The 57,671-nt window shown below is 61.6% G+C and carries 44 protein-coding genes and 6 pseudogenes; 20 read left to right on the top strand and 30 right to left on the bottom strand.

What is annotated here, in order from left to right; translation table 11 throughout:
• Nucleotides 1-206: 206 nt before the first annotated feature.
• Both NKK47_RS26720 and NKK47_RS26725 read left to right on the top strand, forming a co-directional pair.
• The gene (locus NKK47_RS26720) at nucleotides 207-1,550 is read left to right on the top strand and encodes an IS1380 family transposase (RefSeq protein ID WP_352578851.1); all 1,344 of its coding nucleotides are present in this window, start codon (nucleotides 207-209) and stop codon (nucleotides 1,548-1,550) included.
• A gap of 480 nt (nucleotides 1,551-2,030) precedes the next feature.
• Nucleotides 2,031-2,192, top strand: coding sequence for a hypothetical protein (locus tag NKK47_RS26725; protein WP_352578852.1), 162 nt, complete (start codon nucleotides 2,031-2,033; stop codon nucleotides 2,190-2,192).
• 584 nt (nucleotides 2,193-2,776) lie between these two features.
• Here NKK47_RS26725 and NKK47_RS26730 read toward each other — a convergent pair.
• On the bottom strand, nucleotides 2,777-3,106 hold the full coding sequence (locus tag NKK47_RS26730; protein ID WP_352578853.1) for a hypothetical protein: 330 nt from the start codon (nucleotides 3,104-3,106) through the stop codon (nucleotides 2,777-2,779).
• 157 nt (nucleotides 3,107-3,263) lie between these two features.
• Here NKK47_RS26730 and NKK47_RS26735 point away from each other — a divergent pair, with 157 nt between their 5' ends.
• Together NKK47_RS26735 and NKK47_RS26740 are read left to right on the top strand one after the other, a co-directional pair.
• Nucleotides 3,264-4,019 (top strand): hypothetical protein, encoded by a 756-nt coding sequence (locus NKK47_RS26735; RefSeq protein ID WP_352578854.1) that lies wholly within the window; start codon nucleotides 3,264-3,266, stop codon nucleotides 4,017-4,019.
• Nucleotides 4,020-4,123: 104 nt separating this feature from the next.
• Nucleotides 4,124-4,399, top strand: a complete 276-nt coding sequence (locus NKK47_RS26740; protein WP_352578855.1) for a hypothetical protein — start codon at nucleotides 4,124-4,126, stop codon at nucleotides 4,397-4,399.
• 1 nt (nucleotide 4,400) lies between these two features.
• Here NKK47_RS26740 and NKK47_RS26745 read toward each other — a convergent pair.
• Nucleotides 4,401-4,994, bottom strand: a pseudogene (locus NKK47_RS26745) (SOS response-associated peptidase family protein).
• A 558-nt stretch (nucleotides 4,995-5,552) separates the two neighbouring features.
• Here NKK47_RS26745 and NKK47_RS26750 point away from each other — a divergent pair.
• Nucleotides 5,553-6,827 carry a hypothetical protein gene (locus tag NKK47_RS26750; protein WP_352578856.1) on the top strand — a complete coding sequence of 425 codons (1,275 nt, stop codon included), beginning with the start codon at nucleotides 5,553-5,555 and terminating at the stop codon, nucleotides 6,825-6,827.
• 298 nt (nucleotides 6,828-7,125) lie between these two features.
• Here the strand turns inward: NKK47_RS26750 and NKK47_RS26755 are convergent, their stop codons facing one another.
• The 8 genes and pseudogenes from NKK47_RS26755 to NKK47_RS26790 form a co-directional block, all read right to left on the bottom strand.
• Nucleotides 7,126-7,869, bottom strand: a complete 744-nt coding sequence (locus NKK47_RS26755) for an amino acid ABC transporter ATP-binding protein (RefSeq protein WP_352578857.1) — start codon at nucleotides 7,867-7,869, stop codon at nucleotides 7,126-7,128.
• Complete coding sequence (locus tag NKK47_RS26760; protein ID WP_352578858.1) at nucleotides 7,866-8,840, bottom strand: amino acid ABC transporter permease; 975 nt, start codon at nucleotides 8,838-8,840, stop codon at nucleotides 7,866-7,868. The genes NKK47_RS26755 and NKK47_RS26760 overlap by 4 nt, the downstream gene beginning before the upstream one ends.
• Nucleotides 8,841-8,911: 71 nt before the next feature.
• Nucleotides 8,912-9,727 (bottom strand): annotated as a pseudogene (locus NKK47_RS26765) (transporter substrate-binding domain-containing protein); the annotation flags it as partial.
• 265 nt (nucleotides 9,728-9,992) lie between these two features.
• On the bottom strand, nucleotides 9,993-10,820 hold the full coding sequence (locus NKK47_RS26770; RefSeq protein ID WP_352578859.1) for an alpha/beta fold hydrolase: 828 nt from the start codon (nucleotides 10,818-10,820) through the stop codon (nucleotides 9,993-9,995).
• Nucleotides 10,821-10,822: 2 nt separating this feature from the next.
• Nucleotides 10,823-11,899 (bottom strand): LLM class flavin-dependent oxidoreductase, encoded by a 1,077-nt coding sequence (locus NKK47_RS26775; RefSeq protein ID WP_352578860.1) that lies wholly within the window; start codon nucleotides 11,897-11,899, stop codon nucleotides 10,823-10,825.
• Between the two features lie 28 nt (nucleotides 11,900-11,927).
• Entirely contained in the window at nucleotides 11,928-13,439 is a 1,512-nt protein-coding gene (locus NKK47_RS26780) for an aldehyde dehydrogenase (protein ID WP_352578861.1), read from the bottom strand.
• Nucleotides 13,440-13,461: 22 nt separating this feature from the next.
• Nucleotides 13,462-14,445 carry a flavin reductase family protein gene (locus NKK47_RS26785; protein WP_352578862.1) on the bottom strand — a complete coding sequence of 328 codons (984 nt, stop codon included), beginning with the start codon at nucleotides 14,443-14,445 and terminating at the stop codon, nucleotides 13,462-13,464.
• Nucleotides 14,446-14,616: 171 nt separating this feature from the next.
• The gene (locus NKK47_RS26790) at nucleotides 14,617-16,416 is read right to left on the bottom strand and encodes a helix-turn-helix domain-containing protein (RefSeq protein WP_352578863.1); all 1,800 of its coding nucleotides are present in this window, start codon (nucleotides 16,414-16,416) and stop codon (nucleotides 14,617-14,619) included.
• 164 nt (nucleotides 16,417-16,580) lie between these two features.
• Here NKK47_RS26790 and NKK47_RS26795 point away from each other — a divergent pair, with 164 nt between their 5' ends.
• From NKK47_RS26795 to NKK47_RS26810, 4 genes are all read left to right on the top strand, one after another.
• Nucleotides 16,581-17,162, top strand: a complete 582-nt coding sequence (locus tag NKK47_RS26795; protein WP_352578864.1) for an amino acid synthesis family protein — start codon at nucleotides 16,581-16,583, stop codon at nucleotides 17,160-17,162.
• Between the two features lie 740 nt (nucleotides 17,163-17,902).
• The gene (locus NKK47_RS26800; protein ID WP_352578865.1) at nucleotides 17,903-19,216 is read left to right on the top strand and encodes a ComEC/Rec2 family competence protein; all 1,314 of its coding nucleotides are present in this window, start codon (nucleotides 17,903-17,905) and stop codon (nucleotides 19,214-19,216) included.
• Between the two features lie 383 nt (nucleotides 19,217-19,599).
• Nucleotides 19,600-20,160 (top strand): hypothetical protein, encoded by a 561-nt coding sequence (locus tag NKK47_RS26805; protein ID WP_352578866.1) that lies wholly within the window; start codon nucleotides 19,600-19,602, stop codon nucleotides 20,158-20,160.
• 50 nt (nucleotides 20,161-20,210) lie between these two features.
• Nucleotides 20,211-20,927, top strand: a complete 717-nt coding sequence (locus NKK47_RS26810) for a trypsin-like peptidase domain-containing protein (RefSeq protein ID WP_352578867.1) — start codon at nucleotides 20,211-20,213, stop codon at nucleotides 20,925-20,927.
• 428 nt (nucleotides 20,928-21,355) lie between these two features.
• On the opposite strand, the gene NKK47_RS26815 is transcribed toward NKK47_RS26810, so the two are convergent.
• The 16 genes and pseudogenes from NKK47_RS26815 to NKK47_RS26890 form a co-directional block, all read right to left on the bottom strand.
• Nucleotides 21,356-22,165: a hypothetical protein gene (locus tag NKK47_RS26815; protein ID WP_352578868.1), complete on the bottom strand. Its 810-nt coding sequence runs from the start codon at nucleotides 22,163-22,165 to the stop codon at nucleotides 21,356-21,358.
• 7 nt (nucleotides 22,166-22,172) lie between these two features.
• Nucleotides 22,173-25,592 carry a hypothetical protein gene (locus NKK47_RS26820; RefSeq protein ID WP_352578869.1) on the bottom strand — a complete coding sequence of 1,140 codons (3,420 nt, stop codon included), beginning with the start codon at nucleotides 25,590-25,592 and terminating at the stop codon, nucleotides 22,173-22,175.
• Between the two features lie 99 nt (nucleotides 25,593-25,691).
• Nucleotides 25,692-26,114: a hypothetical protein gene (locus NKK47_RS26825; RefSeq protein WP_352578870.1), complete on the bottom strand. Its 423-nt coding sequence runs from the start codon at nucleotides 26,112-26,114 to the stop codon at nucleotides 25,692-25,694.
• A 938-nt stretch (nucleotides 26,115-27,052) separates the two neighbouring features.
• Nucleotides 27,053-27,412, bottom strand: coding sequence for a site-specific integrase (locus tag NKK47_RS26830; protein WP_352578871.1), 360 nt, complete (start codon nucleotides 27,410-27,412; stop codon nucleotides 27,053-27,055).
• A gap of 101 nt (nucleotides 27,413-27,513) precedes the next feature.
• Nucleotides 27,514-27,690 (bottom strand): hypothetical protein, encoded by a 177-nt coding sequence (locus tag NKK47_RS26835; protein ID WP_352578872.1) that lies wholly within the window; start codon nucleotides 27,688-27,690, stop codon nucleotides 27,514-27,516.
• Between the two features lie 171 nt (nucleotides 27,691-27,861).
• On the bottom strand, nucleotides 27,862-28,197 hold the full coding sequence (locus NKK47_RS26840) for an integrase arm-type DNA-binding domain-containing protein (RefSeq protein WP_352578873.1): 336 nt from the start codon (nucleotides 28,195-28,197) through the stop codon (nucleotides 27,862-27,864).
• A 360-nt stretch (nucleotides 28,198-28,557) separates the two neighbouring features.
• The gene (locus NKK47_RS26845; protein WP_352578874.1) at nucleotides 28,558-28,875 is read right to left on the bottom strand and encodes a Mov34/MPN/PAD-1 family protein; all 318 of its coding nucleotides are present in this window, start codon (nucleotides 28,873-28,875) and stop codon (nucleotides 28,558-28,560) included.
• Nucleotides 28,876-29,571: 696 nt separating this feature from the next.
• Nucleotides 29,572-30,621, bottom strand: coding sequence for a type 2 isopentenyl-diphosphate Delta-isomerase (gene fni / locus NKK47_RS26850; RefSeq protein ID WP_352578875.1), 1,050 nt, complete (start codon nucleotides 30,619-30,621; stop codon nucleotides 29,572-29,574).
• 85 nt (nucleotides 30,622-30,706) lie between these two features.
• Nucleotides 30,707-31,609 carry a terpene synthase family protein gene (locus NKK47_RS26855; RefSeq protein WP_352578876.1) on the bottom strand — a complete coding sequence of 301 codons (903 nt, stop codon included), beginning with the start codon at nucleotides 31,607-31,609 and terminating at the stop codon, nucleotides 30,707-30,709.
• On the bottom strand, nucleotides 31,606-33,156 hold the full coding sequence (locus tag NKK47_RS26860) for a hypothetical protein (RefSeq protein WP_352578877.1): 1,551 nt from the start codon (nucleotides 33,154-33,156) through the stop codon (nucleotides 31,606-31,608). Before NKK47_RS26860 ends, NKK47_RS26855 begins: the two co-directional genes overlap by 4 nt.
• Nucleotides 33,157-33,301: 145 nt before the next feature.
• The gene (locus NKK47_RS26865; protein ID WP_352578895.1) at nucleotides 33,302-34,294 is read right to left on the bottom strand and encodes a polyprenyl synthetase family protein; all 993 of its coding nucleotides are present in this window, start codon (nucleotides 34,292-34,294) and stop codon (nucleotides 33,302-33,304) included.
• Between the two features lie 154 nt (nucleotides 34,295-34,448).
• Entirely contained in the window at nucleotides 34,449-35,792 is a 1,344-nt protein-coding gene (locus NKK47_RS26870) for a cytochrome P450 (RefSeq protein ID WP_352578878.1), read from the bottom strand.
• Nucleotides 35,792-36,634, bottom strand: coding sequence for an SDR family oxidoreductase (locus NKK47_RS26875; protein ID WP_352578896.1), 843 nt, complete (start codon nucleotides 36,632-36,634; stop codon nucleotides 35,792-35,794). Before NKK47_RS26875 ends, NKK47_RS26870 begins: the two co-directional genes overlap by 1 nt.
• Before the next feature lie 168 nt (nucleotides 36,635-36,802).
• Nucleotides 36,803-36,946, bottom strand: a pseudogene (locus NKK47_RS26880) (ferredoxin); the annotation flags it as partial.
• Nucleotides 36,930-38,219, bottom strand: a complete 1,290-nt coding sequence (locus tag NKK47_RS26885; RefSeq protein WP_352578879.1) for a cytochrome P450 — start codon at nucleotides 38,217-38,219, stop codon at nucleotides 36,930-36,932. The pseudogene NKK47_RS26880 and the gene NKK47_RS26885, both read right to left, overlap by 17 nt.
• Before the next feature lie 91 nt (nucleotides 38,220-38,310).
• A complete protein-coding gene (locus tag NKK47_RS26890) occupies nucleotides 38,311-39,513 on the bottom strand; it encodes a cytochrome P450 (RefSeq protein WP_352578880.1) in 1,203 nt (400 codons plus the stop codon).
• 202 nt (nucleotides 39,514-39,715) lie between these two features.
• Here NKK47_RS26890 and NKK47_RS26895 point away from each other — a divergent pair, with 202 nt between their 5' ends.
• The 4 genes from NKK47_RS26895 (at nucleotide 39,716) to NKK47_RS26910 (ending at nucleotide 44,473) form a co-directional block, all read left to right on the top strand.
• Nucleotides 39,716-40,015 (top strand): hypothetical protein, encoded by a 300-nt coding sequence (locus NKK47_RS26895; RefSeq protein ID WP_352578881.1) that lies wholly within the window; start codon nucleotides 39,716-39,718, stop codon nucleotides 40,013-40,015.
• A gap of 1,143 nt (nucleotides 40,016-41,158) precedes the next feature.
• Nucleotides 41,159-41,692 (top strand): peroxiredoxin, encoded by a 534-nt coding sequence (locus tag NKK47_RS26900; RefSeq protein WP_352578882.1) that lies wholly within the window; start codon nucleotides 41,159-41,161, stop codon nucleotides 41,690-41,692.
• A gap of 69 nt (nucleotides 41,693-41,761) precedes the next feature.
• Complete coding sequence (rpoN, locus tag NKK47_RS26905; RefSeq protein ID WP_352578883.1) at nucleotides 41,762-43,198, top strand: RNA polymerase factor sigma-54; 1,437 nt, start codon at nucleotides 41,762-41,764, stop codon at nucleotides 43,196-43,198.
• Nucleotides 43,199-43,255: 57 nt separating this feature from the next.
• Nucleotides 43,256-44,473: an MFS transporter gene (locus NKK47_RS26910; protein ID WP_352578884.1), complete on the top strand. Its 1,218-nt coding sequence runs from the start codon at nucleotides 43,256-43,258 to the stop codon at nucleotides 44,471-44,473.
• A 235-nt stretch (nucleotides 44,474-44,708) separates the two neighbouring features.
• Here NKK47_RS26910 and NKK47_RS26915 read toward each other — a convergent pair.
• The 3 genes and pseudogenes from NKK47_RS26915 to fdxB form a co-directional block, all read right to left on the bottom strand.
• Nucleotides 44,709-45,484 (bottom strand): annotated as a pseudogene (locus NKK47_RS26915) (ABC transporter permease); the annotation flags it as partial.
• A gap of 141 nt (nucleotides 45,485-45,625) precedes the next feature.
• A complete protein-coding gene (locus tag NKK47_RS26920) occupies nucleotides 45,626-46,246 on the bottom strand; it encodes a nitrogen fixation protein NifQ (protein WP_352578885.1) in 621 nt (206 codons plus the stop codon).
• Nucleotides 46,247-46,276: 30 nt separating this feature from the next.
• Nucleotides 46,277-46,588, bottom strand: a pseudogene (gene fdxB / locus NKK47_RS26925) (ferredoxin III, nif-specific).
• A 412-nt stretch (nucleotides 46,589-47,000) separates the two neighbouring features.
• Between fdxB and NKK47_RS26930 the strand changes: the two are divergent.
• The 7 genes and pseudogenes from NKK47_RS26930 (at nucleotide 47,001) to NKK47_RS26960 (ending at nucleotide 56,304) form a co-directional block, all read left to right on the top strand.
• Nucleotides 47,001-47,213 (top strand): hypothetical protein, encoded by a 213-nt coding sequence (locus NKK47_RS26930; protein ID WP_352578886.1) that lies wholly within the window; start codon nucleotides 47,001-47,003, stop codon nucleotides 47,211-47,213.
• Nucleotides 47,214-47,314: 101 nt separating this feature from the next.
• The gene (locus tag NKK47_RS26935) at nucleotides 47,315-47,611 is read left to right on the top strand and encodes a tyrosine-type recombinase/integrase (protein ID WP_352578897.1); all 297 of its coding nucleotides are present in this window, start codon (nucleotides 47,315-47,317) and stop codon (nucleotides 47,609-47,611) included.
• A gap of 26 nt (nucleotides 47,612-47,637) precedes the next feature.
• Nucleotides 47,638-47,793, top strand: coding sequence for a hypothetical protein (locus NKK47_RS26940; protein ID WP_352578887.1), 156 nt, complete (start codon nucleotides 47,638-47,640; stop codon nucleotides 47,791-47,793).
• 339 nt (nucleotides 47,794-48,132) lie between these two features.
• Entirely contained in the window at nucleotides 48,133-52,473 is a 4,341-nt protein-coding gene (locus NKK47_RS26945; protein ID WP_352578888.1) for a hypothetical protein, read from the top strand.
• Between the two features lie 43 nt (nucleotides 52,474-52,516).
• Nucleotides 52,517-53,237: pseudogene (locus NKK47_RS26950) on the top strand (IS110 family RNA-guided transposase); the annotation flags it as partial.
• A 398-nt stretch (nucleotides 53,238-53,635) separates the two neighbouring features.
• A complete protein-coding gene (locus NKK47_RS26955) occupies nucleotides 53,636-53,887 on the top strand; it encodes a helix-turn-helix transcriptional regulator (protein WP_352578889.1) in 252 nt (83 codons plus the stop codon).
• Nucleotides 53,888-54,075: 188 nt separating this feature from the next.
• Nucleotides 54,076-56,304 (top strand): hypothetical protein, encoded by a 2,229-nt coding sequence (locus tag NKK47_RS26960; RefSeq protein ID WP_352578890.1) that lies wholly within the window; start codon nucleotides 54,076-54,078, stop codon nucleotides 56,302-56,304.
• 251 nt (nucleotides 56,305-56,555) lie between these two features.
• Here the strand turns inward: NKK47_RS26960 and NKK47_RS26965 are convergent, their stop codons facing one another.
• Nucleotides 56,556-56,957 carry a hypothetical protein gene (locus NKK47_RS26965; RefSeq protein ID WP_352578891.1) on the bottom strand — a complete coding sequence of 134 codons (402 nt, stop codon included), beginning with the start codon at nucleotides 56,955-56,957 and terminating at the stop codon, nucleotides 56,556-56,558.
• Between the last annotated feature and the right edge of the window lie 714 nt (nucleotides 56,958-57,671).

Below are 57,671 nucleotides of genomic sequence, written 5' to 3' on the forward strand. Positions count from 1 at the left end.
TCTGCGCCGGCCAGCCGGCTTAACCCTCGTACCGTTGCATATCGGATGACGGGCCGCCCTCAGGCCCAGCAATCATAGGGACTAGCCCGTCTTATGCACGACGGAGCGTTTGAGAGGTTGGCGGATGTAGCCTAAGCGATTGATTTGGCGTAGGATTCGGTTGTCTAAGCCAGCCCTGCCACCACGTCTCGCGAGCCACACCCGCCATGACCGACGATACGTTGCTGCCGCTCTCATTTCCAGCCGTTGGGCGCAAGAAGATCACAGCTGCGTTTGACGGCGGACGCATCACCTCGGATGGTGGCGTCATGCTTTTGGCCGCGGCCGAGCGACGCCTGCAACTGGCCGACAGGTTGGCCGCTGCGATCCACGATCCGCGCGACCCACAGCGGGTGACACACGCCATGGCCGACATTCTGCGCGCCCGCATCTTTGCGATCGCATGCGGCTACGAGGATGCCAACGATCTCGACCGACTGCGCACCGACCCGGCCTTCAAGCTCGCCTGCGGGCGGCTGCCCGACAGCGGGATTGATTTGTGCTCGCAGCCGACCTGCTCGCGCCTGGAGAACCTGCCAGACCTGCGCACCCTCATCCGGCTCGGCTGGGTGCTGGTCGATCTGTGGCTGTCGAGCTATGCCGCGCCTCCCAAAAGCGTGACGCTCGACATCGACGACACGGTTGATGTCGTTCACGGCCATCAGCAGCTCTCGCTCTTCAACGCCCATTACGACGAGCGCTGCTTCCTGCCGATCCACATCTATGACGCCGCGACCGGACGTCCGGTCGCCATGATCCTGCGTCCTGGCAAGACCCCGACGGGCAAGGAGATCCGCGGGCATCTGCGCCGGCTTGTCCGGCGCATCCGCGCCCGCTGGCCGGCCACCCGCATCCTGGTCCGCGGCGACGGCCACTATGGCCGGGCGGAGGTCATGGCCTGGTGCGAGAACAATGCGCTCGACTACCTCTTCGGATTGCCCGGCAACAAGGTTCTCCAGCGTCTCGTTGATGAAGCCGCCGACGATATCCGCACCCGCCGCGCGCTCGAGCAAAAGCCGGTGCTGCGCGGCTATGCCGAGACCCGATACAAGGCGAAATCCTGGAAGACGCAACGCCGCGTCTGCGCCCGCAGCGAGGCAACCACCCGCGGCCTCGACATCCGCTTCGTCGTCACCAATCTCGACAAAGGCTCTGCCGCGCATGTCTACGACGTGCTCTACTGCGCCCGCGGCCAGGCCGAAAACCTGATCAAGATGCACAAGAGCCAGCTTGCCTCCGACCGCACCAGCTGTCGCTCACCGATTGCCAACCAGGTGCGCCTCGTCCTGCACACCGCCGCATACTGGCTCATGCTCACCCTGCGCGAGGCGGTGCCCACAACCGATCATCTCAGCAACGCCGAGTTCGCCACGCTGCGGCTCAGGCTCCTCAAGCTCGGCGCCCGCGTCATCGAAACCGTCTCGCGAATCCGCCTGGCCTTCGCCGCCGCCTGTCCCGAGGCCAACCTGTTCCGACAAATCGCTCTCACGCTGCAGCCCGCAGGACCGTGAGCGCCGGGGCATCAAAGCCCCGCCGAACCCGACACCTTGACCCTCCAGCGCGTTCCAAAGTCCAGTCTCAGCTGCGGTGAAAAAGACGCCTCACACCTGCATGACCGAACGGCTCAGCGGCGCTCGAACCACAAGGCTCATGAATAGGACGGGCTAGCTTCTCGATTGTCAAATTTGTTTGCCGAATTTCCACCACCACCCTCCCCGGTTGGTTAGGAAGTATTCGTGTTGTCGATAGAACTCAATCTCTGACGAAGGATTTCCTCAGATACCACGAATTTCACGAGGCGAATCCGGCTTTCTGTATTTACGGCGCTGTTGGGACAGAGAAGCTCGGGCCTAGTCTTGCCGCAGCGTTTTCTCCGCGGACTGGCCGGTCGGCTGCGCGAAAACCATGCGAGCGGCCGAACACGCCGCCGCGTACATCGCCGCTGAATTCCAAAAAGCGAAGAGGCGCAGACTACGGCGCAGCAGCCGACAATGACCCGCCTGTCCTTTGCTGAAGAACTTGAAAGCGCCGCGGACCGCAAAGCGGACGTGTCGCGGCCGGATTTGCAGATTTTCCTTCATCGCGCGGCGTTGATGCTCAAGAATGTTGCCGGCGTGCCCTGGAGCCTATGTCCCGGTGCGTGCCATCGATGAGGAGAGCGAAACCGACGGGATCGCATAGGCGCGATGACCCCGTCTTACATTCGTTTTTTCCAGTCGACGTGGCGCTGCTGCCTCGTTGACCTCCCGTTGGCGACTGTCGGCGCTCCAAGGAAGAACGGCGTATAAACCGCAGTCCTGCGCGCGTCCGCAACAGGGGACGTTGTCGCGCGCAGGACGGAGGAAATTCGTCCCCGCCGCGGGCGGTGAACGGGACAGCCGTAGGAGCGTCAGCACAGCGCCGGCCGCAGGACGGGACGCGGGACCGACTGTCCCCCGTCCGCGGCGGTCCGCGTTTTTGCGTCAGGATGCAAGCCGACCAGCGAGATCGCGGACAGTTCCGGGTCTCGACAGTCCGGCCGCTGATCGGCGACGATGCGATAGGGGATGGCCAACGCGAGCGCCGAGTTGGTCTGGAAGAAATCGATCGTGCATCCTTCAACTCCCTCAATTGCGTGGCAGCTTGTGAATTTCCAGCCTGACAGGCCCGCCTCTGTCACAGCTCGTGCAGAAAAGCGCTCGCTCGACCGAACTGAACAGAGCGTCCTTTCCATAGCGCTTGATGAGCCCGGCAGGCTTTACCGTTGCATGGTGCGAACAGGATCTGCACCAGGCCCGCAACACATGCCATTCGCGAAGGTCCCCAAGGGCAACGCTAGGCCGGCGTGAACGCTGCCTTCGATCATGGTCTGCGGTGGGATCTTCACCTCGCCTGGTGTCAGGATTTTCTCCATCACATGCCGACTGTTGTAGTGGATCAGCAACATGCCCGGTCGGCGCCGAATGGCGGCTTGCCAGGCTGCCTGACTCACCGTTGAATCGGGGGAACGCGAAATGGTTTCTGAAAGAGCCTGCTCCTCGCGATCCCAGACCTCGATCCGAAAATTGTCTTCCGCTGTTTTCGCCATAGCTTCGCCGGCCAGCGCGATTGACGCCGAGCCATGGTCCCTTGCTGCTCAAGATCATGCTGAAATAAGGAACATATTCCTGTCTCGTCAAGGGCGCTCTTGACTCATTGTTCTCTTTTTGTTCACATTGGCAGGGTGAGGCCATAGGAGGCGAACCATGGAACTTCGCTTGAACATTCAGGGCGCAACATCCCAAGGACTCGCACTTGGCATCGCGGCAGCCGAAGCAGTGTTTGCGCGCGCAGGCATTACCGCGTTGCAAGGCGCGGAAGGGCTGTTCGCGTTGAAAGGCTGGGATATCAAGGGCTTTCCCGATGACGACAAGCCTACCGAGGACGAGGACCTAGCTGCGGCAGTCTGGATGGAGGCCGACAAGGCTGCGGCAGCGGCATGTTGTGCGGGCTGGCCGGAGGAAAAAGTTCCACGCCATCAGGTCATGGAACTGATCAACGTTGCCCGGACGCGGTTGCAAGCTGAGGCGGTTCCAGACACCTGGCCGGAGCGGAAGCAGCTCTATCCTGAGGTCGTCAAGCGGCTGGAGATCGCGACCGGCCCGGACCGCCAGATCGATTTCGATATCGCCTTCGTCCTCGGTTGGGTTCTCGAGCGGCCGATGCTGGATCGGGTTGAGCCGCTTTCGGAAGATGGAGACCGTATCCCCTTCTTCACCAGCGACCTTGCCCAGGTCGAAGAGATGGCTCGCAAGGCGCTCAAGGACTGGACAATCGAGATCGACCGAGATCCTTGTGATGCCCACGTTTTCGACCCTGCGGCCAGTTATGACGATGATGAATTGCGCATGGCGGCATGGCGTGATTTCGACGGCTCGTTGCATATGGAGAAGCCACCGGCAAATCCCGCAATCGCGCTGACGCTGGCAATGATGCGCGGCCAGTCCATGCATTTCGAATAGTGGTCAAACGTAGTCGGGGCTCACCAACGCCATCGGTTATCGACCGCGATTGGCCGCACCAGGTTGCGCTGCCGGACGACCTTTGCACGGACCGGAACTTCACCATGATCGCGAAGTTCTGCCAGGAACGAGGGCTTAAGCATCAGACGCGGCATGTGCAGGCGATATGGCCGAACGGCAAATATGAAACCTATCGGCTCCATTGCTTCAGCGACGCTGCATCTGCAGAGGTGTTCCTTGATCACTTCGAGGGGCTGATGTTCGATCCGAGGCGGAATCGGGAAAATGGAAAGGTGCGAGGCGTCTGGCGCCGCACGGGCGAATACGCGCCGGTTCTCGATCTCGGGCCGCTCAGTGTACCAGAGTTCCTGCGCAGCTAAGTCACGAGCTTCCGGGACGAACTGTCTCCACCGAGAGCGATCCAGCGGGAAGCGGACGCAGCAACTCAGCCTCAGGCTTTGTCAGGTTGATCCAGGCCGCCCAATTCTCCGGCTGAAGGACCACAACCTGCCGATTATGATATGGCGCGACATCCGGTCCGGGATCGGTCGTCAGCATCGTGAAGGTGGGCGGCTTGTTGCCGACGGCTTCACGCCAAAGCCCTGCAACGGCCATGAAGGGAGAGCCGTTGAGCGTGAAGCGATGTTTCGCCTTCGGATATTTCGTGCCTGTGAATTCGAATAACGCGGACGCAGGAACGAGGCAGCGCTTGCTATTTCCGAATTGCCGGCCTTCGGGAGCGAAAGTTGAAGACCGGCCCACCTTTTGGTCCGGTCGGCGGAAACCCGAACGTCATCGATGCCAGTTCGATCGCATCATCAGCGGCACGCATTATTGGCGCCGGGTCACTGATGCGGACGTCATCCACCTGGGCAAATCAAGTTCGGTTTGGTGGCTGGGGATCTTGAGCGCAAGTGACGCCATCATCCGGCAATATTCAGCCCAGAGGACATGCTGTTCGTAATCGTTGCACATGGCAGGCTCCGGACCTGGGCGACCTGTTAACAGTAAGGCTATCGAGGGTACGATGGAAAGCGGATCGGCGCTCAGCTGAACGGATCCTGCTCAAAGGATGTCTGCCTCTTTGGCGGCCTCAACGAAGGCCTTGCGGGCGTCGCGGGCTTCCGCCTTCGAGCACCCCAAGGCACGCTTTGCGGGCAGCGACATGTTTCTTGCCGGTTATCGCTGGCCATCGCTGCAGCGCGAAACTTGCTCAGGCATTCCTCGCGTTCCTTGATCCGTCCCTCAACCTTGGCGCCCGCGACGCGGCGTCCGTATCGAGAAGAGAGCGGACCAGGGTGAGGAAAGCGCCCCGAGCCGCTTCCATCGTATCCAAGAGGCGTCATAAAAATCGTGAAAGACGCATTTCTCTGCTTCATAGTCCAGGGACGCCGTCCTATCCCCTTCTGGTTCGGCGACACCGACCCCACTGTGCGCAAACACCCGAATTTAAGGGACCACCGGAGAGACATATTGCCTGGCGTATCCCGGCAGTGCGATATCGGCCACAATTGAATTGAGACCTTTTCGCCAATGCAACTGACACGTTTTGAGCTCTATCAACGGGTGTGCAACAGGCCGCTCAGCAAAGTCGCCCCGGAGCTCGGAATTTCCGGCACGGCGCTGGCCGCCATCTGCAAACGATATCAAGTACCCTATCCCGGATCGGGGTATTGGACCCGCTTGTCTCTCGGGCTCCCGGCGGAGCTGGCAGCGCTGCCAGAGGCACCTGATGAGACCATCGAGATCGCACCGTCGACCCCGAAACCAAGACAAAAAAGAGCGCCGGAAGAAGGCTCCGCGCGAAAGACCAGGCGCCCAGCGAAACCCCATCGTCCGACGCGTCATCCGCTGCTGTTTGGTGTCGAAGAACATTTGCGAAAAACGCGGGAGGTAAAGGAAGGCGAGTTCCTCAGGCCCTACAAGAGGATCCTGCCAGATCTGATTTCATCGGAAACTGCACTGCATCGCGCACTGGCGATCGCCAATGACCTCTACCTTGCGCTGGACGAACAAGGCTACCGCGTTCACATCGCTCAGGCTGCCGGTGACCTTCATCGCATCCACGTCAAGGAACAGGAAGTGGAGCGAAAGGATCGCAAATACGGACGCTATCTCTCGGGAAGCATCTGGTCTCCGGACCGACCGACTGTCTTCTACATTGATACGGTGCCAATAGGACTCGCTCTCACCGAGATGACCGAGAGAGTGACGATGCGATACCTCAATGGTGACTACCATCGGGAGGACAGCAGGTTCATACGATCAGCCAAGCCTTGGCAACTGACGCACTCCTGGACAAAAGAGCAGGATATGCCCTGCGGACGTTTTCGGGTAATTGCCTATTCCCCGAAAAAGGGCGTCGACTGGTCTGTCAGTTGGCAGGAGACCGAGCAGGAGGCGCTTGGCACGCTGATCCCAAAAATCGTCGAGACCTTGAAAGCGGCTAAGAACAATGTGCAACGCCTTATGGATGCCGAGGATGTGGCGGCGGCGAAGAGGAAAAAAGAGCGAGAGGAGGAGTGGGAGCGCTACCTAAGGCAAGAGGATGCCCGCAAGACAGCTCAAGCTCTTGCCGATAGCCAGCAGCAGCTTGCTGAAATTATGGAGAGGTGGGGAAAGGCTATGACGGTAGAGCGCTTTTTCGCGGATGCTGAGGAGCGTCTGAAGTGTACGAACGACGGGCGGCGGCAGCGCCTGGAGGAGCGTCTGGCCCTCGCCAAGGCAATGACGGGAAACGCGGATCCGCTGGATTTTATAGAACGCTGGGTAGCCCCGGAGGAGAGGCATCGTTCAAAGTTCATCTAAGCAGTCTGGGTAGCCGGCATCGCGGACACAGGCTCCAGAAAACTGAAGATGAGAGCGCGAGAAATCAGCGTTGCGTCTGCAGGATGGCTCAGGGTGGTTAAGACGATTTTGTCTTGCGTACCACCGGCATTCGTACGAACTCCCCGCTGCGGTCGTGCGGCAGTCAAAGCGTAACAAGCTTACATAAACATCCGTGCGCGCCATTTGCGGGTTCGGAATATTCAAGGTCAGTAGCGGCGCCGGAGACGGACTGTCCGTTTTTCCGAAAGCAGAGTCGAAAGGCAGCCTTTCCGGAGGGCTAATGCTTCAGTATCTGGCTGAGGAACAATTTCGTTCGATCATGGCGCGGGTTACCGAAAAACGCGTCGGGCGTGCCTTCCTCGACGATCTGCCCTGCGTCCATGAAGATGACGCGATCGGCAACCGCCCGCGCAAACCCCATCTCGTGCGTCACGCAAACCATGGTCATGCCGTCGCGCGCCAGTCCCGTCATCGTCTCCAGCACCTCGGACACCATTTCCGGGTCGAGAGCCGAGGTCGGTTCGTCGAACAGCATGACAGCCGGCTCCATGCACAGGCTGCGGGCGATTGCCACGCGCTGCTGCTGGCCGCCGGACAGTTGGATGGGGAACTTGTTTGCCTGCTCGGGAATGCGGACCCGCTCGAGGAACCTCAGCGCGGTCTTGCGCGCCTCCTTTTCCGACACGCCCTTCACCCACATCGGGCCGGCCATGCAGTTCATCAGCACCGACATGTGCGGAAACAGGTTGAAGTGCTGGAAGACCATGCCGACGTTGGAGCGCACGGCGGCGACGTTGCCCATCTTGCCATGCAGCGCAACGCCGTTGACGGTGATATCGCCCTCTTGATGCGCCTCCAGGCGATTGAAGCAGCGGATGAGCGTCGACTTGCCGGAACCCGAGGGCCCGCAGATGACAATCCGCTCGCCCTTGTGGACGGTCAGGTTGATGTCCTTCAGCGCGCGGAAATCGCCGTACCATTTGGAGACGGCCTTGGCTTCAATGATGGCCTGAGCACTCATCGCACCTTGCTCCGGTGGTAATGCCGTTCGATCCGCGCCTGGATCAGTTCGAGGCAGATGGACAGCATCCAGTAGATCATGGCGGCGGAAATCAGCATCTCCATGTGCTGGAAGGTCTTCTGGCCGAGGGTGCGCGCCAGGAACATCAGCTCCCACACGCCAATGACCGAGACCAGCGAGGAATCCTTCAGCATCGAGATGAACTGGTTGCCCGTCGGCGGAATGATGACCGGCAGCGACTGCGGCAGGATGATGCGGCGCATGGTCAGCGCGAAGCCGAAGCCCATGGAGCGCGACGCCTCCCATTGGCCGCGATCGATGCTCTGTATGCCGGAGCGGAAGATCTCGCTCATGTAGGCGCCGTAGCAGAGCGAAAGCGCCAGGATGCCAGCAGGCACGGCATTGATGACGAAGCCGAGTTGCGGCAGGCCGAGATAGATCAGGTAGACCTGCATGAGCAGCGGAAGGCCGCGGAAGAAGGAGGTGTAGAAGCTGGCGATGGCGTAGGCGAAGCCATTGCTGGAAAGCTTGGCGACCGCGCCGGCGACCGCGATGACGGAAGCGATGACAATCGAGATCGCCGAAACGTAGAGGGTGGTGACAACGCCCTGGCTGATCAGAAACGGCAGCTTCTCCCTGATGAAGGGCAGGCTGAGATGGAAGGTCTCGAAGAAGGCAATGAACAGCAGCAGCAGTTCGAGCCAGACGATGCCGATCTGGAACTTGAGCGGCGCGAAACCGATCAGCACGACGTTCAAGGTGAAGATCACGGCTATGGCGAAGGCAATGGCAAAGCGGCCGTAGAGGCCACTCACCGACGGTTCGCCGATCACCGGGCGCATCAGTTCGGCGAAGCTGGTGCCCGACATGTTGAAAGCCATGAAGAGAAGCAGAACGACGCCGAACATCGTCGCCACGAACCAGGGTTTGTGGACGAGGATTTCGGCTTCAACGGTATCGGGATAGAGCATCTTTGAGCACCGGCTGTTCGGCGGCCTGCCCGGGGCAGGCCGCCTTTGAAGGGGCTAGTTTGTCTTCGAATATCCTTCCCGTACCACTTTTCGGAAAGCTTGCTCAGCGTGCCGTCCTCCTTCATCGCTTTCACGGCGTCGGCGATCTTGGCGGAGAGTTCGGGATCGCCGCGTTCGATGGCGATCGCCAGCGGCTCGTAGAAGACCGGATCGCCCAGCTGCTTGATCGGGTAACCGGCCTTCTCGGCATCGAGGATCGACGGCAGCGAAGAGACCACCGCATCCAGGCGCACGCCGTCGCCGAGGCGAAGATCGTCAAAGGCGGTCGTCGAATTCTCGTAGGAGTGGACCTCCTTCGGGTTGAGTTTGTACTCGAATGGTGGCGCGCCGGCGGCATCGAGTCTCAGATCCTTCTTGGCATAGGCCTCGAAGGTGGAGGTGCTGGTGGCGCCGACCACCTTGCCGTCGAGATCGGCCAGCGTCTTGGCCTTGCTGTCCTTGTGCACGGCAACAGCCGCCGGTGTGTAATAGTAGACCGCCGGAAAATCGAAGATCTCGGCGCGCTTCTTGGTCGGCGTCATCGAGCCGGCATGCATGTCCCAGCGCCCTGCCCAATGGCCGGCGGTGATGATGTCCCAGCCGGGCGTGATGAACTCGACCTTGACGCCGAGGTGCTTGCCGATCGCCTTGGCGACGTCGACATCGAAGCCGTCCAGCTCGTTGCTGGCATTCACGAAGGACTGCGGCGCCCAGTTGGCATCGGTCGCCACCTTGAGCGTGCCGGCCGCCATGACGCGGTCGAGCACCGCGCCTGCGTGAGCAGGATATGCGCCAAGCGCAAGCGCCACCGCGGCCATCGTCACTTGTCGTCTGTTCCAGATTGTCATGTGCGTATTCCCCTGTTGTTGTTCAGTCCCTTGCGGTCACGATGGTTCAGCCGGTCGTGACTTCGCAATTTCGTGCCGACTAGGTCGGCGTCCTCTCCCAAAGGCTCGCGGATTTAGCGACGTCGCGGCCGGTTCGGTCTTCCGATGTCGCGGAGGATGTTTGCCAACGCCATTCCCCCGATCACAGGGAAGGTCCCGGCCTGTTGCCGGCGAGCCCTCGTAGAGCGCCTGCTGTTCGACATTCTCTGCCGCATCGAGAAGGTTGCTATTCATGGGCGCCGCCCCCCTGCCCGCGGTCAACGTCCAGCAGGAAATCGCCCATCACGGCAGCAACCCAGGCTGGCGCCTCGATCAGGATCGAATGGCGAAGTCCGGGCAGGATGGCGAGTTGCGAGCCTTGCACCTGTTCGTGCATCAGCCGTGCCATGCGCGGGCTGGAGCCCTGGTCGTCGTCGCCGGTGACGATCAGCGTCGGGCAGGTGATGCGGTCGAGGATGCCGCCGAAATCGGTCTCGGCCAGAACGCGATAGGCCGCCGCGTAGCAGTCGCGGTCGTTTTCAGCGTCACGCCGGCGCAGCTCGGCGATGACGTCCGGGTTCTTGTCCTGAAAGTCCTCTGTAAGCCAGCGTGACAGAGAGGCGGCGTGATGCGCCGAGGCGTCGCTCGCCATCAGCGCCGCGAGCCGGCCGCGCACCGCGTGCCGTTCCTCGGGCGTGCGGCCGGCGACCGTCGACAGCAGCACCAGTTTTTGCAGGCGCTCGGCATGCGTCAAAGCCAGGCGCTGCGCGATCAGGCCACCCAGCGAAAACCCGGCCAGATGGAAGGTGGCAAACCCGACATGGTCGGCCAGCGCCAGCGTCTCCTTGACGAAATCGTCGATCTCGTAGCGGCCCTTGACCCGGCTGGAGCGGCCATGACCGCGCAGGTCGAAGGTGAGGACCGCGAAGCGATCTTTCAGTTGGCCCGCCACGCCATTCCAGGCTTCGAGATAGGAGCCGACACCATGGATGCAGACCAGCGGCACGCCGCCCTCACCCTCAAGGCGCCAGTTGAGCAGCACGCCCTCGACATCGAGCTGGCCAGTGCGCGCCATGGTCACGCCCTCGCCGCCTGGCGCGCCCTGTCGCGCTCCCGGGCCGCAAAAACCGGCATCACCTCGTCGACCCACAGCTTGATCGTCTTCTTCTGCAGCTCGAATGGCAGGTTGAACGTCAGGCCGAGGCAATATTGGTCGACGCCCGCCGCTTCATAGTCGAGCAGCTTCTCGATCACCTCGTCCGGCGTGCCGAACATCAGGTTGCGGCGGATGTTTTCGGGATTGTAGTTGTCCTTGCCCTTGACGCTCTCGTAGGGGACGGCTTCGGGAAAGCCGTTTTGCACGGTGCCGATGTTCTGGAACAGGTTCTCGAAGGCGCGGCCGTAGTCGATGGCATGCCCGACCGCGATCTCCCAGTCCTGCGCCCGTTCGTAGACGCAGGTGCGCCGCTGCATCATCAGGCGCGGGCGCGGCACCTCCGGATGATCGGCGACGGCCTTGCGGAATTTCTCGCCGAGCACGGCGATCTCGGCCGCCGGCGCCGACAAGGGCGTCGACAGGATCGAAGCGCCGATGCCCACCGCCCAGTCGAAGGTGCCGGGATCACGCGCGGCCACCCAGATCGGCGGATGCGGCTTCTGCAGTGGCTTCGGCACGCCGGCGGCGAGCGGGAACTTCCAGTAATCGCCGTCATGGGCATAATCCTGCGCCCACAGCTTCTTCACCGCCGGCACCAGCTCCTTCAGATAGGCAACGCCTTCCTGCTGCGGCATGCCGCCGGCCATGCGGTCGAACTCGTACTGGTAGGAGCCGCGCGCGATGCCGAACTCCAGTCGCCCGCCTGTCAGGTGATCGCAAAGTGCCGCCTCTCCTGCCAGCCGGATCGGGCTCCAGTAGGGAGCGACCAGCGTCGAGGTGCCGAGCCGGATCTGCTCGGTATGCTGGGCAAGCCAGGTCAGCGTCATCAGCGGGTTGGGCGAGATCGTGCATTCGATCGTGTGATGCTCCGCCGTCCACAGCGTCTCGAAGCCACCCTCATCGGCCAGGCGCGCCAGGTCGAGCAGATTGCTCTTCACCTTTGCCATCGGCATGTCGGGCGAGAAGCGTTCCATGGTCAGCGAAACGGCGAATTTCATGTCGGTCTCCCGGTCGTTGCGTCGTTGGTCAGCGAAGGCGGATGATGAAGGAGTCCTGCATGGCGCCGGAGTAGTCGATGACGACGTTCTTCAGGCGCGAGAACTCCTCCATGGCGTCGAAGCCGCCGCGCCGGCCATAGCCGCTCTCCTTGAAGCCGCCATTGGCGGACATGAAGGACGAAGCGCGGTAGGTATTGACCCAGACCGTGCCGGCCTCGACATTCTTGGCGAAGCGCAGCGCGCGGTTGATATCCCGCGTCCAGATACCGGAGGCCAGCCCATAGCGTGTGTCGTTGGCGAGCTGGATCATCTCGTCTTCCGAAGAGAACGGCATGACGCCGACAACGGGCCCGAACAGTTCCTCTTGCATGAAGTCCATGCCGTTATCGGCATCGGTCATCACGGTCGGCTCGAAATACCAGCCTCCGGCAAGCTCGGCCGCCTGCGGCCGCCTGCCGCCGGCAGCGATGCTCGCGCCCTGGCGCACGCCCGAGGCGACATAGGTTTCCACCTTGGCAAGCTGCGCCGACAGCGCCAGCGGACCGATGTCGGTTTCCTCCAGCGTCGGCAATCCGACCCGCACGCGCCTCGTGCGCTCGACCAGCGCCTCGACGAAGCGATCGTAGACGCTGGCCTCGACGAAACAGCGCGAACCGGCGACGCAGGTCTGCCCCGCCGCCGCGAACACACCGGACACGACGCCGTTGACGGCATGGTCGATGTCGACATCGCCGAAGACGACATGCGGCGACTTGCCGCCGAGCTCCATCGAGCAGGGAATGAGGTTTTCCGCCGCATTGGCGGCAATGCGGCGTCCCGTCACCGTCGAACCGGTGAAGACGAGTTTTGCAATGCCTGGATGCCGCGTCAGCGCGTCCCCCGCTACGGCGCCGGTGCCGGTGACGACATTGACGATGCCGGCCGGAAAGCCGGCCTCCATGATCAGCTCGGCGAGAGCGAGCGTCGAGCCCGTGGCATGCTCGGACGGCTTGACGACCACAGTGTTGCCGAGCGCCAGGCATGGCGCCAGCGTGCCCGTGAGCAGCATCAGCGGCGAGTTCCACGGCGTGATCATGCCGACGACGCCGATCGGCTCGCGCAGGTTGAAGTTGAGCATGTCGAGCTTGTTGACGGGAATCGTGTCGCCGAGCAACTTGTCGGCCATCCCGGCGAAATAGGTATAGCTGTCGGGCATGGCGCGCATCTGCGCCCGCATTTCCTTGAGCAGCTTGCCATTATCGCGTGTCTCGATCAGCGCCAGCTCGTCGGCGTGCTCCAGCACCAGTTCCGCCAGCCGGCGCACCAGTCTGCCGCGGTCGGTCTGGGTCATGCGTCGCCAGGACGGAGCGGCGAAGGCAGCGCGTGCTGCCGCCACGGCCGCGCCGACATCCTCGGCACCGGCCTCGGCGAACTGATACCAGGGCTTGCCGGTGGTCGGGTCGAAACTGTCGATGTACTGCCCGCTTTTCGGCGCCACGAACGCACCGTTGATGAACAGGTCCTGGCGTGAGCCTTCGAGTGATCCGACCGTCGTTTTCATGCTGTCTGTCCTGCGTGAAGCATCATTCGGACGCGGCCTGCGTCCACGATTGCGACTGGCCGTCGATCATGGCGACGCGGCCGCCGTCACCGGTGTCGATGTAGATGCCGAAGCGCTTGTCCTGGCGCTCGCGCGCATAGCGGCGTAGCATGGCGCGCAATTCATGCGTGGCGATCCCCTCATAAGGCAGCGCGTCGACGGAAAAGAAGGCGTGGCCGTCCGGCAGCGCAGCCTGCGCGCTCTCACGGCTCAGTTCGGCGCGGTAGATCAGATAGCCCGGGTCGCTGTCGGCGACGTCGAACACCGAATAGAGGAAGGTGTTTTCAGGAACGAGGCTCAGCGCCTCGCCGCCATCGAGGACGAGCTGGCTGTCGGCCTTGCGGCGCTGTGCCGTCGGCAGCACCCAGCTTCCTTTGCCATCGCTGCGCAAGAGGATGCGGTTCCCCGCTTCGACCAGATAGCCGATGATCATGTCCTGCGAGGCCAGCCAGCCGGCGGGCAGCGGATCCTTGACGCTGGCGTAGCGGCCGCGGCAAAATCCGAGCGGCGCCGACGGGCTGGTTCCGAAAGCCTGGACCCGGCCGATCAGGATGATGTGGTCACCCGCCTCGATGCGATTGTGAACGGTGCAGTCGAACCAGGTCAGGCTGTCAGTGAGGACCGGCGCCCCGGTGTGGGCGCGGTCATAATTGACTGCCTGGAATTTGTCCGCCGCCTTCGAGGCGAACATCGATGAAACATCGACCTGCCCCTCATGCAGGAAATTGACCGCGAAGGACCGTGTTTCATTGAATGCGGGAAAGCTCGCCGCCGCCTTGCCGACGCAGACCAGGAGCAACGGCGGGTCAAGCGAGACCGAGGTGAAGGAGTTGGCGGTCATGCCGCGCGGATTGCCGTCGCTGTCGCGTGTGGTGATGACGGTGACACCGGTGACGAAGGTGCCGAAGGCACGACGCAAGGCGATCGGATCGATCGTCCTTTGTGCCACGGCCGTTGCGTCCGTCATTGCTCTCCTCCGCGTTGTCGGACGAAAGCTAGGCAGGAGCCGGCCCCTGTGCTTCCTCCGGTCTATAGGAAAGATGGCGCGGCGTGCTGCTGTTATCCGGAGCAAGCGCAGGCGCGGCGAGCCTGTGCCCGGGCAGCGGATGCCAGGCAGGGGTGTCGGGATGGAGTGGCTCTAGCGGACGGACGGCATGCGGCTGTCAATGATGCCGCTGAGACGAATTGCCAGTTCGACCGCGAAGCGCTGTTCGGGCGTGTCGAGCTTGACGCCGAACAGTTCCTCCATGCGCGACAGGCGATAGCGCAAGGTGGTGACATGCAGGCCGATGGCGTCGGCGCAGGCCTGACTGCGGCAACCCTCGCGCAGATAGGCAAACAGCGTGTCCAGATAGGGCGTGCCGTGCTCGCGGTCATGCGCGATCAGGGCGCCGATACTGTCCTCGACGAAGCCGCGCACGTCGGGAGCGTCGGCGGCGGCGACCAATATCGGCAACGGGCCGAAATCCTGGCCGGCGAAGACACCGGTGCGCCCGAAGGACCGGCCGATCCGGATCATGCGCCGGCACCGCTCCCAGGCGACCGGATAATCGGCCAGCGCGGCACAGGCTTCGGAAAGCACAACCACCGGTTCGCGCTCGAAATAGCGACCGAGTTCGGCCGCGATCCTGTGCGGCAATTTCGAGAAGCGCGCTCCGTCCTGCCCGGCTTCGGCAGGAACCAGGCACACAAGCCCATCTTCCACCGCGATTGCCGTGCCGGCAATGCCAGCCTGCTGCAGGAGACGCATGAGTGCATGATGCGGATCGGCAAGACCAATGGCGCCGTCCTTTGCCTGCTCGGCGAGATCGACGACGATCATCTTGTGCGCAACGGTCAAGTCAAGCCCCAGCCGGCGGGCCCGATTGACGATATCGGCCTCGTCGCGCCAGCGGCGCTCCACCACCTCCAGGAAAAGCTCGGTCAGCGAACGCGTCTCGAAACGGAAGCGCACGAAGCTGCGCATCATCTGCACGCTGAGCGCGAATTTCGTGCTGTCGAGCAGCATCTGGTCGAGTTGGCCAGATGCCTGCGGCGTTGGGAAAATCATCAGCGCGCCAACCACTTCGGCATCGATGGTAAGCGGCTCGATGCGCACCGAAAGCTTGAGCTGGCGCTTGCCGTCATCGACGAACAGCGTGTCGGTGTGGCGTCCGTCGGACGTGCTGCGCGCTATCTTGAAGATCTGCCGGCTGAGCGTTCCGCTCACCGCCTGCTGCCAGGAGGCGACGTCGAAATGCGCCTCGCTCGGGGAACGGCCGGCGACGACCAGATTGGCATGGAAATCGATTACCACCACCGGATTGGGCAAAAGTTCGCTGACCTTTTCGGCGAGCGAGACCACCGACGCATCCGACAAGGCCTGCTGCAGAAGCGAGGTGTGCGCCGAAAGCGCGCGTTGCAGGCGTTCGCCGGCCTGCTTCCCCTGGCGCAGCCGATGCTGCTTCTCGACCGCGATCTCGCCCAGATGCACGATCATGCCGATGAAGGCGATATCCTGCGCCGTCACTTCGGTGATCTCGCGCGAGACGACGGTCAGCACCATCGGCCGGCCGTCTTCGTCGACGCAGTTCATCGGCATGACCAGCACGCTGCGGTAGTCGCGCTCGAAGGCCTCGCGGCGATAGCCCGGGAATTCCTCTGACACCCGCGCGTCCCTGATGTAGACCGGCTCATTGCGGTTGAGCGCGACGATCGAGGGACTGGTGGCCAGTTCCCAGCGCTCCGGCAGCGTGCGGTGAATGAGCGTCGGATCGTGGCGCACGATGACATAGGCGTGGCCATGCGGGGCATCGATGCCCATGATCGAGCCCAACGTCCATTTGGCATGACGGCAGGCCGCCAGCACGAGGTCGCGCAGTACGGACTGGAGATCGCCGCCCGAATTGATGAGGCTGGCGGCGTCCCGCAAGGAGAGAATTTGCGATTCGTGGTCCACGCCTGATCTTCCGCCACTCGCGAAGGGCGAATTTAAGCCGTCGCGGATATACGAACGCTACACCGCTTCCAAGCGGGGCGCACGCCGATTCTTCCTACGAACCGGAGGAATACCCGCCGATTGGCGCTCACTAGATTTGAGCTTCCACGTGGAGAGGCCAAATCATGGAATTGCGAAAAGTCTGTACCTTCATCGAGGAAGTCCACCTTGAAGGCGGCAGGGCGGCCGCCAGGCCGGTGACATCGATCGTCGTCGCCGCCGTCTTGGGCAATCCATGGGCCGGGCGCGGCTTCGTCGAGGATTTGCGGCCGGAAATTGTCGCCATCGCACCCCGGCTCGGGCAGGAACTCACGCGCCGCCTGATTGGACTGATGCCGGCGGAACGCATTGAAAGCTATGGCAAGGCCGCAGCTGTCGGAACCGCCGGCGAGATCGAGCACGCCTCCGCCATGATCCACACGCTGCGCTTCGGCAATCTCTTCCGCGACGCTGTCGGCGGCACGACCTATCTCGAATTCTGCAACACGCGCAACGCGCCGGGCGCGCTGCTGTCGCTGCCGATGATGCACAAGAGCGAGAACGGCCGCCGCTCGCATTTCATCACCGCCAACTTCCAGATCGCCGACGGCCCGGCCGCGGACGAGATCGTCGTCGCCATCGGCGCGGCGGATGGCGGCCGGCTCCACCCGCGGATCGCGGACCGCTTTCAGGACATGAAAGAGATGCAGCAGGAACATACGACTTAGCGTCGTGCCTCACACCCGGCCGTCCTGCTTCTGTCGCTTTTATCCTCGGGCACGCCCATCTGCATGGCCGCTTGAGACGCGCCACTTAGGCGTTCCGCGCCTGCCTCGGCTTTGGATCACCGCAGCCATTCAGACGCGAATTATGGAATGACCGCAAAGGGGCCGATCCCGGACAGGCCGCTTTGGGGGCAGATATTCGGATAGCTGCCATTCGGCGGTCTGGCGCTAGCACGGCCACTTCAAACCCCATCGGGCCCGTTCAGGATGCTTTCGCATTCACGAGAAGAGGTCATTGCGAGGTATCGCGAAGGGCGCCGAGGTAGCGGCATGTTGTGGTCACGGTGATGTGCTGCTCGAAATGCTGCAGCGATAAGTCTGTGACGAGGCATAGCTTCGCGTATCGAAGACGAACATCGAAGCCGTTCTGCTCAACTTGGACATGTTCTTAACGATCCGTGTGTTTCGTTGGACATCGGCGGGGAGCGTTCGACGCGCATGCTCCATGCGCCTTGTTCGTGTCGCGCTGTACTAAGCAAAAGGAGATTGCCCTGAGTTCTGCAGCCAATTTGACCGATAGCGAGATCGGCCTCATGAGGGGAATGCTCGCAACATATCCTAGGCTGTCCAACCAGGCGATCCTTTCTTACTTCACTCGACCGGGTCGCGATATCAATCACCGCGTCATCGCCGAGATCAAAGGGGGTGGCCATCAACGTCCCGGGGTCCGGCCAGCGACGGGCATGGAAGTCGACCTGTTCATTCAGGCAGCTCTCTACTGTCCTTGGCTGAGTCCCAGCGTTTTCGTTGACGGGTCCATCCACCTGGCTGCCACGCCATGGCGCCTGATGCTGGATTGGTGGCCGGTCGGACAGGGACTCTTCTCCTCGGGAGCGGTCGTGGGTGACCAATGTCCGCCTGTCAACTGGGTCTACGACTGTGGAACGACTTCGAGCGGCGCGCTGCTGGACAGGGCGCTTGGAGCCTTCTTCCGGCACCAGGATTTGATCAAGGCGTCGAACGTCCGGTTGTGCGTGCTCTCGCATTTCGATCGGGATCACGTGAGTGGAATTGTCCGCCTCATCGAGGGAATGCCTGTAACGACTTTGCTTCTGCCTTACGTCCCTCTGTGGCGGCGGCTGATTATTGCCTTGGCAGAAGGCGTAGAGGCTGACGATCCCATTTTTGGCTTCTACCTGGATCCGGTCGCCTTTCTCGCTGGCGGCGGCCGGGAAGGCCGCATCGGGGAAATCGTGTTCGTGCCGGCTTCGGGGCCGGAGGATTCGCCGCCGCCCGGGCCGGAGGACTTCGAAGGTGGACCGTCAGGCGGCGAGATCGATCTTAAGGTTGAGCGAGGAGATCCGCCGGACGAGGCGTCGGATGATCCTGCGGCGACCTCGCATGCCGGTGTTCAAGTTCGCTTCCTGCGTCCAGCCGGTCGAATTCTTGCACCGCTCCTGTGGGAGTTCGTTCCGTACAACGACGCTAATCTATCTCCCAGGGCGACGCCGGCCTTCCTGGCGGCGGCAAATCCCCTTCTCAACACCTTGCTTTATGATCCGGCCAACCGTGCAAATGCCTTGTCCGACCTCAAAGCCCTCTACGATCGCCATTTCGGATCGACGTCGGAGCTTCGCAATCTGATCTCGCTGTTTCTCTATTCCGGACCTCTGGGAAGACTTCGCCGTCAGTCCGGCGTTCCCAAAGCGCGCGAGACGCCCCCCTCGTCGGAGTTCAATCGGTGCGCGCAAATCTATACGGGGGACGGAACGTTGGATGCCGGCCCGCGCTTCGACACGTTCGAGCGCTTCTTCTCCGGAAGCGGACGGCTCGCCCGCGCAGCGTTCTTCCAGGTCATGCATCACGGGTCGAGACGCAACTGGCATCAGGGAATTGCCGCGAAAGTTCGCCCGTCGGTAAGTCTTTTTTCTTCCGATCCTGCACACCGGCGCTTCCGGCATCCACATGGCGAGGTGCTCAGGGACTTCTGGCCGTATGGCGCTGTTCAGATTGATCGGGAAATGGGCTACCGGTTCGATTGCTGGTTGTCGGCTTGAGGGCCGCAAGCGGAAAGTCCGCCATAGGCGGCAATTATCGGATAGCTGCCGTTCAGTAACTCGACCCCAAACAAACAATGCCTGGATGATCGCTATCGGATACGATTGCCTAATCAAATAGGGTGCGCACGTTAGCGCGCCTCAGCTAGGCGGTTCCTTACGAACGCTTCGAGATCTAGTGTGTCGTGGACGGCAACCAGGTCCTGCTCTCGGAGCTTTGTCACGACGCGGCGGCGGGATGCTTCAAGGGATCGGGCGATTGCTGTGCGCAGGTTTTACTAGACGCCCAGGTCTTCTTCGAAAACTGCCTTGATTCTGAGTAGGCGGAAGTCTTTGTTTTTTCATCGGCAAACGGTATTCAAAGGTCGCTAAAGGAGTAATGGATGGGTGATCTCCCTCTGGAGTCCCACTGGAAGTGGCTGGTCACACCATCGGTGCAAAACTTCGTCACGAGCGAAGAGCTTCTTCGCCAGATCAATATGGAGCAAGACGGCGAGCTTTTCCGGCAGGTGAGCTATGAAACCCTCCGGCTCGGCATGGTAGGCGCGATTTTCCTTCATCATTTTGCGGAAGTGGCCTTGGAACGGGATGCGTTCGCGCGCTTCAATCCGACCCCAACAAACAAGGCTCAGGTTCGTCAGCTGATCGCCAATTGCGCCGTGGACGCTGCTGGCAACCCGCGGCCAGATGATCATAAGGTCCTCGGTGAAGCGGCAGATGCAATCAAGCACGCTGAACTCACATCGCCGCAGATAATCCATGTACCCAAGACAGGACGGGTGATCGAAATCGCGCTGACCCCCCCGACAATCCACCTGGAAGGTCGGCCAGATGGTGAGGCACAGGTGCTCATCATCACGAACGCGGGTTCTCGATCGCTCAGCGCTATCATGCACAATGTCGTTCGCGGCTGGAATGCCTTGCTGGGGCTACCGTTGATCTAGCTGACATCCTGCAGGCGCGACTAGGCCAGGAAATTCTGACACATTTTCTTATGCGATTTATCGATCCGACCGAATACATAACCGAGGTGTCCAAGGAAGCGCAGGCCTCTGCGCTGCCGCACCTTGTGCCGATCTATAATGGGCGCGATGACCAAGTAGGCACCGCGTTCCTGACCATGTGGCACGGCAAGCAGCTGCTGGTGACCGCCGCGCACTGCCTTTTTGGGGCGACGTTTACCGAGAAGGCCGAAGACAAGCAGATCTTTGCGGACGGCGCATTGAAACCGCTCGGGCAAGTGACCCGTAGCGAGGTGGCTTTCACGAAGGAGATGGATGTCGCCATTGCTCATGTGGACGGGTTCGAGCCGAGGCGCGTGCTTCCCTACACGGCGCTGCAGATTGGCCTGCCGGCGCCGGAACGGGTGTCGATCGTTGGCTATCTCGCACGGGACTTTCATCGGTCTGGGGCGGACACGATCCTACGGCCCAAGCCCTTTTGCTACTCCGGTACCAAGGTGGAACTTGGTCCGCAGCTGGTCGGCGTCCGGTACAACAAGCGGGCCGTCACCACGAAAAACGGCCAGCTTGAGTTAGCGCCGATCCCGCGGGGCGTGTCGGGCGCACCGATGCTCAACACCGCAGCCCTGCTTCTCAATCAGGTCAGGGTATGCGGTGTATTCACCGATGAGCGGATGAGCGATGCCCACGTGTTCGGAACGCACGCTGACGTGCTCCCTCCCCTGATGCAGACGTTGATTGAGCCGTGAGTGGTGGAGTGCTGCTCGCTCGTTACCCAGTTTGGACCCGATCTCCCATCAACGCTGCTTGCTAGACAACCAGGAGCGGCGGGGCATAGCGGCGCGTTGCTGAACGCGGCCCCGCTATGTTCAGCGAGGCCGTACGGGTCAGATTTCTGTTGCTTCGGCAAGCGTCAGCGCATCATCTATATCTACGTCGAGATATTTCTCCCTTCGGCCAGCATGGCCATTGGAGAGATAGTGGAGCCGTGTCCGGACGGTCCGGAGGTGGGCGTGCTTGGCGAATAACTGCCATTCAGGACTCGCCCCCCTTTCAGATGTAAACAATTCGCTCCTGCCGTGACCGTTTTTGGCCCAAGCGGACGCGGCTAATGCATCCGACGGGCTCGATGCAACGCTGTGGTCGCTAGACCTGCAGCATGTGTAGCGGCGGCTCGTCACCGGGGATCCGACATCAACTCGTAGGGCAGGGCCTTCGTGAAGCGGCCCAGGCTGTCCAGGATAGCGAATACCCTGTCGGGCAGCGCATCGATCACCTCGTCCCGCAGGTAACAAATCCAGGGTTCATCGTTGGTCGTCGACCAGACGAAATACTGGTCCCAGCCACGCTCCGCGATCAGGGCGACGAACGTCTGGCGCTGTGGTATCGACCATTCGAAGCCGCCATGGAACATCCGGTTCCGGTAGCTGAGCAGAGCGACGATCCAGTCGAGATCATCAGGGCCAAGATAAGCAGAAACGCCGGTGGCGTCACAGAGCTGAGGCAGGCCCGAAACGATGTCGACGCGGCCGTCATTCTTGCCGAAGTACCATTGAACGTTCCACCGTTCTGGATGCTCCTTCGCGCGACGCCACCGCTTATGGTCGGGCGGCAAAATGTCCTTGGTGACATATTTCTCGCCCAGGGCGTGGAAGGCCTGCGCGAAAATGGTCTCGATCGTCGGAACGATCATGCCAACGGCAGAGAGGCTGATCGCGGCGTCGCTGTATGTCGAACGCCACATCGCATCGACATGCTCATCGACAACATGATCATAGTAGGCCCCCCTGTAGGTTCGGGCTTCTTCCTCCAGCTCTTTGATGTTGGTGCTGACATGGTCGGCCGATCGCCGGTGCTCTCTCAGGACAGCCCTGATCGCTTCGAGTTGGGCATCCCAATCGATCGTCGAGACGAGACGGTAGAGGTAGTCGCGATCATCCAGCAGGTTTTCGAGGCCAAGCTTGAGACGTTCCGGGTCAGTAGGCATCGTTCCTCTAAGCGGAAATTGCCGTGCCGATTGGCCGCTGTTCCGTCGCTTTCGGTAGCAGGTCGAGACAGCGCGTATCTCCGGCCGCCGCTAGGAAATTGATGGCGTCGACCACATTGGAGACGGCCTGCGTGTCGCCGGTGGACAAGCCGGCCACCAAGATTGCTCGCAGGTTTTGCGACTTCACACCAAGCTCCATCATATCGAGGTGACGGTTCTTGATAAGGGTCGAGATGGTTTCCACGGCCCGGTGGGGGAGCGAGGAGCTGAACTCGGCGATCCGATCCACGAGATGAAAGGTCTGTCCGGGCCCATATCCGGCATTCGACGCAGCGATTGTCTGCTGCATGAGCCAGTCGGGATCGAGGCCTCGTTGGTAGTAGAATTGGCCGATCGCGCCGATCTCCTTCTGGAAGACCGAGCGTTGCGCCGAGCGCTCTGAAGCGGCCAGTAGCCTTCGATCCCAATAGCTCTGCGCTCGCAGACGCCTCTCCCCTTCGGGCAATGCCAGCTGGGTGCCCAGGAACCACATCGCCTTCCGCCGCGCCTCGATTGGGGCGTTGTCCCAGAACTGGCCGCAGATGTCTTCGGGCAGTGCATCAACGATGTAGAGGATCACGACGTAATGCGCGAACTTCTCCGTCAGATGGTCGCGATCGGCTCCCGCTACGCTTTCACCCAGCCGCGGGATCTCGTGCCGATAGCAATCGCTCATTTCAGTGGCGAGTGAGGAAAGGGGCCCCGTGCCCATCTGGACGTGCGACAGCCAGACCGCGTCGCGCAGCTTCGCATCGGATGTCCCGAAGAAATTCGCTGCATTGGCCTCGAGGAAGTCGGCCGCTAAGTAGCTAAGCCAACCGAGGTAGCGCCCGATGATCGCCCGCGGCACTCTCCCATCCGCACCGCTCCGGGCGACCTCGGCATCCAGAATGCTCTTGATCTCCGGTAGTGCGGCAAGAGCGTTTCCTGGATCCTTGCCGATCGCCGTCTCCGGGTTTTTGCTCAGCCAGAAGATGAGTTGGATGCAAAGCTCCATGGCGGCGCCGCGCGACGTGGACGTGGCGGCGAAATAGACTTGCCGGCGGTAGTTCTCCTCGAAGGTCTCCGAGTCCGCCGGCGACGAGCTCTCGTAAAAGGCGAGGACCTGGGCCCGGACCTCGGCCTCAAGGCCAAAGCTAATGCCTTCCTTGCCTAGCTGCAGCCCCACCGAGGCCAGTTCGATTGCGGTCTTGCGGGCCGATGACCAATCCGCGTCATGACCCTCGCCTTCGTTGCCGGTCGAACCCACGCGAGACACAAGCGTTCCGGTAAGCGCGAGGATGCCTTCCCAGTTGACCGCGGTCTTGTTCCGCACGACGGTCGTCAGGCCCTCGATGATCCTGCGAATATAGATCGCGGGAACGGCGGAGAATTTGTCGGCCCCTTCTGAGAAGGCAATGGCATTCTGCTCGGCGGCCTGCCGCAATTGCTGGCCGAGAGCGGTCACCGTGACCTTCTGCGCCTGCGGTGAGGGGCGCCAGTCCGTCAGGAACGCAACGATCTCTTCGACCGAACGGTTCGCGAGGTCGGTCGCGTCCGCTGGACTGATGTCGGGCTCATTCAGCTCGTTGAGCCACGCATCGGGATCACCGTGACGTTCGACGTCCTGCTGACGGTGTTTGGGAAGCACCTGGCGCCAACGCCATTGCACTTCCCGCAGCACGGATGCCCTGAAGTCGGCCCTTTCTTCGTCGTTGGGCTCTCGCCCGGCGCTTTTCTGGAAGCGCTCCTGCCAGCTCGGCTCGTACTTTGACGGGACGTTGTCGACCGCGCTCAGGATCCTGCCCCGGGTTTCATCGGGCAAGCGGTCGAACCAGGCGGCCGCCAGTTCGCCATACTCCACATTGCACCACGTCTCGCCGATCAGACCGGTATCATCGAGGTTCGAGGTGGCGAGCGCCGGTGCGGCTGCGGGATCGAGCGAAAGGACATGGAGCCGCAGGCGAGTGAACAACCGTGAAGGATATTTCGAGATCTCGGCGACGACGGCCTCTAGCCGGTCAGGGGATGCCGAAGAGATGATGCGCGCCGATCGGACGATCTCACCGACCAGGGCATCGACGATGCCGTGCTTGGCGCCGTGCTCGGAGATGGTCCTCGACATGTGGTGGGAATAGTCGCCGGGGGGATCATAGCTCACCCGTCCCTCGATGCGCAGTGCGGCGTCCAGCATCTGGCACAGCACACGGACAAGGTCGGTGCCCAACCCGGCAGCGCATGCGCGAACGTCCTGGGGCAGGAAGTGCTCGAACATGTGCTGGCCGAAAAGGGTCGTTGCCCTGCCGTCGCCGGCAACGATCCGGTAAAGCGAGCCGAAGAGGCTGAGAGCGGCCTCGTGGCGCTCCCCTTTGACGAGGTCTTTGAGGATCGTGTGGACGGCCGACGAATGGGGCAGGCGAGTGTCTCGGCCGAGCCAGCCGTCCACGATGTCGATCAGGCCCTCCGCCTCGCCGGCCGGAAGAGCGGCGATCGCTTCCGCGCCATACCAATGAACATCCTGGTCTTCTGACCCACCGACTGCAAACAGCGCGGCGGCCACCTTCGCTCGAACCGCGGGATCGCTTGAGGCAGCCATCCTCACCAGGTATGGGCCTGCGGGCCAATGCTGCAGGCGAAGGCCGTCATCTATGTCATCGAGGCCTGCCCAGGACGCAGCGAGCAACCTGTGCTCGGCAAGGGGATCGAGCCAATCCGCGGAGTCCAGACGCTCGAAGAAGTAGGACAGCAGCGGGAGAGCACCGGGAATCTCGCGCGACAGTGCCTGCACTGCCGCCCTTCGGTCCGGCATTGCGTGTAGCTCGTCGAGACGTCGAATATAGGCCGAGTACTTGCCCTGCAGGGCGACCATCAGGCCCCGAACGGTCGTGTCGAAAGGCGCCTGCCATTCCGAACGGAATTGAGCGTCCACCTCCAGTGACTGATGCAACTCTCGCCCGTAGTGGGCCTTGGCGTGCGCCGCCATCACCGACTTCCAGGATCGAGCAACATCGCCGTCGGGAGCGAGGCCCAAGGTGGCGCAAATCCGTTCGATCTGTTCGCGATGGCTGAGCTTGGGGGCTAGGATGGCAACCGCTCGCTCTGCCGCTTGCGGGGCGTATCCGACTGCTTGGAGCGCAGCGCGGGCCTGTTCGAGGCGAGTCTGAGTCTCGGGCGAAATTGCTATCGTCAAGTCGGCAGGAGTTGCGAGGAGTTGACGGAGAATGGCTTCGATCTCGCGCATGGCGTGGCCCGCCAGCGGCACCGATACGCGGAGGGGCAGAGTGCCGGCCGTAAGCCGGCAGAAGTCGACATACCGATCCGCGGTCCGCTTTCCCAGCAGGCGCTGCAGAAGAGAGGCAGTATGGCGCTGCTTCTCGGACATGTTGGCTAGGGGAAACTCCTCGACCAAGCCCACCTGTCCCGCTCCGCTCGAATTGGGCCTGGCCCGTACGCTTAGGTCACCATTTTCCCGGTGCCATCTCAACCAAGTTTACGATCGGTGGGATCGTCAACTCGCCATCGCCGTGATCATGGCTGCGATACGGTTTGCCTCGGCAGCGGTGAGATCGCTCGGAAGCCCTTCCACTTTGACGACACCGGTGCGCACGGGGATCGCGAGCGTCCCCATGATCGTTGGACCACCGCCGACGCTTTCCTTGGATACAAAGTCGGCGAACTGCTTGCGAATGGCACTGACTCGGCCTTCATACGACTCGGCCGTTTTGTCGGCAATCCCATCATTGGCTGCGCGGAATCGAGCGTAGAGGCTTTCCAAGTCGACGTTCAACACGTTGGCCTTTTCCCCCTCAGTGGCGATCGAAAAGACTCGGCTCACGGAGCTCGCGTAGGAGTTGGCGGTATTAGCAGTCAGCTTGTTGCGGATGAGCTGCTGTCCGATGAACTCTTCAAGGGCATTAAGGTCGGTGCGCATTACCTAATCCTGTAATGTATTGTCATTGACAATCATTACATGTCTTTGCCGAGGACGCAAGCGTTTTGAATGTGAGGACGACTTCCGCCGTTTCGCGGCGAGCGACCGGGTAAGCAAAGCGTCGCCGTGTCATACAGGCGACTTTGAAGCTTGCCCGTGAAGGAACGTGGGACTGGTTTCAGGGGAACGGCGGTATCACCGACGCACAGGTGCGTGAGGTGCTGGGCTATCTTTCGCGGCCGGATATATCTGTCGTGTCGAAAGGCCTGGTGCCGCCCCGCCTTGCTTGGCGTCGTGGAGGCGCCACGTCGGCTTCGAGTCAGGCGTTCCATTCCCCGGTCTTCGCAGCACCGAGCCAGATCCATCCCGGCCACCAATCTCATGAACCGATGCATTCTAGTCGCCCCGAAAAGGGCGGCCTTCGGTCACCGCGTGATCATCGAGCCGACGTCGATGTCATTTTTTCCACAAGAGGGTTTGCGGCGAAATTGGTACGATCTCTTGTGCTTCCGCAGTGCTTCCGCGCAAAAAGAGCGAGGATACTTGCCAAAATCGCGTTCAGCTAACTATCTGATATTAATGTTAAAAATGGCGCACCCGACAGGATTCGAACCTGTGACCTCTGCCTTCGGAGTGCCTGGCCACCTCGAATGCCTCGGACGGGCGCCTGCTTGACGTCACTGAAACTCAGCCCCTCACGGGATCAAATGTCGAAGAGTAGGCGGCAGCGCGTAGACCTCCTCGAGTTTGGCGGCGCCGATCGCCTGCCGTGTTGCGCCTGCCCGAGCCAGGATCGAAGGGCGCCGTGTTTTGCGATCAGATCGCCTAGCGCGTCAAACATCGTATTGCTGATCGCCTGTTGCTGGGCGCGAAGGTGATCTTCGAGCAGCTTGTCGCGGCAAATATAGCCGGCATTGACGCCGGGAATGGCGTGTTCATCAAGAGGCGGGCATCAACTCCGTGACGCCGGCTGGCGTCGCAAGAGTTCTGAACGTCTGCCGCAGATCATTGCCCCACTTTGCCAGAACTTTGCGATCCTCCTTCTGCTCGGCCAAATGCCCGCTGTCGCTAGCTGCTGGGAACAACCAGTTGTCGGCCTCAAGCGGGTATAAAGGGCGCGCAAACCGGATTACCCGCGTCAGACAGAGGATCATCTGCCGCGATAGCGGAATGTCGAAGGCGCGGTCGGTACCGCCCTTGGGCCGCGGGATGTGCAACACGCGGCGCCGAGGATCTAGATTATGGGGTTTGGTCTCTATCAACGCCGTTGGCCGGCATCCCGAAAGCAGCGAGAACAAATGGAATTCGCGCCGTATTGGATTTGGCAACGCGGCGACTTGCCGGAACCAGTGGGTTAGATCCTCCAGCCCGGTCGAGGTGTTCCGACGCCCCTCCGAGTTCAATCGACTACGCTCGCGGGATTATCGGCCGGGAGATAGCGGTGCGCTTTGCGCGCATGACTATAGATAGCCCGCAGCGTCCGCATGGCGCCATTGGCGATATAGGGACCATGCTCCGTGGTAATCTCATCGTGCCGCGAGATGACCTTGCTGGGATTGTCAGCCAATTCCTGCAAGGGCGTGTCGAGCCAATCTCTAAAAGTCGTTCGACGTGGTCCCGATAGCCTTCTATGGTACCTTCGCTTCGGCCCTTCCGAATGAGGTGGGCGTCCCGATACCGTTCCCAAGCTTCCTTTAGAGTTACGCGACGGTGCGCGGCGGCCAGACCGGCAGGCTGTGTCCGATCCCTATTTGCCGGCGAGGCTTCGCCTGCTTGCTGGTCGGCCTCGGCAGGCTTTGGATTGGGGTGCTCGCCCCTTCGAGATCTGCGCAACATACGTCTTGGCAGTTGCGCGCGCCTCGCGTGTAGACATCGTCGCCGCGTTACCGATCCATACTGAGATTGTGGCGATGCGCTTGCCACCTTCGCGCAGGTCGCACTGAACGGCGAATACTTTCCTCCGCCTTCCGACCACAACATGGAAGCCTTTGAGCTGGGCGTCGCGGGCGCGATACTGTTCCGAACTAGGCGACTCGAGGTCGCTGATCGCCTTGTCGTTGAGGAGGATACGAATGTCGGCCATGGCCTAGTTCTGCGAGTCTGGGGGTACACCGGCCGAAAATCTAGCCGGTTTTCGGCCGGTTTTAGACTCGCACATAATTAGATGGTGCGTCTACGCAAAGTACCAAGTATCGCTTAAGTGGCTGTGGAATCATACAAATTGTGTACTGTAGCGAAAAGACAGATACACCAGGAAGCATCAAGATAAACTATGAATCTGCGGGTCAGGAATTCGAATCTCTTCGGGTGCGCGCAATGTCACCTATGTCTCGGGTTGCTCAAAAGCCCTCAAATTCATAACCTGAAGGTCACAGTTCAAATCCTGTCCCCGCAATAATGCCATAACCTTCCTGATTAACCGGGGCTGTTTTTGCGTCCGCGTCTAAGGTTCGAGATGACTAGTTGTGCCCGATTTGCCCCTTCCCCACCACCAACTGCTCCAACATGCGATGGCGAAGATCAAAGGGTTCCGCGCATTTCGCATCAGGGCGTCCCAAGTCTGCCGATTGATTGATGAATAGTGCGGGTCGTGCTCCGGGTGCGTGTGCCACTCGCCGACGAAGCTTTCAGTTCCGCCGCTCAACGTCCAGGCAGCCATGGCCGCCACCTGATGGCCCGCGTCACGGCGGTTGAACAAGGTCCGTCTTAACTTCCGCCGGCAGCGGGGCGGTACAGTCCACGATCTCGATGTGCGGACCACGATACGAGCCGATCGGGGCTTTCGGTCGATGACGTTCGACGGGAAGCAGGCATTTCATGTTGCTAATTCCAGCCCATCGGCATTGCGGCCTTGGCCCAATCTAGAGCCATCTCGCAGGCAAGGGCAGCTGCGGAAGGCTGCGGAAGCAGACCTACTGACTGGGAATCTCATCCAGCGAGCAAGTCAACAGTTTTATGATCTGTTCGCGTATCATATATAACTATAATGATACGCAAAGAGATCAATCTTCCTCCCTGCCTTTAGCGCCGCGCGACGGTGGACGCCGTCCGAAACTAACGCCCAATCAGCGCTCTGAAATCATCGGCATATTAAATCAAGGCTGTCCGGCAGCTGAAATCGCTCGTCTCTTCGCGTTCATAGGGCCGACCGCGCTGACTCGGGGTCAATGTGGATCGCTACTCCTTCATTGCAATGGATTTGCACCATCTACTCCCTGCCGGTCTCCCGGCGCACCTTGTTCCGACCCCTTCAAGGGCTCAGCTCGGTCGGCGTGACCGATCAGCCCGATCAAAGCGATCGACTTAGGCGTCAAATGCGGCTTCACTCTCGGCTGTCCAGTCGGGCATGGTGGGGCGCTTCCCTCATCAATTCCGCGACCAGCGCGAATCGCCCCGCATCCGCGACTTTCTGACTCAGTGAGACTAGGCGCCCGCCGCCGTGCGGGCGATGCCGGCATCAACCGGCGGGCAGATGTGCCGAGGGCAACAAGCGCGCCTGACGCAACGCCGCCAGATCAGCCGAGCCGGTGCAGAAGCAGGCGACGGCCAACTGGCGGATGACGATCTCGAAATGCGCGACAACCGCCTCGGTGGATATCGTAGCCGCGCGCAGCACGCCGGCCGCCTGCCCGGCGATGTCCGCGCCCAGGCGGATGGCCTTGGCCACGTCGACGCCGTCGCGGATCCCGCCCGACGCGATCAGCTTCACCATTGGCAGCGCCCGACGTACCGCCTGCACGCTGGCCGGGGCCGGAATCCCCCAATCGGCGAACGCCATCGCCACTGCACGGTCGGCGGCATCGCGGGCGCGCTCGCCCTCCACCGCGGCCCAACTGGTGCCGCCGGCGCCGGCGACATCGATCACCGCCACGCCCGCGTCGACGAGCGCACAGGCCACCGAAGCGGACAGGCCCGACCCCACTTCCTTGGCCACGATCGGCACGCCCACGCTGCGCGCTGCGCGAGCGATCTGCGCCAGGACGCCGCGCCAGTCGCGGTCGCCCTCCGGCTGTACCGCTTCCTGCAGCGGATTGAGATGAACGATGAGTCCATCGGCCTCCAGCGCATCCACCGCCCGGCGCGCCAGGTCCAGGCCGTCGGCCTCGCGCAGTTGCGCGGCGCCGATATTGGCCAGCAAGGGAATGTCTGGGGCCAGGCGGCGCAGCGCGCGCGTCAGCCCCTGGGAGTTGCGGGATTGCAGGCTCACGCGCTGCGAACCGACGCACATGGCGATCCCCAAGGCTTGCGCTGCCTCGCTCAGATGCCGGTTGATGGTCTCGGCGCGTGGCATGCCGCCGGTCATGGAGCTGATCAGCAGCGGCGCGCGCATGGTCTTGCCCAGCAGCGAGGCGCGCAGGTCGATCTGCGTCAGGTCCAACTCGGGCAATGCGCAGTGTTCGAAACGGATGTACTCCCAGCCGGCGGCGACCTTGGCCGGCGCCGTTCGCCGATCCAGCACGATGTCCAGATGGTCGTCCTTGCGCCGGCTCAGGGCGGTGTCGCTCATGCTCGCTCCATCCGTCGCATCGGGCGACGGCGTTGCGTCGGATCGGACCGACGGCAGCGCGCGCACGCCGCCGCCTCCCGTGCGTTCAGGCCGACGCACGCTGGCCTCCCCCCGCAGCGTCGCTGCGGTAGCGGCTGGTCGAGGTCTGGTAGTACTGCGCGCGGATGGCCGCCATGGCCTCGATCAACGGTCCCCACGGCGCGGGAAAGCGTTCTTCCGCCATCATCCGGTGCAGCATGCGCGTGTGGCCGGCCAGCTCGTCGTTGAGGAACTCCTCCACAGGCATAGCCGGATAGCGCTGCAGCAGCAGGATTGCCGCGTTGTCGGCCTCGCCGGCCGACCTGTCCTTGTCGCGTCCATGCAGATCGTTCTGCAGGCGCCCTATCGCGGAGATGAGCCGCAGGACCTGGCGAAACGCCGGACGCGCGCGCAAGGTGGCCATGTCCAGCCCCCACAGCAACGACAGGCAACAGAACACGTTCGTGTAGGCGATCGAATCGATGCCGTTGTGCAGGTACTCGGCGTAGGACCAGCGTTCCGCCCCTGCCGCCTGCGCGTGTCCCGCGCGCAGCGCCGCGCAGTAGCACCGGGTATCGTCGAGAAGCTGAGCATAGTCGCGACGATCGTAGGCGAGCGCGGCCAGCGAAGCGCGCAGCACAGCGCAGCCTTCGAATCCGGGGAGCGCGCACGGCCCGCCCTGCCCCAGCGCCTGCTCCACCGCGGCGAGCTGCTCCGGCGCGATCAGGCCAAGGTCGTTGCAATCGTCGAGCCAGAAGAGCAGCGCCAGTTCGCGATAGAACGCCACGATCAGCGTTTCGTCCTGCGGATCGCGGCCGGTGCGGGCGCTGGTGTCGCGCAGGCTCTGGTGGATGCGCTGCAGGATGTACTGGCCGCCCCTGACCGCTTCCACGGCATGCTCGTCGGCGAACCCGGTCAGGGAACGCCCCCACTCCAGCACCTGCTGCAACGCGCGTTCGTTCTGGATCATGGCGCTGCCTCTGCTCCCTCGGCCAGGACGCGCCGCCCCCAACGAAGCGCCAGCCACAACCCGGCGAGTTCGGCCACGCGCACCACCCGGGTGGGGCAATACAGTTCCTTGCCGATCCATAGCTGCGTTTGCGGCAATGCGTGCGCCGCATGGCGGGCGAGCATCCACTCCAGCGCACGCGCCACCGCCTGCGCGATGCGCCGGCGCCCTGTCGGCTCTTCGCTCCCGTCCATCACGTGCAACGCGAACAGCGCATAGGCGGTTTCCTCGAATGTCGACGCGCGACCGGCGCCCCAGCCGCCGTCGTCGCGCTGCGCCCGCAGCAGCGCCGCCAGCGCGCGCTCGTCGCGCCACTGGGACTTGCCTTGCGCCAGCGCAGCGACCGCATGCGCGGTGGGATACAGCCACGAAACGTGCCATTTTTCGTTGTCCCATAGACCGTGCGGGTTGCGATTGGCCTCCACGTAGGCGCTGGTGCCGGCGGCCGGCTTTCCCAACATTCGCAACGCATGCAGGGCATGGATGTTGGTCGACACCGAGGCATTGCGCTCGCCGGGGAAGGTGACGAACAGCTCGCCGATTTCGAAATGGCGCAACGCACCGACCGCCGGGTCGCGGCCTGCAAGGCGCAGGACGCACATCGCAACGGCGGTGTCGTCCGCATCGGCCGCGAAGTGCAAGGCCGGACCAAGACCGCGCACGCCCAGGCGGGCGTCGAGTTGCGCGACGATCACTTGCACCGCCTCGGCGAGCGCGGGATGCGCGAACAGACCGGCCAGATGCAGGGTGTACAGCGACCAGCATGGCTCGAATACATTGATCGGCCAGACGTTGGGAAAGACACCTTCGATGCCGCTGCGCGTCGCCCGCGATGCCGCCTGCAGATACGCGTCGGCGCGCCCGACCTGCGGCGTGCTTCCCTGTGCCACGGCGTGCGCACGCCACGCGGCGGTGGCCGCCGGACTGATGCCGATGCTGCCTTCGTCATCCGGGCATGCGGTGGTCGGCGACGTCCCCCAGGCTTCCCAGGAGTGCAGCAACGGATGGCCGCTCGGCAACGTCGCCACCCCCCCCAGCTTGACCAGGCACGCTTGCCGCAACGGCAACAGCGCCGGGTGGCGCGGAAACGCCACGCCGCCCAGCAAGGATGCGGCCTCGCCGCACAACTGCGGCAGGATCAGCTCCGCGCCGATCGGCGCATCTTCCGGCACCGCATGCGCGTAGGGATCGGGCTGGCGCTCGAGGAACCGGGTTGCAGCCTGGACTGCGTCGGCAGCGCCGGGAAGAGGATCGGCACGCTGCAATGCCAGCAACGCCGCCCACGTGGGCGCATGGCGGAACAGCGGGAAGTCCGCACTTCCCCATCCGCCATCGGCCTGTTGCTGCGCGATGAGCCACGCGTATGCGTCCTGCCGACCGGTGACGTTGCCGTGGAACTGCAGAGCTCGCGCCGTGTCGTAGACGGACGGACCGACGCTGCCGCCGTCGCTCATCTCGCTCAGCAGGTGGCGCAATTCGGAAAGGATCTGTTCGGACAGCGCGTTCACGCGGGATGTTCCTCTGCAGACGGTTGACGGGAACCAGGATCGGGCAGACGCCGCGCACGTAGCCGCCGGTTCGGACACAGTGCAGGTGCACCGCCCGCCGGCCGATCGCAGCAGCACAGGGGCGAGTCCATGCGGACGGACGCGCTCATGCGTATGGCGCGGACAGGTACACGTTGGCCCGCTGCAGCATCTGCGCTAACCGTTCCCCACGCGGCCCCAGGGGGGCGATGGCCTCCCCGGCGTCGCGCAACAAATCCAGCGCGAACTGGCGCGCTGCTTGCAGCCCCATGATCGATGCGCAGGTCGGCTTCTGCGCCGCCGCGTCCTTACCGGGGGTCTTGCCCAGCGTCGCGGTATCCGCTGTTGCGTCGAGAATGTCGTCGACCACCTGCAAGGCCAGGCCGAAACAGGCGGTGTACCGATCGAGCGCACAGTACAGCGCAGCGTGCGCGGCATCCTCCGCGATGGCGCATAGCGCGCCCATGCGAACGGACGCGCGCACTAGCGCTCCGCTCTTCATCCGGTGCATCGCCACGATCCTGTCCAGCTCGGCGTGCTTTCCGACCAGCGACAGATCCATGGCCTGCCCGCCTGCGGCACCCTCGGCGGACACGGCCTGCGCCAGTTCGCGCACGAGCGCGATACGGTTGTCGCCCGGCGCATCCAGGCTCGCCAGGGTCAGGAAGGCGTGCGCCTGCAGCGCATCGCCGACCAGGATCGCAGTGGCTTCGCCGAACTTGACGTGCACGGTCGGAAGGCCGCGGCGAAGCACGTCGTCGTCCATTGCGGGCAGGTCGTCGTGGACCAGGGTACAGGCGTGCATCATCTCGATGGCGGCGCCGACGTCGTCGAGCATGTGCGCCGGCGTGTCGGCCAGTGCGCCGGCCGCCAGACAGAGCAAGGCGCGGGTGCGCTTCCCGCCATGCAAAGTGGCGTAGCGCATCGCCGCCATCAGCTCGGTCTCACCGTCGTCTTCGGCGCAGAGAAGACGCGCCAGCGCCTGTTCGACCCGCTTTGCGCCGTCCTGCATCCAGATCTCCGGCAGCAGCCTGCCGGATGCGCCGCGCGCCTGCGCGCCCAATCCGCCGAGCGCGGAAACGCCAGTTCGGTCGTCGTGCAGCGTGGAACCGGTCTGCATGTTTTTCATGTCCTTGTACCTGACACGAGATGGCCACAGCGAGCGCCAAGCCGCAGCGGTGTTGCCGGCGTCGCACCGAGCGCGTGCGCTGAGTGCAGCAATGCCGCGCCTCGCCGGCGCCGCTGCCTCGCCACACGGGGCATGCGATGCCAGCTCATGAGAAGCCTATGCGGATTGCCATGGACGGATGTGCGGTCGGGTAATACCGCCGGCCTTTTTCGACGCCGCTCAGCAACCGCGGCCGCACCCCGGCCTTGTGCATGATCAGCGCCAAGGCGATGCAGAACTGCACCATTTCCAGCCATACCAGGTGGTAGCCGATGCAGACGTGTGGGCCGGTACCGAACTGCAGCATGTCCACCGGCCGGATCGGCTCCGTGCGTTGCAGCCACCGCGCCAGACGGAACTGATCAGGCGCCTCGTGCAGCAGCGCCGAGGTCGAGAAATGCAGCAGCGGGATGCACAGATGGGTGCCCGCGGGAATGCGCCGTTGGCCGAGTTGCAATTCCTGCAGCGCGCGACGCGGCAGGAGCGTGGTCGCCGGATGCAGACGCAGTGTCTCGCGGAACAGCGCCTCGGCGACCGGACACTGCGCCAGATCCGCGTGCCGGGTCGGCACCGCGCCCACGCGTTGAGCCTCCTCGACGAGGGCGTCCCACAGCACAGGCTGCCGCGCCAGCTCGATCACCATCCAGGCCATCGTCGAGGCAGTGGTGTCGTGACCGGCAAGCAGCAGCAAGCGGATATTGGCGACCAGGACGTCATCGGAGAGCCTATCGTCGCTGCGGTCGAAGACGCTCACCATGTCGTTGATCAACCCGGTGCGCGCAGCATGCGCGCGCGCGTCGCAAACGAACTGGCGCAACTGCGCGTCGATCCAGTCGCGGGCGGCGCGGCCGCGCCGCAAGGGCAGTCCGGGCAGGTCGACCGGGGGCGCGACGATCAGCTGCAGCAGTTGCCGGTACTTGCGATGCCATCCCGGCAGGTCCTGCGCGGGGATTCCCATGAGGCTGAAGATGAGCTTGAGCATCAGGTCGCCGGTTTCGCGCAGGATGGTTACGTCGCCGCGGTCGCGCCACGCCTGCACCCGCGCCCGGATGACGGGCGCGAACAGGTCGCCGATGCCGGCCTGGGTCAGCCCCTTGGGCAGAAACGCCGCCTTGATCGCATCACGCGCCTGCCGGTGCGCGCCGCCGTCCTGGGCAACCAACGTTCCGCCAAGCAATTCGGGCGCGATTTCTTCGATCAGCGCCGAAGACACGTCCTTGTGCCGGAGCAGTGCGAACGCATCCGGATCCACGCAGGTCATCAAGTGTCCAGCAGGGCCGAAATCCAGCCAGAAGTGGCTGCCCAGCGTCCGTTCTGCGCGCTGCAGCAGGCGCGGCAGGTCGCAGACAATGGCGGGAAGATGCCCGACCAGGGGGAAAGCGCCAGGCATGACCGGGATGTCGCATCGCAGCCGGTGCCGACGGTTGAGTGGGTTGAGCAGCATGTCCATCAGCAGCGCGCCGCCGCCGCCGATTCGGTGTCGCCGGCAGGGCGCGCGGCGCAGCTGTTGCCACCGTCGGCGTATGTCGGCACATGCGCCAGCATGCCGCCATCGATGCACACGACCTGGCCTGTGATAAACGCAGCATCGTCGGAGAGCAGGAACGCCACGAGCGCGGCCACGTCCTCGGGGCGGCCGACGCGCTGCAGGAGCTGGTGCCGGCGCAGATGCCGTTGCATGCACTCGTCCAGCTTGGCGAGGAGACGCTCGGTCATGACGAGACCCGGCGCAACGGCGTTGCAGCGGATCTGCGCATGACCGTATTGGGTGGCGAGCGAAGCCGAGAGCATGTTCATCGCCGCCTTCGACGCGGCGTAGGACGTCTGCGCCGTATCACCGCTGAGCCCCTGGCACGACGACATGTTGACGATCGCGCCACCGCCGCGGGCGATCATCCGTGGGATGGCCTGCCGGCAGCAGAGCAGCGTGCCGCGCAGATTGGTCGCCATGGTCTGGTCCCAGACTGCCAGGTCCAGGTCGAGGATCGCGCGGTCGCGCGGGGTCAGATGCATGGCGCTCGCATTGTTCACCAGCAGGTCGACCCCCCCGAAGTGCCGCTCCGCCGTCTCGAACAGCGCTGCCACCGCCTGCTCATCGGCGATATCCATGGCTATGGGCAGCGCGTGGCCTGCTTCGGCCGCGATCTGCGCGGTGCAGGCGATGGCCGCCGAGCCATCAATGTCGGCCACCACCACTCTGCCGCCCCCGCGCGCGATGGCGAGAGCGCATGCCTTGCCGATGCCGGCGCCGGCGCCGGTCACCACGGCCACCTTGCCTTCAAACCGTCCCATCGTGTCTCCTGAATTGCATTGGTCTTTCGCAGCATGCCGCTGGGCCTGCGCCGGAGAAGGCGCAGGGTCGGCGCTGGCGCGCTCGTCATGGCCAGCGTCGCTTTCGATCACCCGAATGGCGGCGACCGGGCACTGGTTGGCCGCAAGCCGCACGGCGGCGTGCAGCGCCTGCGGGACCGTCGCCACGCACACTTCGGCCACGCCGTCCGGTTCGCGCTGGCGAAAGGTGCCCGGCAGCGTCAGCACGCACTGCCCGGTAGTTCCGCACAGATCCTGATCGACCAGGACGCGCATCTCAGCCCTCCTGCCCATGCAGCCGCACCGGCAGCGCGCGGAACGTCCTAAGGAACGCGGAGGGCTCCCGGGTCGGCTGCTCGGCCAATGCCAGCGTGGGGAAGCGCGCCTGGATCCGCGGCAGGCTCTCGGCCAACTGCACTCGGGCCAGTTGCGCACCCAGGCAGAAGTGGATGCCGTGGCCGAAGGTCAGCATGATCTTCCCGTCGATCGACATGCCAGGACTGGTGCCGTAGAACCGCACGGGATCGAAGCGGTCGGGATCGGCGAAGGCGTCCGGGTCGCGATTGCCGGCCGCGATCAGCACGCGCACGTCCGCGTTCTTCGGGATCACCACGCCGCCCAGTTCGATGTCGCGCTGGGCGATACGCGGAATGGAGCTGAACATGGCGGGCGCGTCGTAGCGCAGGGCTTCTTCGACGAATGCCTTCACCCCCACGGCATCTCCCTTCAGCCAGTGCCGCTGTTCGGGATACGCCAGCATCGCCAGGACCGCATGGCCGATGGCCGCGGCAGTGGTGGCGAAGCCGCCCAGCAGCATGCCCCAGAGCATGCTGATCAATTCCGCATCCGACAGCATCTCGGCATCGTCGTCGTGTGCGCCAACCAGCATTGACACGATGTCGTGGCGGGCATCGGTGCGCTTGCGCTGTATGAGGTCGCCGAAGTAGGCCTGCACCCTGGCGCTGGCCGCGTCCCCCGCAGCGAGTTGGGGATCGCTGGCGTGGGGGCTCAGGCCTTCCAGAATGGCGCTGATGCCGGTGACGAGCCCGAGAATGTCGTCCGGGGGCATGCCGAACAGTTCGCCGAAAACCAGCATGGGCAAGGCCAGCGCGAATTCCTGATGCAGGTCCACTGCCTCCCCGCGCTCCAGTGCGGGCGCCATGCCGTCCAGGCGCGCTGTGACAATGCGAGCGATGGTCGGCCTCAGGTTGTCGATCTGGCCGATGGTGAAATCGCGCGAGATCAGCCGGCGCAGACGCGTATGCGTTGGAGGTTCCTTCATCGCTAAAGTGGACGCCAGCAAACTTAGCGACAGGCTGGTCGCCGCACGCGGGAAATAGCGCGCCAGTTCGCCTGGTGCCGGCCCCCGAAAAGCATCGCCCGTGGCCTTGAGCGCCCAGTAGATGTCGGCGTGGCGGCTCAACAGAAAGAGGCCCGACGCCGCGCGATGTACCGGATCGTGCTCGCGCAACCACCGCATGAATGGGTACGGGTCCTGAATGCACGCTGGCGACGCCAGTTCGGCGAAGGCGTCCCGGCATGCTGCCGTGGTTTCTTGCACGTCCATCTTGGTCACCTGTTGGCTAGCTGATCTGATCGGCGCGCGGCAGGCGCGCCGGCAATTCGGAGAACATCGCGTTCCTGGTGGCGTCCGCGCATCACCAGAGCACCGGGAACTCCTCGAACCCGCCAGTGATGATCTCCTTGCGCAACTTCAGTTCTTCGGGCGCCACGGCCAGGCGCAGCGCGGGAAAGCGCTGGAAGATCGAACCGAACACCGCCTTGAGTTCCAGCCTGGCCAGCGCCAAGCCGATGCAGTTGTGCGGCCCGTAGGAGAACGCCAGGTGCGGGTTTTCGTCACGTCCGATGTCGAAGATTTCCGGGTCGTCGAAATGGCGCGGATCGAACGACGTCGCCGGCAGGCCGACCAGCACCTTGCTCTCCGCGGGAACATGCACGCCCGCGATAGTCACGTCGGTCCTCGGATAGCGCATGATGCCGTCCCAGCCCGCGCCCGGCGGGTACATGCGCAGGATTTCCTCCACCGCCTTGTCCACCAGGGATGGATCGCCGACCAGGCGTTCGCGCTGTTGCGGATGGCGAAACATGGCCAGCAGGCCGAATTCGATCTGCGCGACGGTGCTCTCGTGCCCCGCCACCAGCATGCCCGTCGCCAGGCCGATCGCCTCTTCCTCGGTCGCCTTGCCCTGGTCGACCGCCGCGAGCAGATCGGTCAGCAGGTTGTCGCCAGGATCCTGGCGCTTGTCCCGCATCTTGCCGCGAATGTAGGCGCGCAGTTCTTCCCAGGCCAGGCGCGACGCGCTGCGCGGGCCGCTTTCATGCTGGTGCGTCATTACCTCGTCGGACAGCCCGGCGAAAAAGGCGTGATCCTCGTAGAGCAGGCCCATCAGCGCGCTGATGACCATGGCCGGAAGTGGAAAGGAGAGGTGGCGCCGCAGGTCGGCGGGCTGGGGCTGGGCCGCCAGTGTCTCGAACAACTGCGCGGCGACCATCTCGACCTGCTGCGCGAGCAGCTTCACCCTGCGGTTGCTGAAGGCCGGCGCCACGATCGTGCGTAACCGGGCATGCTCGCCCCCCTCGTGCGAGACCAACCACCCCGGCGATCCGAGAATCACCGAATCCGGGGTGAATGCCGCCGGCGGCATTCCCGAGGGCCGGAACGCCGCGTCGGACAGCATCGCCTTGGCTTCATCGTAGCCTGTCACCCACCAGCCTTCGTGCCCGGACGGGAAGCGCACGCGGTGGATCGGACCGTTGGCGCGTTGCGCCAACATCTCGGGCGAGGGCTCGATGTGATCGACGCGCCACATCGGCAGCGTCGGCAAAGGTTGTTCGGGCATGGTGGCACTTCACTCTATAGCGATGGAAGGGCGGAAGGTGACCGGCGGGCGCTGCGGCAGCGAATGACCTAAGACGGCATACAGATGACGTCCTCCGACGGCCGGCCTGATTATCAAGACCGGCCAACGTGTAACTGTCTAGGCACACCGCGCGGCGAGATGCAGAACTTTATCCTGCACCATCGATTTCAGGATAAGGTCGGTGTGGTGGGCCTTTGAGCCGCCGCCGGCCAAGATTTCCTGCGCAAGGGTCGACAAGGGCGGCGAGCTGTTGGGTAAGGGCGGTTTCGCCGAGGACCCCCTGCCCATAGACGCTATCCGACGCGGATTTGACATTTTGCTTTTCTTTCTTCGTTCCATTCGTGTCATCCACGAAATGAAAGTCGGTCGGCGGCTCCCGGCCCGCAACGAAGGTGCTTCAAATCTCGTGCCAATTTGGCCGCAGCAGAAAAAAATTGTGGCAGCTTCTCAGCGGCCTAGCCTGAGGCCAGAGAAGAGCTAGGCGAAATAGGCCGGTGTCGCGGGCCAACAAAGGCGACGGAACAGTGTCGGACAGAACGCCTCGGGCGACCTTTAGGTCGGGCTTGCGACATTCTGGTCCAGTTTCGAACATAAGAGGGCGGCAAACAGACACGATTGGGAATTCGATCCTCACGGCGCCAGGGCGCTTGCCCAAGAGCGCGCGCTCATGTTGCTGCGACAGGCGCGTGTTCGCGATAGCCGGGCCTGCGCACCCATGAACGCTAGCGGCACACGCTACGCAATGACTGGAGTGCCCGCCAGCCTCAGGTAGTGCATCGGCTCCGCTTCCGGTTCTTCTTTGCCCAGCCGGGGCTGAAGCGCCGAATATCCGCACCCTACAGCATCGTTGTTGCCTGTGTGACGAGGCGGTATAGCGCGCGCCCGATCTTCTAAGACACGGCCTCCGAGAAGAAGGGGGCGGTCCAACAGCACCTCTATTTGAAATGGCACGCCGCTTGCTGCTCCTGGTTAGAGCACCATCAAATCACGATGAAAGCGACTTGCACCATGCCCGACGCGCGAAGCTCTAGACAGTGGCCTGAGGAGACGATGCCCGTTCCCGCTGAACATCGGGACATCGTCTCCTCCGGAAGGCCGTTCTCGGTGGCCGCTTTGCGCATGGCTGGTCCGATGCCGGCACGCCAACACGGGCCGCTCGCGCAAATGCCGTTTACCGGTTCTGTTCAGCATGTGAGTGCCCAAGGGCCCCGTCAAAGGGTCACCCAAGCCAAGGCCGGCGGGTCACTGCCACATATCGACAACACGCTGAACCAGTCCAGTGACCCGAGTCTGCGTGAAGTGACATTTCAGGCCCCCACATGCTTGCGATATTGGCTACTTCCGGCCGCTATCCCTTTTCCAAACGCACGATCGCGAGTGACCGATCCCGCTTCCGGCGCCATAGCCGTGGGAACCAAGCGGCTCGCCGGTGTCCAGCTCGCTCAGATCGATTGCGTTCGGGTGGCCAAGACCAGCCGCCAAGACGTTCCTATACGTCGGGAGGGAAAAAGGAGGTTGCGAGCCGCGAGGTCCTCATTCCGTGCCGGGCATACGAGCCTTTGCTCGGTATTGCGCCAGCCTCTGCCAGAATTCAGCGCCAGTTTTCTTCGTTAGGAGCAACTTGATGACAGTTCAAAAGAAAGTTCCCTTCGTCACCTTTCTCACGCGTGTTCACGATAAGTCAGTCCAGGGGCCAAATCCATATCGCTGGCAAGAAAAGACATCTGACGACTACTTTGCCGGCAAGCGGGTCATCCTGTTCTCGCTGCCTGGCGCCTTCACGCCGACCTGCTCGACCTACCAATTGCCCCAGTTCGAAGAGCTCTATGATCAGTTTGAGAAGGAGGGAATTGACGCGATTTACTGCCTCTCAGTCAACGACGCCTTCGTCATGAATGCGTGGGGGAAGTCCTTGGGTCTGAAGCAGGTCGAGCTCATCCCCGATGGCTCAGGCGAGTTCACACGCAAAATGGGCATGCTGGTCGCCAAGGACAATCTCGGCTTCGGGATGCGCTCCTGGCGCTACGCCGCCCTGATCAACAATGGCGTGGTGGAGCATTGGTTCGAGGAGGAAGGTTTCTCCGACAACTGCGAGGCCGACCCCTATGGCGTCTCGTCCCCGCAAAACGTTCTCGAAACGCTGAAAGCCGCCGCATGACCTAGAATACGTCTCAGTGGTGCCATTGCCGGCCCCAAGAGGCTCCTCGACAGGATTTTCGCGCTCACCATGCAATCCTCAGCAAGCCTGCTTCAGCGCCAGAAGCAATCCATGGTCGCATCGCCTCAACTCATTGAGTCGATTCGCCTGCTGCAACTGGCGCATACTGAACTGCATCAGTTCGTGGAGCGGGAAATCGAGAAGAACCCGCTTTTGGAATCTGCATCAAGCGATGGCGGGCCTTTTGACGACGTCTCGATTTCGGGAGCGGATCAGCCTGTCGGCCCTGGCGCAAACGCCGTTGAAGGACCGACCGGGGCAGGGTCGCCTGAACGGCTCGGGCAATGGAAATCACTCGGCAACACGACCAACAACCCGCCGGGCAATGGCCCTTCCCTCGACGAGTTTGCCACCCTCGCCGAAACATTGCACGACCATGTCGCTCGTCAGATCGCCCTCACTGCGTTCACACCCCAGGAGCGGCTGATCGCTGGCCAGCTTGCCGCCGATCTGGAAGATACTGGCTATCTTCGGGCAAACCTTTTGGAGCTGGCCGAGAGCCTGAATGTCCATGAGGCTGTTGTGGAACGGGTTCTCGGAACCTTGCAGCAATTTGATCCACCGGGAGTTTTTGCGCGAAGTCTCAGAGAATGCCTCGAGATTCAGTTGCGCCAGCGAAACCGGCTCGACCCGGCAATGGCAGCTTTGGTTGCCCATCTTGAAAAGCTTGCGCGACGGGATTTTGAGGCACTGAAGCAGCATTGCGGCGTCGATCAAGAAGACCTTCTCGACATGATGCATGAGATTCGGGCGCTCGATCCCAAGCCTGGGAACCGATTCCAATCCGGTGCGTCTGAATCAATCATACCCGATGTCTGGGTCACGCCCTCACCGCAAGGCGGGTGGCAGATCGAACTTGATCCCGCCACGCTGCCAAAGCTGCTGATCAACCAAAGCTACTATGCCGAAGTCTCGCGTCAAACTGCCCAAAATTCGAAAGATCAAGCATTTCTCGACGAATGCTTGCAAAACGCGAACTGGCTAATCCGCAGCCTCGATCAGCGCGCCAAGACGATCGTTAAGGTTGCGGCTGAAATCGTGCGTCAGCAGGATGCCTTTTTGGAACATGGCGTCGCCCACCTGCGGCCTCTCAATCTTAGAACCGTCGCTGACGCGATCGGCGTGCACGAGTCGACGGTAAGCCGGGTGACCTCGAACAAGTACATGCTTACCCCGCGCGGAGTCTTTGAACTGAAGTATTTTTTCACCGTCGCGATCGCGTCCTGCCAAGGCGGCGATGCGCACTCCGCCGAAGCTGTCCGGCATCGGATCAAAGCGATCATTGCCGCAGAATCTCCCGGCGACGTGCTTTCCGATGAGGACATCGCTGTCCGGCTGAAGGAAACCGGCATCGATGTTGCGCGCCGCACCATCACAAAATATCGCGAAGCAATGAACATCCCCTCCTCCGTGCAACGCCGCCGGGAAATGCGCTTGTGTTTTTAGATTTGGGTCAAGGCAGCCAACATCACGTTGCATTGCATCAAAGTGGAGACTTCGTTCATGACCCAATCCGCAGCAGGCGTCATGGACGCTGTTCTGCACGACCCAGAAAAGCCCGACCAACCGTCTGGTCCCGCATGGGGTGCGGTCATTTCGCTTTCCTTGGGCACCTTCGGGTTGGTGACGGCAGAGTTTCTGCCTGTCAGCCTGCTCACGCCCCTCGCGCATGATCTCGGTGTCACCGAGGGTGCGGCTGGACAGGCGATGACGGCGACCGCTATCGTCGGGGCGATCTCGGCGCCGACGGTGGCCATCATCACAAAGCGCCTGGACCGCAGGATCGTCATGTGGGCGATGACGCTGCTGCTGATCCTGTCGGACGTTCTGGCGGCCGGCGCGTGGTCGCTGGCGGTTCTCCTGACTGCACGCGTCGTGCTCGGCATAGCGCTCGGAGGCTTTTGGTCGATGTCGGCATCCCTGGCGATGCGGCTCGTTCCAAGCCACCTCCTGCCGCGCGCGATGTCGATCATCCTCACCGGCGTTTCCGTCGCTACCGTTTGCGCAGCTCCAATCGGCGCTTATGTCGGCGATATTTGGGGATGGCGAAGCGCCTTCATGCTCGCCGCAGCCTTCGGCGCCGCTACACTGCTGGTGCAACTCATAACCATTCCGAGGCTGCCTCCGGTCGGAGTGGCTAGCTTCCGCAGCCTGCTGGATGTGGCCAAGATTCCGATGGTCAAGGTCGCGCTTTTGGTCGTCCTGCTGGTCGCTTCCGGCCACTTCGCCGGAATCACCTATATCCGCGCCTTCCTCGAGAAGGTTCCCGCGCTGGATGTCGACACGATCTCGCTTGTGTTGCTTGCTTTTGGCATCGGCGGATTCTTCGGCAATTTGGCCGGCGGGCTTCTGGCCGAGTACAGTCTCAAGGCAGTCGCGGCCCTTGCCCCGCTGCTCATAGCGATAGCCGCTGTTTCGCTGCTGACGGCGGGAGCATCGGCCTCGGGTTCGGCGATTGCGGTTGCCGCGTGGGGCTTTGCCTTCGGCGCGGTGCCAGTGGGATTGCAGACGTGGATGGTGCGGCGCGCCGTTCCCGAGCAGGCCGAAAGCGCCGGTGTGCTGATGGTCGTAGCGTTCCAAGTGGCAATCGCAGCCGGCGCGATTTTCGGCGGACTATTGGTGGACAATGCCGGGATTGCCAGTGCCATTGCCTACAGTGCTGTTGCCACGTTCCTCGCCGCCCTGACAGTGTTCCTGCTCGGCCCGAAGCGCGAAACCTAGACCGCCTGACAAAAGAGGCCTCAGCAGCGCAGCGGGACGAGAGATGCAATCGCATGCACGGCGCGGCGCGATCCTCCGCATGATGACTTTGGCGGTTGCAGGCTTCGTTTCGCCGAGCGTATAGGCCGACTGGATCGCCGCCGCGGCAGCCTGTTCCGTGTCGGCCTCCGATCTCGCATGGACCAGCGTCAGCGCCTCGCCGGCTTCACCTCCGGGCCATGGCGACCTTCGCCGCCAGACAGGCGAACCTCACCGGCACCGATTTCCATCTGGCGACGATGAGCGCTGCCAGCGCGATGGAACCCTTGCTGGCGGTCATATCCTTCACGAAGCCGGCATTCTGGGCGAGCGACAGCTACGCGCCGGCCATGCCCGTCAGAACGCCGGTGAAGATGCCGCACGACAGCGCAGCCAAATCACCGAAATACCAAGTATCAACGGCGGCCGGATTTTCGCCGACCGCGCGAAGCCCTAGGCCGAAGCGGGGGCTAAACAGCACCACAGGTAGATGGCACCATCAGGGACGCGACACAGACCAGCAGCGAATGGCCCGGTAGATCAGCTCGGGATAGACCGGCCCGAGCACCGGCACTCGCCGCGCACCGCTTCGGCGCTGGGCACAACGATCGAATCGCGAGTCTTCAGAGAGCGCCGGCGCGCGCCCTGCCGGAACCAGGCCTGGCGAGAATGATGGTGGAGCCGCCAGCAATGAAATTGATGCCGACGCCGAAGACAATCTGGCCGCCGCGATGGGTGATCCAGGCGAAACCGTGCACCAGCGCGAAAATCCACGGCGGTGGCTACGGCGGCGCCCAGGCCGAGCCGGGCCGAGCCTTTAACCGCAGCCGCCTTAGGCGCCGCAAAGGCGCCGGCCAGCATCTTGCCCTCGATCCCGGTGTCGAAGACGCCGGCCCGCTCCGAATAGAGCCCGGCCAGGCAGGCGAGCAGCAACGGCCCGGAGAACACCAGTTGCTCGGCGGTGATGGTGCGGGTCGGGTCCTGCACCGCCATACGGCGCCCGCCGAAGCGAGCATCACGAGTAATCGGACAGCAGGCACAGCATTCAAATCCTCGAAGGCGTCCGTCGACATTCGACAAGAGACATATGGCGGGGCGCGAGCGCTGGGGCTGTACGACTGACGAGAGCAGCTCTCAATCCGAGGCGATGCCGTTCTTGATCCGTGTGAGGCGGCTTTCGCCTTCCTCCGGGCCGAAGCAGCTTTCGAAATCATTGCATTCCCGGCAACTGGGCGCGCTGCACAGCGAAAGACCTTCGGCCTCGCAGAGCTTGCGGTAAAAGTATTTCTTCCATTTCATGTTTTGGATGTTGCCGGCCGCCAGCGTCGGAAAATGCGAGGCGAGCAGGCGGCCGAGCTCGGTCCGATTAAAAAGGCCGAGGTCCTGCCAGAGATGGTCATTGCGCATGGCACGCCGGGCGATGATCTTGGCGAAGCGGGCGCTCGCCTTGTCGCCCGGCCGGGCATGCTCCAGCAGCAGTCCACGCAGAAGTTCTTCCTCCAGATCCGGCTCGGGCTCGCTCATCTCTTCCAAGGCAAACGCGTTGATTGGAATAGCAGGGAAACTGCGGGCCAGGACATCGCGCAGCTCGGCGCGCGAAAGGCCGGTTGCCTCCGTCGCAGTCGCCTCGCCGGCCTCGATCTCCTCGAGCGCACTTGAAAGCACACAGGCAAGCACATGCTGGTCGAACCTCCTCTCAAGCTCGATCTGCGGCCATTGGCCAGTGCTGAGCCGGGCATAGTGTTGGGCAAACATGGTGCCGTTCTCCTGGTTTGTCCTATCAAGTCATGGAGCGACGGCGTCGGCCGCAACATGGGTCGGGCAGTTCTTCGGGCAGAAGCGGGGGCCAGGCTCCGCAGGCAATGCAAAGGCCGGCAATGGTCGAGAACCATGATCATGCGATCCAGCTCGCCGTCGAATCGTATCCTCGCCGTCGCAGACGCTGAGGATTTCACCCGCACCGACGCCGTAAAGATGCATGACCTCGCGCGAGCAGACCTTGAGACAGCGGGCGCAGCCCATCCAGGTCCTGCCATCGATAGCGGTCAGATATTGCGGCATCCGTCTGAACCCCTCACAGGTGACGAGGGGTGCCATCGTGAATTCTCCAACGCAAGCGAGCTCTTGCAGATGCTGAGCGCACGCATGCCAGCGCCATGCTGAAGCTGCATCCTCACTGTGCGAACAGCAAAGGTGAACGCTGCGCTCCGGCCGGAGGCCATAGGAACAGCGATTTTTTCGGTCTCTCAGCGCACACGGAGCGCACACGAAAAAATGGCCCCCTACACAAAGCTCTCGTCCGGTTCCTGGCGTGTCCAAGTCCGTCGCAAAGGTCGCTACGTCAGCGAGACCTTCCTGCGCCGAGACGACGCACGGCGCTGGGAGCGCCAAGTCAATCGCGGTGAGAAGCCGATTGAGTCCCGTATAGCGCGCCTGAAAACTTGGGGCGAACTCGTCGACCTTCGTATCGACGACTTGTGCGATGTAGGCAAGTCCCCTCGCCCTCGATATGCTCCAAAGACATCTGGGGAAGGGCAACATCGCGGCTCTCGATCGCGAACGGCTCATTCATTTTGGTCGCGACCGGGCCGCGCAAGGTGCCGGACCGACGACTCTCGGCATCGACATCGGCTTTGTAAAACTTATCCTGTCTCATGCTGCCGCCGTTCACGGTCTACCTGTCAAGGTCGAGCCGGTTGATCTGGCGCGCGTATCGGCCTGAAGAGGCTTGGCCTGGTTGGAAAGGCCATCAGCGCGACAGGCGGCCCGACGCAGGATGAACTCGACAGGCTCATCAGTCACTTCGATGCAAACCCTCGTCAAATTGCACCGGTTAGTCAGATCATACGTTTCGCCGTCGCAACCGCAATGCGCCAGGAGGAAATCTGCAAGGTGGGTTGGTCCGACTTGGAATTTCGCACGCGGATGCTTCTCATCCGCCACAGGAAAGACCCCTCGAAGAACGGCAACAATCAGCGCATACCGCTATTCGCGGCAACTGGATATGATGCGTGGGCCATTGAGGAGCAGCGGGCAGAGCGCAGCAATGACGATGATCGAAACTTCCCGTTCAATCATAGGTCAGTCGGCACCGCCTTCCGCCGAGGATGCGCTGACTGAGCATCGACGACCTTCATTTTCATGATTTGCGACACGAAGGCACGAGCCGTCTTTTCGAGGCTGGATTCACAATTGAACAAGTAGCGCTGGTCACGGGTCACAAGGATTGGAAGATGTTGCGGCGCTATACGCATCTCAGGCCGGAAATGCTTCACGCCATCCGAGCAGCGAGGGCAGCGTAATTCGCGCAAGTAAGGTTGATGATGAGCAACCACCGCAATCTCGAGCGGCTAAGAACCCGCATTAAATCCATTGCTGTGGTTACGATCGTGCCGCTTCGACACAGCCCCGATGGCATTCATGTTAAAAACGGCCTGCGGCTTTGGAGACCGAGTGTCCTTACTGCATCCCATTGTTTCCAAACCGATAACAGCCATTTTTGTGATTGATGTGCAATGGTTTGTGTAACAAAAATCCCGATTTACCTCCCTTGATTCAAGCGCCAGCGGAGGTCAGGCAGTCTGTGTTAGAGTCCAGAATCAACGACAGCGACGACCTGAGGAAACAATTGAAGAACACATATGAATTTTGATGATGCCAAGGCAGAGTTCGCCTCGCGCCTCCGTGCCCTTGAAGCGACGGGTCCGTCCGGGTTTGAAGGATTGATGAGAGACATTTTATCCGAAGTCACCGGGGAGCTTTTCAGGCTTGCGAAATCAGGCCCTCAAGGCGGTTCCGACGTCAGGGCAGTTAATTGCAATACGATCAAGATCGGGCTCGAAGGCAAACGGTACGGAGAAAACACACGGCTGGGGCTGGATGAACTGCAAGCAAAGCTGATTGACGCCGCGATCCAGGAAGACCCGGTCGACTTATGGGTGCTGGCGGCTACCCGGGAGATTTCGGCTTCCGACTACGAGCAGCTATCTAAATCGGGTACGTCTCACGGTGTTTCGGTTCTTATCCTCGATTGGCCGGCGGCAGACGGCGTCCTCCCCGATCTCGCTGTCTTGTGTGCTGAAGCCCCGCAAGCAATGGAAGCGCACATCGGGAGCGACATTTCTATCGCCAACTCGATCGCGACAATCCGAATTCACGCCAATTTCGAGAGGTTTCGTGATCGCCTGAGAAATCGACTTGGTGCGGCGGACATAGGCTATGCCGCGGCCACAGAAGCAATGCACGGCTGGATGCTAGTTGCGCTTCGACACCAAGCAAACGCAGGGGCACGCTTGGGCGGCCGAGGGCATGATCTTCTCGCGTCGCTGGAAACGCGGATAACCCGCAAAACACTCGACGAACAACTCGACCGATGGTCGGCAAGTTCGCGTCCGGCGGTTCTTGTCGGCAACGAAGGCGTTGGCAAGACATGGTCGTTCTTGTCCTGGTGGATTGACCGGACTGCGAGGCCGGAGCCTTTGCCGCTCACGATCTTTGTATCAGCCAAGGAAATCCGCGACGAGAACGTCGAGGATTTGATCAGCCGACTGCTTGCCGGGCGCCTCGAACATGGCGACCGCGTGTTTTGGCAGCGTCGGCTCGATCAATGGCGGCGTGCCAATATCGATGGTCCTCAATTCATCCTTGTCATTGATGGCCTCAACCAAAACTGGACGAAACGCGACTGGGCGGATTTTTTCCAACCCTTGTACGACGAGCGGTGGATGGGCCGGGTTGCGGTCTTGATGACATGCTGGCCTGACCATTGGGCGGACCTGCAGAAGCTCGCGCCTCTTACGCCGGAACCTATTGAGATTCCTGTCACCAACTTCAGCGAAGCGGAGCTCGACTTATTGCTCGCTAGCCACGGCCTCACCCGGAATGGGTTCGCCGACCCCATGCTGGCCATGATGAAGGTTCCTCGTCTTTCGTTGCTCGCCATCAGGAGACAAAAGGAACTTGCTGAGAGCGGAGACGTCACCCCAGAGCGTCTGGCCTACGAGGATTGGAAAAACCGTATCGCCCGGCGCGGTTCGGCGCTCGCCATCACCGATGCGGAATTTCAGGATTTTGTTCGTGAAATCGGAACAACACTTAGAACCTCGGTTGAAAGTTCGGCCTTCACCCGAAGCGAGCTGCTTGATCGATTGGGAAGGGACAGCGGAAAGGAACGGAAGGATCTACTTGAAACCCTTGGGGAGATCGTTGCTGGACGTTGGCTGGAGCCGGGAACGCGCGCGAATGAGTTTCGCGTCAACCCCGAACTTACGCCATTCGCGCTAGGACTGACGCTTGCGCACGAATTGAGAGAGGCCTCTGATGACGGATCAGCCGCCACGATCATCGCCGGTTTTGTCGACCCTTTCAAAGGCCAAGGATTGGGTGTTTCAATCCTTCGTGCCGCGACAACCGTCGCCTTACTTGACCCCGAAGTCGGTCGTGGCGCCCGGCGAGCCATATTGAAACGTTGGCTTTCAGAACAGAACTTCATGCAAGTTGACTTTGATGCCTACTGGCGCCTCATCGGAATCGACGTTGATCTCATGTGCCAGAATATTGAGGACACATGGCTTTCACGGGAGGGAAGTGGGGTCTTCTCCGATGAAATCCTTATCAAAGGAATGGTGCAGGCTTATCGTTTCCCACAAGTTGCCTCGCATCTTGTCCGCCGAGCGGAACAATGGCTGGGATGGCTTTGGGAAGACCCCGACGAAGGTCGCTTGCTGGGTCGTATTGACCCCAACTCGCAACGGTCGCTAGAGAACCGGGCTCGGACCACAGCGTCTCTAATAGAATGGCAGAACATCGAACGTTCGGAATGGCCACAAATCGAACTCCGCACATCGGGAGACGTCAGTTGGTTTAGCCACAGAGTATTCGGCATACTCTCGTTTCTGCCCCGAGCGCACTTTATTCGTGCTTATGCGGCATGGGGGCTCAGTCGAGCAGTGATGGGCGTGCCACGCCATATCGACGAACTTGCCTGGGTTTTCCGACTTAACAAAGAGGACGCAGATCCTTTCGAGTTGGTATTTTATGAATGGATCGAACGGCTTCGTACCATCGGAGGCGCCATTGCTCACAGCGCGGCGAACCACCTTCTCGAGGCCCTCGCTGATCCGCGCGCCCAAGATATGCTTGATAGAAGCCGAATCCAGCAATCGGGAGGAGATGGGGAAACGGCGGGACCGGCATGGATCGACCCTCGAAACCCATCGCAACAGCCAGATCACGATATCCAGAAAGAGCGCGTTCACGGTCGCTCATTGTGGCTTCATCACCGTCAGAACAGCGACGATGATATTCGCTTGGAAGGCGTCAAGACGACCTTGGCGCGCCTCGATCCGGCCGTTCTGCAAGAAATCGCAGTTGAGGCGGCCAGAAGTGCATCAGACCGCACCTCTGAACAACTATGGGGCCTCGTGCACCGGACGCACCGCATCCTTATGCTGTTGTCTGCCGAGGAACGCCACAACCTCATCAACGCGATAGACCGCGTACTCGACGGCAGCGAACTCTTTGATCAGAAGGATCTCCTTTGGTGGCGCGCTCGTCGGCTGGAAATACGGCTTTGGGGTACTACTCTGAGCGAGCAGCTTACGATCATTAGGGAAGAATGCCAGGACGCGAACGAACTCGCCCTGCTCTACGGCCCATTAGCGCATTTGGACCAGCCGCTTCTTCGCGAAGAATTGGCAATGTTTCCCCTCGCCGGCACAAAGGCTCAAAAGCTTGTCTCGTTATATTATCTGACCCAGAGGTCGGCGGACGCGACATTGGGCGGATGGAGCGATTTGGCTTCTCTCATATCCGACGGGGATGAAGATGTCAGGCGTTTGGCTATTGAGTTGGCGCCCGCAACACGTGAGCCTTCCGTCATGGCGGCGGTCGCGGCAAGCGGCAGGGATGCAAAATCGGCGGCAAATCGCGTTGATCGGGCACATATTTCTCGCGCGCTGCTCGCGGCAAGTGAGGTTTTGGGACAGCCAGACCTCCTAAAGAGGGCTGACCCGGAGGTGGTTGCCCTGCAGTTAATCTGGCATCCTACCGACATCACCATTTCGCAGGCTTACGATGCGTTTTTGCGAACGGCCCTGCAGAGGTCGCTTGTATTGCGATCTGGCCCGATTGGCGATCACTGGGTTCGGCACGAGGGGGCAATACGAGCATTGATTTCCCAGGATCCGAACGGCTTCCTGCCCTGGCTGGCTAGTTGGCTCAGTGAAATCGGCGATGTTCCGAATTTTGTGCTCATGGATGAATTTCCGCTTATCTCGCTTTGCCGGGCTCTTTTCGAAGCGGGCGCGCCGCAAGCCGAAGTCCTTTGGGATAAACTCACTGAGGCGATGGCGAGCGGAATTATGAAAAACGAAAGCCTGTTGCTCCTGCCGATGGAATCACCTGTGGGTGAAAATGGTGACGGGATGCGCACCCGTGTACTGTCGGCGGCAACGACGGATCAGGATTTGGCAGCCCTGGTGCAAGCCGCTCTCAGACACGGTCATACTGGCTGGCTTGAGCGCATCATCTGTGACGGTGAAGCAAGTGGCCGAGCCGGCGACATCGCTAAAGCCTACACCCTACTTGGGTATTCCGATGCCGTTAGCCCGTTCATCAACCTTTGGGACGAGTTCTCGGATCGGAAGCCCGTCGATGGATGGCTGGCATCGGTCTATCAAGGTAGCCATGCAGCCTTTGAGCTAAACGGTTGGGCGCGCCACTGGTACCGCGCATATCTCGATGCTCCCGACCCGGCCGCGGCCTTCGCAGCCTTTGAGCTGCTTCTGTCTTACCTCGATGGTCGGGCATCTCTTTGGATCGAAATAAGATCTGAATTGGAGCCCGGTGAACTATATCTGAAAGCTCACTGGGATTCCAACGTGCATGAACTAAACGACGTCATAAAAAAATCGCGAGATAAGCTGAAGAAGACTCTATTTCACACCCCCATCATGGAGCAAACTCAGCACCCGTGGCTATAGCCGTGTCCGCCAGACTAGGCTGTCGATCGACGGCCTGCGTGGGCTCAACCTATTCCGCCCGGTGCACATCAAGACGCTGACGAGCCAAAAGCGCCGGGTGCTGCTGACGGCCCGCAAGATCTTGCAGGAAAAGGCGATCGCGATCGAGAACGACATCCGCGGTCTTCTGCGCAACTTCGGGCTCAAGGTCGGCGCCGTGGGAACGGCGAAGTTCGAGGACCGCATCCGTGAGCTTGTCGAATGCATGCCCGATCTCGAACAGATCATGGAGCCACCTGCTGGCCGCCAGGCGGAAGCTGCGCGAGGAATTTGCGCACCTGCACAGACAAGTGCTGGCGATCGCCAGGGGCGATGCTACCTGCCGGCGCTTGATGACGGTCCCTGGTGTCGGCTCCATAGTGGCGCTCGCGTACATCGCGACGATCGACATTCCACAACGGTTCAGAAACTCCAAGGCGGTAGGGCCGATCCTGGGGCTGACACCGAAGCTCGACGAGTCCGGCGAAAGCAAGCGCGTTGGAGGCATCTCACTCTGCGGGGACGGCATGATGCGAACATTGCTCTATGAAGCAGCCCAAGTCATGCTGACGCACGTGAAGAAATGGTCATGGCTGAAGGCCTGGGCGATGAACGTCGCCAAGCGGCGCGGCTTGCGCAGGGCGATAGTCGCGCTCGCACGTCGCCTGGCGGTCGTCATGCACCGCATGTGGCTGGACAACAGCGAGTTCCGCTGGACGCGGGAAACCATGGCGTCAGCCGTGTGACAAAAGGCCGGGAAGAAGAGGTAGAGAGTTCCGCCCAGCGCGGAAGCATGTCCTTCGCGGGACGAAGGATGAGGTGAGTTCGCGATCATGGGCGCACCGGTCATGTCATGCTGGCCAGGACGCGAATCAGATTGTTCCGCCTTATTCTCTGAATCCCATCAAGGGAGGGCCAATGGGCCGATCCCGGAGAGAAGCACGAACCCGCGAATGATGTCAGAAGCTGGTAAGGCAGAAAATGACAAAAGCGCTTGACCCCAAGCCGCCGAATAGAGAAGCCATGATCCGAGCTCCTAACAGCTTGGTAGTGGTCAGGCCGCACCGAGTGTATCGAGCACCGGTGTGGCCGCTAGTAACCATCGTTTATGTCACTTTTTGTGACTTTTAACAAGATGAATGTCATGAAAACGGACATACTGCCTCAGCAGATCCGAGCAGCTCGGGCCTTGATTGACTGGACGAGAGAGGACTTGGCAAACGCCTCTGGAGTGACAGTTCGTACGCTCGCCAGAATTGAAAGCTCTCAAACGCTTCCCAGGACGGCAACACTTCAGGCGATATCTTCTGCGTTGGAAGCGGCGGGGATCGAATTCATTTCACAGAATGGAGCGGGACCCGGCGTCCGCCTTGCCCGTCGACTGGACGATAACTGACACAGCCAACAGCCGTGCCCTCACCGGGGCAGACTTCGAAGATCTCGTGCGCGATCTGATCGGGCGAAGAACTCGGCATTCCGTTCGAGGCGTCCTGCGCAGGGCCGGACAGTGGGATCGATGGAAGGCACGCGCCCGGATGAGCTTGCCGTTTGTAAAGAGATCGTCATGGCGGCAAAGAGATGAAAATGAGCTCGGACCAGTTAAGTGACGAAGAAGTAGCCGCCGCTCATGCAGCAGGAAGCGTCGCGACCGATCTGTTTCGGCAGACACTTACTAAGCTCGTCGAAAAGACGACTGCCGTCGATGCGTTGGAGTTTCTGGTACGTGCCGCCTTTTCGGTGATTATTCACGGTTTGAATCCATCAAAGCCGGGTCACAAATCCCGCTTGGAGCTTTTTCACCTTGAATTGATTCAGGCGCTGGCTCTCTCACGTCACCGCGTCACCTCCGATCCTAAAACCGATTATCCGCTGGTCACGGAGCGCATCATCGACCTGATCGGTCAGAATGCGCGGGCCTATCAGGATCAAACAAAAAGCAAAGTCTCGCCCGACGCAGCCGAAAACCGCCGACAGGAAATGTTGAACCTAATCCAACGCTGGACGCTGGCAGTTAGAGGGCCGCGGCAGGGGTTTCAAACTCGGCAGTATGCTTCAGAGCTAGCGATGTCGGTCAATGGGTCGTTCCGGCATCACTACGGTTGCGACGCGACAGAAGTCGTTGCTGCGCTTTCGGCGATCATCGACATATGTGAAAGCCGGGTTCAGGGTCATCTGGAAGAAATGCGCGCTTGGATGACCCAACAGAACTCCGGAAAGGCGATGCTTGAGGCTTTCATCCGAAACCTCGAACCAAATGAGCAATCAGAGATCTCCTCCCGCGCAGCGATGCTCCTACATGATCAAAAGCAGCTTTTTGCACTTTTGTGGAACATCAACGAACAACGCTGGATGAACCTTTTCAGATTCTCCAATGCTGAGGTGGTAGCAGCTGCGCCAATCGAACAGAGGCAGTCGATCACCGCTGTACTCTCGCAGTTGTCGATAAGGTTCGGTGAAGTTACAGAAGCGGACCTTCAACACCTGCATCTTGACAATCCGGTTCAACGCAAACCGCTCATTAAGCTGGACGACAAAACGTTCTTCTGTGTCGGTCCTCAAATCCTAGGTGTGCACCTGGCAGAGATTGTCGAAAGCCTATGCGCGAAGCTGCCCAAGATCAAGAAGGCTGCTGAGAAAGCGCGTGCGGACTGGTTAGAAGCTCGACTAAGTGCTGCGGTGCGGAAATCTTTACCCCATGCCGATGTTCGCGAGCAGGTGAAATGGAGCGATGACGGCGGGGTGACCACTTGGGAATCCGATCTTGTGGCGATCGTTGACAAGACTGTGCTCATATTCGAGGCAAAGTCGGCCAAAATAAGCGCCGCGGCCCGTCGGGGGGCTTTCCGAAGCTTGAAAGACACGTTGAATGAATTGATCGTCGCGCCTTCGAAACAGTCGCTGCGATTAAAACAGCGCATCGTCGGCACAAGCGGGCCCTTATCATTTTCGACTCGGCAGGGCCCGCTCATTATTCGGGCCAAAGAAGTTCGCGACATTGTACGGGTGAATATCGTCCAAGATGTCGTAGGGCCCCTGTCATCCCATTGGCCGCAGCTCAAACAAGTCGGTCTTGTGCCCGAAGAATCGGACATCGCGCCAACGATGTCGGTGTTCGACCTTGAAACAGTCTTCGAGCTGGTGCCGACGGAAATCGAACGCTGTCACTATCTGAGCCGAAGGGCGGAACTTGAGCGAAATGCGACCTACACGGCGGACGAATTGGACCTTCTTGCCCTATATTCGAGAACCCGATTCAACATCGGTGAGGACGAATATGATGGAAGCCACCACGCCTGGTATGGCTTATCCGCCACCCTAAAGTATGTCCGTGACGAAAACCGAGGTGTTCGACTGTCGTCACCGTCTGCTGCGACCACCGAGTTCTGGGCAAAACTCCTAACCTCTCTAGAAAAGAGGCTGCCGGAAGGCTGGACACGATTCGGCCATCGTCTCCTGAACGTTGACATCACGCAACAAAAACAGATTGAGAAGTTGATGAAGAAGGGAATGAGAAAGACGAGCGGTAATCCGCATCTTTTCTTTCACTCGGGCATTACTTTCGGCGCCAGCAAAAAAATGCAGACAATCGCGGTCGCAGTCGGCGCTCCAGTGCAACCGGAGCAATTTGAGCGTAATCTCAGAGCTTGTTCAGAGGGTGCGCTTGAACAGGGTGGACAGGACGACGTTCTAGTCTTGTACTGGTTTATGCCACGAACTTCAGAACCCTACGACTTCATTGGGGTCGTCAACCGTCGTCGACTTTCGGACATCCGCGGTACCCCAGTAGATCTCTCGGCAGCGCGTCGCTGCTGATGCCAGCAGCCGTGTCAAAAGCCGCAACAGCGAACAATCGCACGCTGTGCTCTCACGGCTACCTGAAAGATCGCCCGCTTGCCGTGCTGTCATCAACCATCGGACGAAATCCGTCGACTTTGGCGCGACAGCGAGTGCCAACGTCGTTGCCAACTATGTTCGCTTTTAGGGGAGCGTCGATTCCATTCTCGATGTCCGAGATGAGGCGCATACCAGACAATCAGTAGCTGACCGACCGTGCTCCGGTCGCCTCATGCCTTCCACATCGTCGATCGGAGAACCGCCTGCATATGCTGTGCGAGGTCGAGCTCACCGCGCGCCTCGATCTCTAATAGATATCGGGCCTTGGCCAGCCGATCCCTTTCCTCAACCGCAACATAGCCGCAGATGGCGAGCAGCGCCCTCTCCTCTTCCCGGCTGGCTCTGGCGGAGTCGCCGCGTCCACCGCCTATCTCGTGCAGGGCTTTACCGAACGCGGCATAAGCTATCTTGTGCGCCTCAATCAGCGGTCGCAGACTATCGACCGGTCCTCGGTCTCGACCTGGCGGCTCAGTACCGAGCGCCGTTGCCGCAACTGTCGAGGCGACGACTGCGCTGCCAGAGTAGAGGAGCAAGGCGCGGCGGTTGATCCTAGACGTGGCGAACTCTCCCATTTGCCTTGATGACGATCAGGCCAGTGACGTGAAACTATAAGACCGTAACACGACGGTTTGCGCATTCGTGTCAGGATGGAGCGACCCCTGGCAGACGACAGTCAGTACGGCTGGGCGATGCGCAGCGACTGAATCTCGGAAAGGATGCCGCGCCCAACCACCCTGGGGCGGAGGCTCCGATTTGGGCGCGGGCCCGTTGCGACCGGGTTGTGAGACCTAGGGATCCACTGTGGCGCCAGCCGACAAGCCAGCGCTCGGCCGCCATCCTACGGCCGACGCTGGCGAGGTCGATTATCGGGGCCGTAGTGAAGCCTCTCTCCGGCAGGCGTACTGGCTGCCGATCGCGAGCCACTGCATGCCAGGTCGACGTGGTTCCGACGTTGACTATCCACCACTTCGTTGTGTGCCGACGAGAGGCTGTCACAGCGCAGTCTCTGACCACGCCCCCTTCCCGGCCTCATCCTCACCAAAGCGTGGGAATGGCTCCCGCACGTTGCACTAAGCCACGGGAATAGCTGAGAATTCGTGATTCTCGCAATGTGCAGGAAACACCCACACATTGCAAAATCACCTCGTAACCCATTGAAAAACAACGATCCAACCGCAGCGCAATGTGCTCCCTTTTATCCTGCCATCGTCCGGTTGCCTGTAAGCGTCCGGTTTCTGCACCCAGATTGAGTAGTGCAATAGTGCGACATGTCGGGCTCCTTCGTT

The organism is Mesorhizobium sp. M0019, assembly GCF_040323975.1.
Classification (GTDB): Bacteria; Pseudomonadota; Alphaproteobacteria; order Rhizobiales; family Rhizobiaceae; genus Mesorhizobium.

Excerpts from the sequence above, each read along its gene's own strand:
- NKK47_RS26810 (WP_352578867.1), top strand. The coding sequence starts at position 20,211 with ATGCGATTTATCGATCCGACCGAATACATAACCGAGGTGTCCAAGGAA.
- NKK47_RS26960 (WP_352578890.1), top strand. The coding sequence starts at position 54,076 with ATGAGCTCGGACCAGTTAAGTGACGAAGAAGTAGCCGCCGCTCATGCA.
- NKK47_RS26735 (WP_352578854.1), top strand. The coding sequence starts at position 3,264 with ATGGAACTTCGCTTGAACATTCAGGGCGCAACATCCCAAGGACTCGCA.
- NKK47_RS26785 (WP_352578862.1), bottom strand. The coding sequence starts at position 14,445 with ATGACGGACGCAACGGCCGTGGCACAAAGGACGATCGATCCGATCGCC.
- NKK47_RS26865 (WP_352578895.1), bottom strand. The coding sequence starts at position 34,294 with ATGCAGACCGGTTCCACGCTGCACGACGACCGAACTGGCGTTTCCGCG.
- NKK47_RS26870 (WP_352578878.1), bottom strand. The coding sequence starts at position 35,792 with ATGGACATGCTGCTCAACCCACTCAACCGTCGGCACCGGCTGCGATGC.
- NKK47_RS26730 (WP_352578853.1), bottom strand. The coding sequence starts at position 3,106 with ATGGCGAAAACAGCGGAAGACAATTTTCGGATCGAGGTCTGGGATCGC.
- NKK47_RS26875 (WP_352578896.1), bottom strand. The coding sequence starts at position 36,634 with ATGGGACGGTTTGAAGGCAAGGTGGCCGTGGTGACCGGCGCCGGCGCC.
- NKK47_RS26740 (WP_352578855.1), top strand. The coding sequence starts at position 4,124 with ATGATCGCGAAGTTCTGCCAGGAACGAGGGCTTAAGCATCAGACGCGG.
- NKK47_RS26725 (WP_352578852.1), top strand. The coding sequence starts at position 2,031 with ATGACCCGCCTGTCCTTTGCTGAAGAACTTGAAAGCGCCGCGGACCGC.
- NKK47_RS26760 (WP_352578858.1), bottom strand. The coding sequence starts at position 8,840 with ATGCTCTATCCCGATACCGTTGAAGCCGAAATCCTCGTCCACAAACCC.
- NKK47_RS26825 (WP_352578870.1), bottom strand. The coding sequence starts at position 26,114 with ATGCGCACCGACCTTAATGCCCTTGAAGAGTTCATCGGACAGCAGCTC.
- NKK47_RS26955 (WP_352578889.1), top strand. The coding sequence starts at position 53,636 with ATGAAAACGGACATACTGCCTCAGCAGATCCGAGCAGCTCGGGCCTTG.
- NKK47_RS26795 (WP_352578864.1), top strand. The coding sequence starts at position 16,581 with ATGGAATTGCGAAAAGTCTGTACCTTCATCGAGGAAGTCCACCTTGAA.
- NKK47_RS26775 (WP_352578860.1), bottom strand. The coding sequence starts at position 11,899 with ATGAAATTCGCCGTTTCGCTGACCATGGAACGCTTCTCGCCCGACATG.
- NKK47_RS26855 (WP_352578876.1), bottom strand. The coding sequence starts at position 31,609 with ATGATCCAGAACGAACGCGCGTTGCAGCAGGTGCTGGAGTGGGGGCGT.
- NKK47_RS26910 (WP_352578884.1), top strand. The coding sequence starts at position 43,256 with ATGACCCAATCCGCAGCAGGCGTCATGGACGCTGTTCTGCACGACCCA.
- NKK47_RS26900 (WP_352578882.1), top strand. The coding sequence starts at position 41,159 with ATGACAGTTCAAAAGAAAGTTCCCTTCGTCACCTTTCTCACGCGTGTT.
- rpoN (WP_352578883.1), top strand. The coding sequence starts at position 41,762 with ATGCAATCCTCAGCAAGCCTGCTTCAGCGCCAGAAGCAATCCATGGTC.
- NKK47_RS26965 (WP_352578891.1), bottom strand. The coding sequence starts at position 56,957 with ATGGGAGAGTTCGCCACGTCTAGGATCAACCGCCGCGCCTTGCTCCTC.
- NKK47_RS26840 (WP_352578873.1), bottom strand. The coding sequence starts at position 28,197 with ATGGCCGACATTCGTATCCTCCTCAACGACAAGGCGATCAGCGACCTC.
- NKK47_RS26890 (WP_352578880.1), bottom strand. The coding sequence starts at position 39,513 with ATGCCCGAACAACCTTTGCCGACGCTGCCGATGTGGCGCGTCGATCAC.
- NKK47_RS26805 (WP_352578866.1), top strand. The coding sequence starts at position 19,600 with ATGGGTGATCTCCCTCTGGAGTCCCACTGGAAGTGGCTGGTCACACCA.
- NKK47_RS26930 (WP_352578886.1), top strand. The coding sequence starts at position 47,001 with ATGCTCCAAAGACATCTGGGGAAGGGCAACATCGCGGCTCTCGATCGC.
- NKK47_RS26720 (WP_352578851.1), top strand. The coding sequence starts at position 207 with ATGACCGACGATACGTTGCTGCCGCTCTCATTTCCAGCCGTTGGGCGC.
- NKK47_RS26920 (WP_352578885.1), bottom strand. The coding sequence starts at position 46,246 with ATGTTTGCCCAACACTATGCCCGGCTCAGCACTGGCCAATGGCCGCAG.
- NKK47_RS26770 (WP_352578859.1), bottom strand. The coding sequence starts at position 10,820 with ATGGCGCGCACTGGCCAGCTCGATGTCGAGGGCGTGCTGCTCAACTGG.
- NKK47_RS26815 (WP_352578868.1), bottom strand. The coding sequence starts at position 22,165 with ATGCCTACTGACCCGGAACGTCTCAAGCTTGGCCTCGAAAACCTGCTG.
- NKK47_RS26780 (WP_352578861.1), bottom strand. The coding sequence starts at position 13,439 with ATGAAAACGACGGTCGGATCACTCGAAGGCTCACGCCAGGACCTGTTC.
- fni (WP_352578875.1), bottom strand. The coding sequence starts at position 30,621 with ATGAGCGACACCGCCCTGAGCCGGCGCAAGGACGACCATCTGGACATC.
- NKK47_RS26755 (WP_352578857.1), bottom strand. The coding sequence starts at position 7,869 with ATGAGTGCTCAGGCCATCATTGAAGCCAAGGCCGTCTCCAAATGGTAC.
- NKK47_RS26800 (WP_352578865.1), top strand. The coding sequence starts at position 17,903 with ATGGAAGTCGACCTGTTCATTCAGGCAGCTCTCTACTGTCCTTGGCTG.
- NKK47_RS26885 (WP_352578879.1), bottom strand. The coding sequence starts at position 38,219 with ATGGACGTGCAAGAAACCACGGCAGCATGCCGGGACGCCTTCGCCGAA.
- NKK47_RS26750 (WP_352578856.1), top strand. The coding sequence starts at position 5,553 with ATGCAACTGACACGTTTTGAGCTCTATCAACGGGTGTGCAACAGGCCG.
- NKK47_RS26945 (WP_352578888.1), top strand. The coding sequence starts at position 48,133 with ATGAATTTTGATGATGCCAAGGCAGAGTTCGCCTCGCGCCTCCGTGCC.